The organism is Pseudomonas sp. 1152_12, assembly GCF_052850675.1.
In genome coordinates this window covers 230,686-288,356 of sequence record NZ_VXCW01000001.1, presented here as the reverse complement: position 1 = coordinate 288,356, position 57,671 = coordinate 230,686, and the positions used below count along the sequence as shown (strand labels likewise).

45 protein-coding genes and 2 pseudogenes (1 of these 47 running past the window's edge) are annotated in these 57,671 nt (G+C 59.8%); 26 read left to right on the top strand and 21 right to left on the bottom strand.

Translation table 11 applies throughout. The features are described from left to right. Positions 1 to 1,111, top strand: partial view of an autotransporter outer membrane beta-barrel domain-containing protein gene (locus FW764_RS01205; protein WP_446432366.1) — the 3' portion only. Its footprint begins 2,000 nt before the window's first position; 1,111 of the gene's 3,111 nt are visible here — the last part of the coding sequence; the start codon falls outside the window, past its left edge; it ends in the stop codon at positions 1,109 to 1,111. A 74-nt stretch (positions 1,112 to 1,185) separates the two neighbouring features. Then, entirely contained in the window at positions 1,186 to 2,616 is a 1,431-nt protein-coding gene (locus FW764_RS01200; RefSeq protein WP_446432365.1) for a polyurethane esterase, read from the top strand. A gap of 89 nt (positions 2,617 to 2,705) precedes the next feature. On the opposite strand, the gene FW764_RS01195 is transcribed toward FW764_RS01200, so the two are convergent. After that, a complete protein-coding gene (locus FW764_RS01195) occupies positions 2,706 to 2,930 on the bottom strand; it encodes a YgdI/YgdR family lipoprotein (RefSeq protein WP_446432364.1) in 225 nt (74 codons plus the stop codon). A 187-nt stretch (positions 2,931 to 3,117) separates the two neighbouring features. Between FW764_RS01195 and FW764_RS01190 the strand changes: the two genes are divergently transcribed. The 3 genes from FW764_RS01190 (at position 3,118) to FW764_RS01180 (ending at position 7,400) form a co-directional block, all read left to right on the top strand. Continuing rightward, positions 3,118 to 4,764 (top strand): VRR-NUC domain-containing protein, encoded by a 1,647-nt coding sequence (locus FW764_RS01190; RefSeq protein WP_446432363.1) that lies wholly within the window; start codon positions 3,118 to 3,120, stop codon positions 4,762 to 4,764. Continuing rightward, positions 4,761 to 7,019, top strand: a complete 2,259-nt coding sequence (locus FW764_RS01185) for a helicase C-terminal domain-containing protein (protein WP_446432362.1) — start codon at positions 4,761 to 4,763, stop codon at positions 7,017 to 7,019. The genes FW764_RS01190 and FW764_RS01185 overlap by 4 nt, the downstream gene beginning before the upstream one ends. 132 nt (positions 7,020 to 7,151) lie before the next feature. Continuing rightward, the gene (locus tag FW764_RS01180) at positions 7,152 to 7,400 is read left to right on the top strand and encodes a helix-turn-helix domain-containing protein (protein ID WP_446432361.1); all 249 of its coding nucleotides are present in this window, start codon (positions 7,152 to 7,154) and stop codon (positions 7,398 to 7,400) included. Here the strand turns inward: FW764_RS01180 and FW764_RS01175 are convergent. Further along, entirely contained in the window at positions 7,363 to 8,829 is a 1,467-nt protein-coding gene (locus FW764_RS01175; protein ID WP_446432360.1) for an ATP-binding protein, read from the bottom strand. The genes FW764_RS01180 and FW764_RS01175 overlap by 38 nt on opposite strands. After that, positions 8,826 to 9,536 (bottom strand): response regulator transcription factor, encoded by a 711-nt coding sequence (locus FW764_RS01170; RefSeq protein WP_446432359.1) that lies wholly within the window; start codon positions 9,534 to 9,536, stop codon positions 8,826 to 8,828. Before FW764_RS01170 ends, FW764_RS01175 begins: the two co-directional genes overlap by 4 nt. A 214-nt stretch (positions 9,537 to 9,750) precedes the next feature. Between FW764_RS01170 and msrB the strand changes: the two genes are divergently transcribed. From msrB to msrA, 3 genes are all read left to right on the top strand, one after another. Then, positions 9,751 to 10,251, top strand: a complete 501-nt coding sequence (gene msrB, locus FW764_RS01165; protein WP_446432358.1) for a peptide-methionine (R)-S-oxide reductase MsrB — start codon at positions 9,751 to 9,753, stop codon at positions 10,249 to 10,251. Between the two features lie 35 nt (positions 10,252 to 10,286). Continuing rightward, positions 10,287 to 12,047, top strand: coding sequence for a cytochrome c biogenesis protein DipZ (locus FW764_RS01160; protein ID WP_446432357.1), 1,761 nt, complete (start codon positions 10,287 to 10,289; stop codon positions 12,045 to 12,047). Positions 12,048 to 12,222: 175 nt separating this feature from the next. After that, positions 12,223 to 12,918: a peptide-methionine (S)-S-oxide reductase MsrA gene (gene msrA, locus FW764_RS01155; RefSeq protein WP_446432356.1), complete on the top strand. Its 696-nt coding sequence runs from the start codon at positions 12,223 to 12,225 to the stop codon at positions 12,916 to 12,918. A gap of 56 nt (positions 12,919 to 12,974) precedes the next feature. On the opposite strand, the gene FW764_RS01150 is transcribed toward msrA, so the two are convergent. The 4 genes from FW764_RS01150 to FW764_RS01135 form a co-directional block, all read right to left on the bottom strand. Further along, a complete protein-coding gene (locus FW764_RS01150; protein WP_446432355.1) occupies positions 12,975 to 13,403 on the bottom strand; it encodes a nuclear transport factor 2 family protein in 429 nt (142 codons plus the stop codon). 108 nt (positions 13,404 to 13,511) lie between these two features. Beyond that, positions 13,512 to 14,462, bottom strand: coding sequence for an alpha-E domain-containing protein (locus tag FW764_RS01145; protein WP_446432354.1), 951 nt, complete (start codon positions 14,460 to 14,462; stop codon positions 13,512 to 13,514). A 2-nt stretch (positions 14,463 to 14,464) separates the two neighbouring features. Then, on the bottom strand, positions 14,465 to 15,874 hold the full coding sequence (locus tag FW764_RS01140; RefSeq protein WP_446432353.1) for a circularly permuted type 2 ATP-grasp protein: 1,410 nt from the start codon (positions 15,872 to 15,874) through the stop codon (positions 14,465 to 14,467). 467 nt (positions 15,875 to 16,341) lie between these two features. Next, on the bottom strand, positions 16,342 to 20,802 hold the full coding sequence (locus FW764_RS01135; RefSeq protein ID WP_446432352.1) for a hypothetical protein: 4,461 nt from the start codon (positions 20,800 to 20,802) through the stop codon (positions 16,342 to 16,344). 222 nt (positions 20,803 to 21,024) lie between these two features. Here FW764_RS01135 and FW764_RS01130 point away from each other — a divergent pair, with 222 nt between their 5' ends. From FW764_RS01130 to FW764_RS01120, 3 genes are all read left to right on the top strand, one after another. After that, on the top strand, positions 21,025 to 21,570 hold the full coding sequence (locus tag FW764_RS01130) for a hypothetical protein (protein ID WP_446432351.1): 546 nt from the start codon (positions 21,025 to 21,027) through the stop codon (positions 21,568 to 21,570). A gap of 79 nt (positions 21,571 to 21,649) precedes the next feature. After that, the gene (locus tag FW764_RS01125) at positions 21,650 to 21,862 is read left to right on the top strand and encodes a hypothetical protein (protein ID WP_446432350.1); all 213 of its coding nucleotides are present in this window, start codon (positions 21,650 to 21,652) and stop codon (positions 21,860 to 21,862) included. A gap of 11 nt (positions 21,863 to 21,873) precedes the next feature. After that, positions 21,874 to 22,008: a hypothetical protein gene (locus FW764_RS01120; protein ID WP_446432349.1), complete on the top strand. Its 135-nt coding sequence runs from the start codon at positions 21,874 to 21,876 to the stop codon at positions 22,006 to 22,008. Between the two features lie 6 nt (positions 22,009 to 22,014). Here the strand turns inward: FW764_RS01120 and FW764_RS01115 are convergent. Then, positions 22,015 to 22,098: pseudogene (locus FW764_RS01115) on the bottom strand (cation:proton antiporter); the annotation flags it as partial. 24 nt (positions 22,099 to 22,122) lie between these two features. Continuing rightward, positions 22,123 to 27,111: a glycosyltransferase family 32 protein gene (locus FW764_RS01110; protein WP_446432348.1), complete on the bottom strand. Its 4,989-nt coding sequence runs from the start codon at positions 27,109 to 27,111 to the stop codon at positions 22,123 to 22,125. 429 nt (positions 27,112 to 27,540) lie between these two features. Between FW764_RS01110 and FW764_RS01105 the strand changes: the two genes are divergently transcribed. The 5 genes from FW764_RS01105 to FW764_RS01085 all read left to right on the top strand — a co-directional run bounded on the left by FW764_RS01105 (position 27,541) and on the right by FW764_RS01085 (position 36,056). Next, a complete protein-coding gene (locus FW764_RS01105; protein ID WP_446432347.1) occupies positions 27,541 to 31,509 on the top strand; it encodes a hypothetical protein in 3,969 nt (1,322 codons plus the stop codon). 263 nt (positions 31,510 to 31,772) lie between these two features. After that, positions 31,773 to 33,767: an aminotransferase class I/II-fold pyridoxal phosphate-dependent enzyme gene (locus FW764_RS01100; RefSeq protein ID WP_446432346.1), complete on the top strand. Its 1,995-nt coding sequence runs from the start codon at positions 31,773 to 31,775 to the stop codon at positions 33,765 to 33,767. Positions 33,768 to 33,791: 24 nt separating this feature from the next. After that, entirely contained in the window at positions 33,792 to 34,646 is an 855-nt protein-coding gene (locus FW764_RS01095; protein ID WP_446432345.1) for a transporter substrate-binding domain-containing protein, read from the top strand. Beyond that, positions 34,646 to 35,350 carry an ABC transporter permease gene (locus tag FW764_RS01090; protein WP_446432344.1) on the top strand — a complete coding sequence of 235 codons (705 nt, stop codon included), beginning with the start codon at positions 34,646 to 34,648 and terminating at the stop codon, positions 35,348 to 35,350. The genes FW764_RS01095 and FW764_RS01090 overlap by 1 nt, the downstream gene beginning before the upstream one ends. A 7-nt stretch (positions 35,351 to 35,357) precedes the next feature. After that, on the top strand, positions 35,358 to 36,056 hold the full coding sequence (locus FW764_RS01085) for an ABC transporter permease (protein ID WP_446432343.1): 699 nt from the start codon (positions 35,358 to 35,360) through the stop codon (positions 36,054 to 36,056). Positions 36,057 to 36,212: 156 nt separating this feature from the next. Here the strand turns inward: FW764_RS01085 and FW764_RS01080 are convergent, their stop codons facing one another. After that, positions 36,213 to 36,848: a TetR/AcrR family transcriptional regulator gene (locus FW764_RS01080; RefSeq protein ID WP_446432342.1), complete on the bottom strand. Its 636-nt coding sequence runs from the start codon at positions 36,846 to 36,848 to the stop codon at positions 36,213 to 36,215. A gap of 90 nt (positions 36,849 to 36,938) precedes the next feature. Here FW764_RS01080 and FW764_RS01075 point away from each other — a divergent pair, with 90 nt between their 5' ends. After that, positions 36,939 to 37,937 carry a succinylglutamate desuccinylase gene (locus tag FW764_RS01075; protein ID WP_446432341.1) on the top strand — a complete coding sequence of 333 codons (999 nt, stop codon included), beginning with the start codon at positions 36,939 to 36,941 and terminating at the stop codon, positions 37,935 to 37,937. An 87-nt stretch (positions 37,938 to 38,024) separates the two neighbouring features. Here FW764_RS01075 and FW764_RS01070 read toward each other — a convergent pair whose 3' ends face one another. Further along, positions 38,025 to 38,588 (bottom strand): N-acetyltransferase family protein, encoded by a 564-nt coding sequence (locus FW764_RS01070; RefSeq protein ID WP_446432340.1) that lies wholly within the window; start codon positions 38,586 to 38,588, stop codon positions 38,025 to 38,027. Between the two features lie 321 nt (positions 38,589 to 38,909). Between FW764_RS01070 and FW764_RS01065 the strand changes: the two are divergent. Together FW764_RS01065 and FW764_RS01060 are read left to right on the top strand one after the other, a co-directional pair. Then, a pseudogene (locus FW764_RS01065) lies at positions 38,910 to 39,137 on the top strand (alcohol dehydrogenase catalytic domain-containing protein); the annotation flags it as partial. Between the two features lie 47 nt (positions 39,138 to 39,184). Beyond that, complete coding sequence (locus tag FW764_RS01060) at positions 39,185 to 40,423, top strand: MgtC/SapB family protein (protein WP_446432339.1); 1,239 nt, start codon at positions 39,185 to 39,187, stop codon at positions 40,421 to 40,423. Here FW764_RS01060 and FW764_RS01055 read toward each other — a convergent pair. Genes FW764_RS01055 through FW764_RS01025 form a run of 7 tightly spaced genes read right to left on the bottom strand, consistent with a single transcriptional unit; the run spans position 40,412 to position 46,709 of the window. Then, complete coding sequence (locus FW764_RS01055; RefSeq protein ID WP_446432338.1) at positions 40,412 to 41,785, bottom strand: ATP-binding protein; 1,374 nt, start codon at positions 41,783 to 41,785, stop codon at positions 40,412 to 40,414. The two genes, FW764_RS01060 and FW764_RS01055, sit on opposite strands and share 12 nt — an antisense overlap. Beyond that, entirely contained in the window at positions 41,785 to 42,444 is a 660-nt protein-coding gene (locus FW764_RS01050; RefSeq protein ID WP_446432337.1) for a response regulator, read from the bottom strand. The genes FW764_RS01055 and FW764_RS01050 overlap by 1 nt, the downstream gene beginning before the upstream one ends. 11 nt (positions 42,445 to 42,455) lie before the next feature. Then, positions 42,456 to 43,100: a tetratricopeptide repeat protein gene (locus FW764_RS01045; protein WP_446432336.1), complete on the bottom strand. Its 645-nt coding sequence runs from the start codon at positions 43,098 to 43,100 to the stop codon at positions 42,456 to 42,458. Beyond that, positions 43,097 to 43,906 carry an SDR family oxidoreductase gene (locus FW764_RS01040; protein ID WP_446432335.1) on the bottom strand — a complete coding sequence of 270 codons (810 nt, stop codon included), beginning with the start codon at positions 43,904 to 43,906 and terminating at the stop codon, positions 43,097 to 43,099. Before FW764_RS01040 ends, FW764_RS01045 begins: the two co-directional genes overlap by 4 nt. Beyond that, on the bottom strand, positions 43,893 to 44,567 hold the full coding sequence (locus tag FW764_RS01035; protein WP_446432334.1) for a TenA family transcriptional regulator: 675 nt from the start codon (positions 44,565 to 44,567) through the stop codon (positions 43,893 to 43,895). The genes FW764_RS01040 and FW764_RS01035 overlap by 14 nt, the downstream gene beginning before the upstream one ends. Next, on the bottom strand, positions 44,564 to 46,042 hold the full coding sequence (locus tag FW764_RS01030; protein ID WP_446432333.1) for an AMP-binding protein: 1,479 nt from the start codon (positions 46,040 to 46,042) through the stop codon (positions 44,564 to 44,566). Before FW764_RS01030 ends, FW764_RS01035 begins: the two co-directional genes overlap by 4 nt. Next, positions 46,032 to 46,709 carry a thermostable hemolysin gene (locus tag FW764_RS01025; RefSeq protein ID WP_446432332.1) on the bottom strand — a complete coding sequence of 226 codons (678 nt, stop codon included), beginning with the start codon at positions 46,707 to 46,709 and terminating at the stop codon, positions 46,032 to 46,034. Before FW764_RS01025 ends, FW764_RS01030 begins: the two co-directional genes overlap by 11 nt. 156 nt (positions 46,710 to 46,865) lie before the next feature. Here FW764_RS01025 and FW764_RS01020 point away from each other — a divergent pair, with 156 nt between their 5' ends. The 6 genes from FW764_RS01020 (at position 46,866) to xylB (ending at position 53,579) form a co-directional block, all read left to right on the top strand. Further along, on the top strand, positions 46,866 to 47,417 hold the full coding sequence (locus FW764_RS01020) for a cytochrome b (RefSeq protein ID WP_446432331.1): 552 nt from the start codon (positions 46,866 to 46,868) through the stop codon (positions 47,415 to 47,417). 182 nt (positions 47,418 to 47,599) lie between these two features. Continuing rightward, positions 47,600 to 49,132: a sugar ABC transporter ATP-binding protein gene (locus FW764_RS01015; RefSeq protein WP_446432330.1), complete on the top strand. Its 1,533-nt coding sequence runs from the start codon at positions 47,600 to 47,602 to the stop codon at positions 49,130 to 49,132. Next, positions 49,125 to 50,117 (top strand): ABC transporter permease subunit, encoded by a 993-nt coding sequence (locus FW764_RS01010; protein ID WP_094950535.1) that lies wholly within the window; start codon positions 49,125 to 49,127, stop codon positions 50,115 to 50,117. The genes FW764_RS01015 and FW764_RS01010 overlap by 8 nt, the downstream gene beginning before the upstream one ends. A gap of 34 nt (positions 50,118 to 50,151) precedes the next feature. After that, a complete protein-coding gene (locus tag FW764_RS01005) occupies positions 50,152 to 51,084 on the top strand; it encodes an ABC transporter substrate-binding protein (RefSeq protein WP_446432329.1) in 933 nt (310 codons plus the stop codon). A 25-nt stretch (positions 51,085 to 51,109) separates the two neighbouring features. Beyond that, the gene (locus FW764_RS01000) at positions 51,110 to 52,102 is read left to right on the top strand and encodes a LacI family DNA-binding transcriptional regulator (protein WP_446432328.1); all 993 of its coding nucleotides are present in this window, start codon (positions 51,110 to 51,112) and stop codon (positions 52,100 to 52,102) included. Between the two features lie 16 nt (positions 52,103 to 52,118). Next, positions 52,119 to 53,579, top strand: a complete 1,461-nt coding sequence (gene xylB, locus FW764_RS00995) for a xylulokinase (protein ID WP_446432327.1) — start codon at positions 52,119 to 52,121, stop codon at positions 53,577 to 53,579. Positions 53,580 to 53,607: 28 nt separating this feature from the next. Here the strand turns inward: xylB and FW764_RS00990 are convergent, their stop codons facing one another. Then, entirely contained in the window at positions 53,608 to 54,051 is a 444-nt protein-coding gene (locus FW764_RS00990) for an Lrp/AsnC family transcriptional regulator (RefSeq protein WP_446432326.1), read from the bottom strand. Positions 54,052 to 54,160: 109 nt separating this feature from the next. On the opposite strand from FW764_RS00990, the gene FW764_RS00985 reads away from it, so the two are divergent. Next, positions 54,161 to 55,066, top strand: coding sequence for a DMT family transporter (locus FW764_RS00985; RefSeq protein ID WP_446432325.1), 906 nt, complete (start codon positions 54,161 to 54,163; stop codon positions 55,064 to 55,066). On the opposite strand, the gene FW764_RS00980 is transcribed toward FW764_RS00985, so the two are convergent. Beyond that, positions 55,044 to 57,023: a peptidase U32 family protein gene (locus FW764_RS00980; RefSeq protein WP_446432324.1), complete on the bottom strand. Its 1,980-nt coding sequence runs from the start codon at positions 57,021 to 57,023 to the stop codon at positions 55,044 to 55,046. The two genes, FW764_RS00985 and FW764_RS00980, sit on opposite strands and share 23 nt — an antisense overlap. Positions 57,024 to 57,250: 227 nt before the next feature. Next, on the bottom strand, positions 57,251 to 57,631 hold the full coding sequence (locus tag FW764_RS00975; RefSeq protein ID WP_446432323.1) for a RidA family protein: 381 nt from the start codon (positions 57,629 to 57,631) through the stop codon (positions 57,251 to 57,253). Positions 57,632 to 57,671 lie beyond the last annotated feature (40 nt).

The window sequence follows — 57,671 nt, the reverse complement described above, 5'->3', positions numbered from 1 at the left end:
CGCGCGCACGGCCAACAGTTTCGCCAGTGCAGCGGCCACACCAAACCAGCGCGCCGTGGCCACTGCAGCCGAGCAATTGGGCGCGGGCAATGCCGTGTATGAAAGTGTGCTGTTGGCGCCGAACGCGGGCTCGGCACAAGGTGCGTTTCAGCAACTGAGCGGCGAAATCTACCCGGCGTTGGAGACCGCGCTGGTCAATGACAGCCGCTACGTGCGAGAAGCCGTGGGTGAACGCCTGCGCAATGGCCAGATGGGCGCGACCAGTCAGACCGTCGACAGCCATGGCAACGTGTGGGTCAAGGCGCTGGGCGCGTGGGGCAAGACCGACAGCCGCAGCGACACGGCGGGCTACACCACGTCTATTGGCGGCATGCTCGCCGGGGTCGATGGTGCGCTGGACGAAGCGACCCGCATCGGTGTGGTCGCCGGCTACAGCGACACCTCATTGAACATGGGCGAGGGCACCCATAGCCGTGCTGCGGTGGACAGTTACCACTTCGGCGCTTACGCCGGGCGTGAGATCGGCGCCTGGCGCTTGAGTGGCGGCGCGACCTATAGCTGGCACCGCGCGGATGTGAAGCGCGACCTGCAATACGGCGATGTTTCCGGGAAGCAGAAGGTCAAAGTCGATGCGAACAGCACCCAGGTGTTCGGTGAGGCGGCGTACCGCGTCAACCTGCAACCGCTGGCTCTGGAGCCGTTTGCCAATTTGGCGTACGTACATCTGAGTACCGATGGTTTTACCGAGAAGGGCGATGCTGCAGCGTTGAAAGGTCAGGACGATACGCGCAATGTGGTGTTGAGCACCTTGGGTGTGCGTGCGTTGAAGACCTTTAATGTGAATGATCACCAGCAACTGGACGTATCTGGCACCTTGGGCTGGCAGCACAATTTGAGCAGCACTGATTCGCAGCAACACCTGGCGTTTGCCTCGGGCGGGCCTTCGTTTGCGGTGGAAAGTGCACCGATGGTACGCGATGCGGCGTTGGTCGGGGCGCGGGTAAGCCTGGCGTTGAGCAAGGCGGCACGGGTGAATTTTGACTACAACGGTTTGCTGGCGAGCAAGGACAAAGTGCACGGAGTGGGGTTGAGCCTGGACTGGGCGTTCTAAACAAGCCCACACACAATTAGCGGCTAACGGTGTTTTCGCTTTCTCTACAAATCCAACAACAGAGAGGCAGTACCATGGGTATCTTTGATTATAAAAACCTCGGCTCCGAGGGCTCCAAAGCGTTGTTCGCTGATGCCATGGCGATCACGTTGTATTCCTATCACAACCTGGATAACGGCTTTGCCGTGGGTTATCAGCACAACGGATTGGGCTTTGGCCTGCCCGCCACGCTGGTCGGTGCGCTGCTCGGCAGCACCGACTCGCAGGGTGTGATCCCGGGTATTGCGTGGAACCCTGACTCAGAAAAAGCCGCCCTTGAAGCCGTGCAGAAAGCCGGTTGGACACCGATCAGCGCCAATGCCCTGGGCTACGGCGGCAAGGTCGATGCGCGGGGCACGTTTTTTGGCGAAAAAGCCGGCTATACCAGCGCGCAGGTCGAGGTGCTCGGCAAGTACGATGACGCCGGCAAATTGCTGGAAATCGGCATCGGTTTTCGCGGCACCTCGGGGCCACGAGAAACCTTAATCAGCGACTCCATCGGCGACCTGATCAGCGATTTGCTTGCCGCCTTTGGGCCTAAGGATTACGCAAAAAATTACGCTGGCGAAGCCTTTGGTGGCTTGCTCAAGAGTATCGCCGACTATGCGGGTGCCCACGGCCTGACCGGTAAGGACGTGGTGGTCAGCGGCCACAGCCTGGGCGGTCTGGCGGTCAACAGCATGGCGGATTTGAGCACCAACAAATGGTCGGGGTTCTACAAGGACGCCAACTACGTCGCCTATGCCTCGCCTACCCAAAGTGCCGGCGACAAGGTGCTCAATATCGGTTATGAAAACGACCCGGTGTTCCGCGCCCTGGACGGCTCGTCGTTCAATCTGTCGTCCCTGGGCGTGCACGACAAACCCCACGACTCGACCACCGACAATATTGTCAGTTTCAACGACCACTACGCCTCGACGCTGTGGAATGTGCTGCCGTTTTCCATCGTCAACCTGTCGACCTGGGTCTCGCACTTGCCGACGGCGTATGGCGACGGCATGACGCGTATCCTCGAGTCTGGCTTTTACGACCAGATGACTCGTGATTCCACGGTGATCGTCGCCAACCTGTCCGACCCGGCGCGAGCCAACACTTGGGTGCAGGACCTCAACCGCAATGCCGAGCCGCACAAGGGCAACACGTTCATCATTGGCAGTAACGGCAATGACCTGATTCAGGGCGGCAAGGGCGCGGATTTCATCGAAGGTGGCAAAGGCAATGACACGATCCGTGACAACAGCGGGCATAACACCTTTCTGTTCAGCGGCCATTTTGGCAATGATCGGGTGATTGGCTATCAGCCGACCGACACGTTGGTGTTCAAGGACGTGGAGGGGAGTACCGACCTGCGCGACCACGCCAAGGTGGTCGGCGCCGATACAGTGCTCACCTTTGGTGCGGACTCGGTGACACTCGTCGGCGTCGGGCACGGCGGCCTATGGGCGGATGGCGTCAGCATCGGCTGAGTAATAGGGGCGTGGGCCGTAACCCAATGCCCGTACTACCGGTATTGAAGCTGCAACAAAAAGCCCCGTAGATCCGGGGCTTTTTGTTATTACTTCTCTTTGCGTACCGTCGCGACATCGGCGGCTTTCACGCGTACGTGCTTGCCGGCGATGTCCGTGAACTCATAGAAGCCGTCGGCTGTTTTGGTGTTTGGGTTGTCCTTGGTCAAGTATTGCGTGCCATTTTGCAACGTCACCACGGTTTGCGTTGAGCAACCGGTCAATAGCAGAAAAGTGAGTGCAACCAGTGGAAGACCCAAATTCTTCATGTTCATAACCCTTACTTTTAACCCTGGAAAGTCCCGCGCCAGGCGCTGCGGGCCACAAATGTTACGCGATCAACTGAACTATCTGATCACTTTTATAAGAAAAGTTGCGTGTGCCATTTATCTATTACCGATTGCATCAACATGTTTACGACGTCACTCTGTATGCATAACCAGTACTTGATCAGCGTGCAACATGCCCAATCCTCTCGACGATCCCTTGTATTACCTGCATAACTTCCGCCAAGTGCTGCACTGGCTGGGGCAACGCTATGCCGATCTACTCGACGCGGACGAACGGCATTTCATTCAGCAATTTGACAGGTTGCCGCAAGCGTCGCAGGCGTTATTGGTGCGCATGGTCATGCGAAAGGGCGTGCACTTTCGTGCAAGCAAACTTAATTATCTCGAGATCGGCTGTACCCGCACGGCCGCGTTGGCACTGGTGCAGCAGGGTTGGGTTGATGACCAGGGCCTGCTGTGCTTTGAAGCGCTGTTTGCGCTGCTGCAAAAAGGCGAAGTCCTTGAGGCGTTCAAACCTTGGATTGACCAGCCAAAAGGCAAGAAGGCCGACTGGCTTGAGTCATTGGCGCAGCAGTTCACGCAACCGCGCAGCTTTGCCCAGTGGTGCCCGGACCTGAGCGATGCGCTCTACAGCCTCAACGTGATGGACGTGTGTGATCGCCTGCGGCTGATGTTCTTCGGCAATCTGCACCAGGATTGGTCGGAGTTCGTGCTGGCTGACCTGGGCATCTATACCTACGAAAAGGTCGAATTCGGCGCGCAGTCCCGAGGCCTGTGCACGCGCGAGGATGTGCACGGGTTCCTGTTCCTGCACCAGTGCCAGCAGACCTTCGAAGCGGGGCAAGCGCTGAGCGACGTACTGGCGCAAATCGCTACGCTTTCAACCGACAACCCCTGGCTGGAAAAGCGCCGCGCCAAGTTGTTGTTTCAGATCGGCCAGTATTGCGAGCGCAGCGCCGAACTGGACTTGGCACAGCAGATCTACCGCAATTGCGCTTATCCCGGCGCGCGTTCGCGCCTGATTCGCGTGCTGGAGCGCCAAGAGCATTACGCGCAAGCCATGGCTTTGGCGTGCGCCGCGCAACAGGCCCCGCAAAGCGACGCCGAGCAGCAGCATGTGCTACGAGTGCTGCCACGCCTGCGCCGTAAGCTGGGGGAACCGGCGCTGCCCAAGGTTAAGCCGCGGCCTGTTACGCGGCTGGACCTGGCGCTGGCCATCCCTGAGCCGCTGATGTCGGTGGAATATTGCGTGCAAGCGCATCTCAGCGCGCCCGATGCGCCGGTGCATTACGTTGAGAACGGGCTGATCAATTCGTTGTTCGGGCTGCTGTGCTGGGAAGCGATTTTCGCGCCGTTGCCCGGCGCGTTTTTCCACCCGTTCCAGCGCGGTCCGGCGGACCTGCACAGCGAGGATTTTCATCAGCGCCGCGCGCCGTTGTTTGCCGCCTGCTTCGAGCAGCTCGGGGATGAGCGCTACAAGGCGACCATCCGTCAGCGTTACGTGAGCAAATGGGGTATACAGTCGCCCTTCGTATTTTGGAACCTGCTCAGTGAAGCGCTATTAGAGCAAGCGTTGGACTGTCTACCCGCCGAACACCTGCGCTACTGGTTCGAGCGGCTGTTGCTGGACATCCGCGCCAACCGCACGGGCATGCCTGACCTGATCCAGTTCTGGCCCGCGCAAAAGACCTACCGCATGATCGAGGTCAAAGGGCCCGGTGATCGCTTGCAAGACAACCAGCTACGCTGGCTGGAGTTTTGTGGCGAGTACCAGATGCCGGTCACCGTCTGTTATGTGCGCTGGGCAGAGCCCGCTTGACTTATAGCGTCGCAGTGCGGGCGCTGTGTGAGTTCACGGCGAAGGTCGGCGACCTCGACCTGCGTTTTACGCCGTCGCCCAGCGCCCAGGAAGGCATTGTCGGCCACCGCACCGTGGCTTCGCGGCGTAACGCGCACTACCAGAGCGAAGTGGCGCTGGACGGTGAATACCAACAGCTTAAGGTACGGGGCCGGGCAGACGGCTACGACCCGGACAGCAATCGCCTGGAAGAGGTGAAAACCTATCGCGGCGACCTCGACGCCCAGCCCGCCAACCACCGCCAACTGCATTGGGCCCAGGTCAAGGTCTACGGCTGGTTAATGTGCCAGAAGCTCGGTCTGCCTGAAATCGACTTGGCGCTGGTGTACTTCGACATCGTTGGTGAGGGTGAAACCCTGCTCAACCAGCGCTTTCAAGCGGCCGACCTCGAGCGGTTCTTCAACCAGCAATGCGCGCTGTTCCTGGGCTGGGCGCGCCAGGAAATGCAGCACCGCGACGCGCGTAACAGTGCCGCACAAACCCTGGCGTTTCCCCACGCCGAGTTTCGCCCCGGCCAGCGCTCGCTGGCCGAATCGGTCTACAAGGCCGTCAGCACCGGCCGTTGCCTGATGGCCCAGGCGCCCACTGGCATCGGCAAGACCGTCGGCACGATCTTCCCGCTGCTCAAGGCGCTGGCACCGCAGCAACTGGACAAAGTGTTCTTCCTCACCGCCAAGACCCCGGGGCGCAAGTTGGCCCTCGATGCCGCCCAAGTGCTCTACGACAGCAGCCCCGATTTACCGCTGCGCGTGCTTGAGCTGGTGGCGCGGGACAAGGCCTGCGAGCACTTGGACAAAGCCTGCCACGGTGATGCCTGCCCATTGGCCAAGGGCTTTTACGATCGCCTGCCGGCTGCGCGCACGGCCGCTTCCAAGGTGCGCCTGCTCGACCAGCGCCACCTGCGCGACGTGGCCCTGGCCCATGACGTTTGCCCGTATTACCTGAGCCAGGAAATGGTGCGCTGGACCGACCTGGTGGTCGCTGACTACAACTACTATTTCGACTTCGGCGCCATGCTGTTCGGCCTGGCCCAGTTGAACCAATGGCGTGCCGCCGTGCTGGTGGACGAAGCCCACAACCTGGTGGAGCGTGCGCGTTCGATGTACAGCGCCAGCCTCGACCAATACCGCCTCAAGACCCTGCGTGACATCGCACCCGAGCCACTGAAAAAACCCTTGCAACGCCTGAACCGCGAATGGAACGCCCTGCACAAGGACCAGCTCGCGCCGTACCAGGCGTACGTCGACAAGCCCGACAAGTTGCTCCAGGCCCTGAGCCTGTGCGCCAGCGCCATGGGCGACTACTTCAACGACCACCCCGACGCCCTCAGCGGCGACCTGCAGGCGTTTTATTTTGAAGCGCTGCAATTTGCCAAGGTCGCCGAGTTGTTCAACGAACACTTCATCTTTGATATCAGCAAGCGCCAGTTTAGTGGCAAACGCAGTGCTTCGACCCTGTGCCTGCGCAACGTAGTGCCCGCCGAATTTATCCGCCCCAGGCTGACCGCCGCGCGCACCAGCGTGCTGTTCTCCGCGACCTTGAGCCCCCGGCACTATTACGCCGACTTGCTCGGCCTGCCGGCGGACACCGCGTGGGTCGATGTGGAATCGCCGTTCAAGGCCGAGCAGTTGCAGGTGCGGATCATCGATGCGATCTCGACGCGGTTTGTGCATCGCCAAGCCTCGCTGGCGCCGATCGTCGAACTGATCGCCGCGCAATTCGCGCAACGGCCCGGCAATTACCTGGCGTTTTTTTCAAGCTTTGATTACCTGCAACAGGTGGCGCAGTTGATGGCCGAGCGGCACCCGCAGGTGGCGCTGTGGTTGCAGTCACGCGGGATGGCTGAATTCGAACGGCAAGCGTTTCTGGATCAGTTCACCCAGCACAGCCAGGGCATCGGTTTTGCCGTGCTGGGTGGCGCGTTCGGCGAAGGCATTGATTTGCCCGGAACGCGCCTGATCGGGGCGTTCATTGCAACCCTTGGGCTGCCGCAACTGAACCCGATCAACGAACAGATGAAAGCGCGCATGGCCTCGATCTTCGGCTCCGGTTACGACTACACCTACCTGTACCCCGGTATTCAGAAAGTGGTACAGGCAGCGGGTAGGGTGATCCGTAGCCAGCAGGACGAGGGTGTGGTGATGTTGATTGATGACCGTTTTGGCGAGTCGCGGGTGCGCCAGTTGTTGCCGCGTTGGTGGGCGCCCGTTAGTTAAGTGTGATGCACAGAGGGTGGGACTGCTGCGCAGTCCAACGCGAGCAAGCTCGCTCGCCACAGGGTATGTGTTGTTTCTTTGAGTGTTGGCAGGTCATAGCGCTTCTCCGTTGGGGGTAGGCCTAGAGTCGGGATGTCCCCTCAGGAGTACCTGAGCCACTGGCGCATGCACTTGGCGATAAAGGCCTTGAACACCTTGAGCAGCAGTGTGCCCAGTATCGGCCAGGCGTTGGGTTATCAGTCGGACAGCGCCTTCAGCAGCGCATGCAAGCGTCAGATGACTTGCTCGCCACGTGAATACCGTGAGCGCTCCTTACATAACACCCAAACACCAACCCTGCGGGTTAACGCGCGGATCGCCGCGTTTCTAGAGAGAACCTGAAGGTCGCGCCATGTCCGGGGCGGTCCACCAGTTCGATGCTGCGCCCGTGCAATTGCAGGATTCGGTGCACGATGCGCAGGCCCAGGCCACCATCGCGACGGGCGCCGCCGATGGTGAAGGCACGCAGGAACAAGCCTTCACGCAGTTCTACATCAATGCCTAGGCCACTGTCGCTGACGCTGACCGCCACACTGTTGGTCTCGGGTGACAGGATCACTTCCACGTCACCGTTGACCGGTGTGTGACGCAAGGCGTTATCAAGCAGGTTGGTCAGCACGCGTTCAATCAAGCCCAGGTCGGCCATGACGGTCGGCACCTGGGGCGGCAGGGTGGCGATGAGGGTAATGGACCGCGCCTCAGCGGTGAGTTCGAACTTCTGAAAGATGTCTTGCACCAGGTCCGGCAGTGAAAAGCCTTCGATCACCGGTTGTACGAAACCATGTTCCAGGCGCACCAACTCCAGCAGCGACTGGGCCAGGCCGCCGACCTTGCGGCTCTGGTCCAGGGCGATGCCGAGGTAGCGGCGGCGTTCCTCTGGGCTGAGGCTGGCGTCCTTCAGCGACAGCGTTTCCAGGTAGCCATGCAGCGACGCCAGCGGCGTGCGCAGGTCATGGGAAATGTTCGCGACCATTTCCCGGCGTTCCTGGTCCTGATGGGTGATGGCGCGCCATTGCTCGCCCAGGCGGTTTTGCATGTGCACAAAGGCGTGGTCGAGCACGGCGATTTCATCGCCGCTGTCGAGTTCGGTGGCGTTGATGTGCGCAGGTTTTGGCGCGCCGTTGATATCGAATTGGCCGACTTTTTCGGTCAATTGGCGCAGTGGTCGGGTGATCCAGGCGAACGCGATCAGGCCCGCCAACAGGCAGAGCAGGGCAACCAGGCCGATGGACCACAAGGCGATCTTCAGCGCCATCCCCGTCGCGTCTTTGGCGTCGTAGACGTCGTGGGCTTCGCCGAGCAGCACTACATACAGGAAGCCGGTTTGCTGGCCGTTGGCTTTGAGCGGCGCCGCGCTGAATACCTTGCGCCCATCGACGCTGCGCGGATCATCGCCGAGGATCGGCAGCATCGCGCCACTCAAGAAGCGCCGAACCGGCGCCAGATCGACTTTGTCGCGCAACAAATGCCCGGCGGGTGCGGCGTTCCCGACCACGCGTCCGTCGATATCGAGCAGGTACACTTCGACGCTCGGGTTAACCAGCATCAGTTGGCCAAACAGGTTGCGCACCGCATCGGGCTTGAGGCCGTCGGCGTCCATCAGTTGGGTGTCGCGGGCGATGTGCGCCGCCAGGTCGCGGGACAGGCCTTGCACCACTTCCAGTTCATGCATGCGGTTGGAGCGCACCTGCAGCCAGGCCGAGGTGCCGCTGCAGATCACCAGCAATACGGCGAACACCACCGACAGGCGCTGGGTCAGGGTCAGTTTCATGGCGAACTCTCGGCAAATTTGTAGCCCCGGCCCCACACCGTGAGGATCAGTACCGGATTGGCCGGGTCGGCCTCGACCTTGGCGCGCAGGCGATTGATATGGGTGTTTACCGTGTGTTCATAACCTTCATGGCTGTAGCCCCACACGGCGTTGAGCAGGTCCATGCGTGAGAAGACTTTGCCTGGCTGGCGAGCGAAGAAATACAACAGGTCGAATTCGCGCGGCGTAAGGTCCAGGCGCTGGCCTTGCAGGGTGACGTCGCGGGTCAGCGGGTTAATGAACAGCTGACCAAGGTCGAGGCTGCCCGCGTCCATCTTCAGGTTGCGCGCCATGGCGTCGACTCGGCGCAGCAGCGCCTTGACCCGCGCCACCAGCTCCGGCATCGAAAACGGTTTGGCCAGGTAGTCATCGGCGCCCAGTTCCAGGCCGAGGATGCGGTGTAATTCGCTGGAACGCGCGCTGGTGATGATAATCGGTGTGTAGCGCGTCATGGCGCGGGCGCGGCGGCAGATTTCCAAGCCGTCGACGCCGGGCAGCATCAGGTCGAGGATCAACGCATCCCAGCCGCCTTGTTCAAGCAGACGCAGGCCTTCGTCGCCATCGGCGCTGTGCACCACCTCGAACTGCTCATCGCGCAGGTGCAGGCAGATCAAGTCGGCAATATGCGCATCGTCCTCGACCACGAGGACACGTTTGGGCTGATCCATGCTGAAAACCTTTAGAAACCTTCGCTTGTAGTCCGCGCATTGTGCGGGTTTTGCAACCCTGTAGTTATCACGAATTGTTTAACTCTGCGTGAGGATTTCGCGACCGTCCAGGGCCCAGGATTACCTCATTGCAGCGACGAGCGAGTCTCATGTGGCGAGCCCGCTCGCCACAGCGCGATCGATAGTCTTCAGGGTTAGGGTTGAGGAGAAACATATGTACTCACGTCGACAAATACTACTCGCCACTGGCGGCCTGGGCGTCGCCGTCCTGGCTGGCGGCCTGATCAAACAGCTCAGCCTGGTCACCGCAGCCGAAGCTGCCGAAACCTTCGAGGTCACCCACACCGAGGCCCAATGGCGCAGCCTGCTCAGCGCCGAGCAATTTGCCGTGCTGCGCGAGGAGGGCACCGAACGCCCTTACACCAGCCCACTCAACGATGAGCATCGCACCGGCACCTTTGCCTGCGCCGGTTGCGCGTTGCCGCTGTTCTCCTCGACCACCAAATTCGACAGCCACACCGGCTGGCCAAGTTTCTGGCAGCCGCTGGACAACGCCGTCGCCAGCCATGTCGACACTTCCTACGGCGTGGTGCGCAAGGAAATTCACTGCCGTCGTTGTGGCGGTCACCAAGGGCATGTGTTCGACGACGGCCCGGCACCTACAGGGTTGCGTTATTGCATGAATGGCGCGGCCATGACCTTTACGGCGGCTTAAGCCGATGTTTATCAATACTTATAAGGGACGATCCCATGTGGCTTCTGGTTCTCGCGTATATGGGCGGCGTGCTGACAATTGTCAGCCCGTGCATCCTGCCCGTTCTGCCTTTTGTCTTCGCTCGCACCGGGCAGCCGTTTATGCGCAGTGGCTTGCCGCTGTTAGCGGGGATGGCGGTGACGTTCGCCCTGGTGGCCTCACTGGCGGCAGTGGGCGGCGGTTGGGTGGTGCAAGTCAATCAATACGGGCGTTGGCTCGCGTTGCTGTGCGTTGCCCTGTTCGGATTGACGCTGCTGCTGCCGCAGTTGTCGGAACGCTTGACGCGGCCGCTGGTAGCCGCCGGCAGTCGCTTGTCGGAAGCGGCGGGCGCCGAGGCCAAACCGCGTCCGGGTGCTTCCTTCCTGATCGGCGTGGCCACCGGATTGCTGTGGGCGCCATGCGCCGGGCCGATCCTCGGGCTGGTACTCACGGGCGCCGCGCTGCAGGGCGCCAGCATCGGTACTACCTTGCTCTTGCTGGCCTACGCCGCCGGTGCTGCTACGTCCCTGGCCTTGGCCTTGCTGGTCGGCGGTAAAGTCTTTGGTTTGATGAAAAAATCCCTTGGCGCCGGTGAATGGCTGCGCCGTGGCCTCGGTGCGCTGATGCTGGTGGGTGTGGCTGCCATCGCATTGGGCCTGGACACCGGCGTGCTGTCGCGTCTGTCTACGGCTTCCACCGGTGGACTGGAGCAAAGCCTGGTGGATAAGCTCAGTGCCAAGCCAGAACAGAAGCGCGGGGCGATGACGGCCGGTGGCGCGATGATGGCCGTTGCCAGCCACAGCGACGCCTTGCCAATCGAAGGTACGCTGCCGCCGCTGGACGGCGCCGTACAGTGGCTCAACAGCGCGCCACTCACGGCCCAGGCGCTGAAAGGCAAAGTGGTCCTGGTGGATTTCTGGACCTACTCCTGCATCAACTGCTTGCGCACCCTGCCGTATGTCAAAGCCTGGGCCGAGAAATACAAAGACCAAGGGTTGGTGGTGATCGGCGTACACGCCCCGGAATTCGCCTTTGAGCGCGACGTGGGCAACGTCGCTAAGGCGATGAAAGACCTTGGCATTACTTACCCGGTAGCTATCGACAACAACTACAAGATCTGGCGCGCTTTCAACAATCAATACTGGCCGGCGCATTATTTTGCCGATGCCAAGGGCCAGATCCGCTATCACCACTTTGGCGAAGGCGATTACGCCGAGTCGGAGCGGGTGATCCAGCAGCTGTTGCGTGAGGCCGGCGCGAAAAACGTTGCCGGTGGGTTGATCGAGGCCGACGCCAAGGGCGTGCAGCAAGCACCGGACATGACCGACGTGCAATCGCCGGAAACCTACCTGGGCTTCCAGCGTGCAGAGAACTTCGTCACCACCGCCACCCTGGGCACTGACAAAGTGGTGAATTACCCGGCCGCCGGCCACTTGGCCCTGAACAATTGGACCCTGGAAGGCCAATGGACGGTCGGCGCCCAGCAAGCGACCCTCGACCACGCGGGTGGGCGCATCGTCTACCGCTTCCACGCCCGTGATCTGCACCTGGTGCTGGGTCCGGGTGCCGATGGCAAGCCGGTGCGTTTCAAGGTAACGATTGACGGCCAGGCCCCCGGTGATGCCCGCGGCACTGACGTGGCGTCGGACGGCAGCGGCACAGTCACCGAGCAGCGCTTGTACCAGTTGGTGCGCCAACCCAGCGACGTGAGGGACCGCACCTTTAGCATCGAATTCCTCGACCCGCACGTGTCGGCGTACGCCTTCACCTTCGGCTAACCGATGCATGAACTGAGCACTCAACACTCTGAGTGGCTCACCCAATCCATGTGGGAGGGGGCTTGTTCCCGAATGCGGTGTGTCAGTCGGCACACCTGTTTCTGACGCTGCGTATTCGCGAGCAAGCCCACACACCTTTCCACCCCGTCTATTCAGTGGCACTGGAGTGACCGTGATGAACCTGCTCAAACTTTTACCCGCATTGGCCTTCGCCGCATTTGTCGGCCAAAGCTCAGCCTTTTCCTTCAGCACCTCCGACGACGCAGTAATGATCGCGCCACCGGCCCTCGATCTGCCCGCCGAGCCCGGCAACCTGCAAACTGCGGTGTTCGCCGGTGGTTGTTTCTGGGGCGTCCAAGGCGTGTTTCAGCATGTACAAGGCGTGAAAAACGCCGTGTCTGGCTATGACGGCGGTGCAGCCAGCACAGCTCAGTATGAGTCGGTCAGCGGCGGCGATACCGGCCACGCCGAAGCGGTGTCGGTGACGTACGACCCGAGCAAAGTCAGCTATGGCAAGTTGCTGCAAATTTACTTCTCAGTGGCCCACAACCCCACTGAGCTCAACCGCCAGGGCCCCGACAGCGGCACCCAATACCGTTCGGAAATTTTTGCACAGAATGCCGAGCAGCAAAAAGTCGCCCAGGCCTACATCGCGCAGTTGGACGCCGCCAAAGCCTTCGATAAACCCATCGTGACCAAAGTGGAGATGGGCAAGGCGTTTTACCCGGCCGAGTCCTATCACCAGGACTTCCTCACCGAGAACCCGTCGTACCCCTACATCGTGATCAATGACCTGCCCAAAGTGGCGCAGCTGAAAAAGCTGTTCCCGGACCAATATCGTGCAGAGCCCGTCCTGGTAAAAAACCAATAAACACTCCGAAGCGAATGTGGGAGGGGGCTTGCTCCCACATTGGCCCCGTCTAGGGCTCAGGATTTGGCTTTTGCCAGATAAGGCGCCAACCGCCGCCCCATTTCTTCACCCAACGCCTGCAAGCCGCTCAACGGCCGTACCATCACTTCAAATTCGACGATCTGCCCCCGTTCATTAAAACGAATCAGATCAATCCCCTTAAGTTGCTTGTCACCCACCCGCGCACTGAACTCCAGCACCACGCTGAGCCCATCGCCAGTGGCCAGTTCGCGATGGTATTGGAAGTCTTCAAACACCTTGATCACCGTGTTGAGAATCATCGACACCACTGGCGCGCCAGGGTAGGGCGTGTGTGCCATGGGCGAGCGGAACACTGCATCAGGCGCCAGCAGTTCAGGCAGGGAAGTGAGGTCGCGCGTCGCCAACAGGGTGTGCCAGCGTTGCAGGGTCTGAGCGGCGGCGGGGGTTAGGGTCAGTTCGGACATGCTCGGTACCTGTTCTTATGATGGGAAGGCATTTCACCTGCCCAACATAAGAGCGGTAACAAAGCAGGGTCAATCACCCGAATTGACAGTTAAGTGACCGCAATGCACTCACACCACTTCAAGGTATGAACTGTGAATCGCCCGGGCCAGTTCGCGCACGGTGTCAATAAAGGCCGTGAGCCGGCTGTGCAAGCCGTCTTCCAGGATTTCGTCGATGCCTGTATAACGCAGGCGCGCCTCGAATTCCGCCGCCAGGCGCTGCGCCGTTCGGCCATAGCTGCCGGGCAGGTCCGCCAGGATATGGCTCAATTCCTCGATACAGGCGTGCAACGAACGTGGCACATCACTGCGCAACAGCAGCAACTCTGACACCGAGCGTGCATTCAAGGCGTTCGGGTACAGCTCGGTGTACGCCTCGAACGACGACAACGCGCGGAGCAGGGCGCTCCACTGGTAGTAACCGCGTGCCGACAAGTCGCTGACCTCTTCAGACTCTTCACCAAACATCTCATAGCGCGCATCCAGCAAGCGCAAGGTGTTGTCCGCGCGCTCGACAAAGGTGCCCAGGCGAATAAAACGATACGCATCGTTGCGCATGATGGTGCCGGAAGTCGCGCCCCGGAACAGGTGCGAGCGCTGCTTGACCCAGTCGCAGAAGTGGCTGATGCCGTGGCGCGCCAGGCCGCCGGCGGCGATGCTGCGCATTTCCAGCCAGGTGGCGTTGAGGTTTTCCCACATGTCGGCGGTAATGCGCCCGCGTACCGCGTGGGCGTTGCCTCGGGCGGCGCGTAGGCAATTGTAGATGCTGGCGGGGTTTTCTTCGTCGAGGGCGAAGAAGTGCAGCATGCGCATCGCGTCCAGTTGTTTGTGACGCTCCAGGTAACTTTCCAAGGTGCCACTGCTGAGCAACGACATCGCCAGTTCATCCAGCCCATCGCTGCGCCCGGCCTGGGGCATCAACGACAGCGAATAGCTGACTTCGAGCATGCGCGCCAGGTTCTCGGCACGCTCCAGGTAACGCGACATCCAGTACAGATCTGCGGCGGTTCTACTCAACATACTCAGCCCTCCACCACCCAGGTGTCCTTGGTTCCGCCGCCTTGCGACGAGTTGACGATCAACGAGCCCTCCTTCAATGCCACGCGGGTCAGGCCACCGGGCACCAGGCGGGTTTCCTTGCCCGAGAGCACGAACGGGCGCAGGTCGATGTGCCGTGGTGCGATACCGTTTTCGACAAAGGTGGGGCAGGTGGACAGGCTAAGGGTTGGTTGGGCGATGTAGGCGTGGGGGCGCGCCTTGATGCGTTGGCGGAAGTCCTCGATTTCAGCGGCGGTGGAGGCGGGGCCGACGAGCATGCCGTAGCCGCCTGAGCCCTGGGTTTCCTTGACCACCAGCTCCGGCAGATGCGCCAGCACGTGGGACAGCTCATCCGGCTTACGGCACTGGAAGGTCGGCACGTTTTGCAGGATCGGTTCTTCATCCAGGTAGAAGCGGATCATCTGCGGCACGTACGGGTAGATCGACTTGTCATCCGCCACGCCGGTGCCGATGGCATTGGCCAGCACCACGTTGCCAGCGCAGTAGGCGGCCACCAGGCCTGGTACACCGAGCATCGAGTCGGGGTTAAAGGCTTTGGGGTCGAGGAAGGCGTCGTCGATGCGCCGATAAATCACGTCCACCGGTTTGGGGCCGTCGGTGGTACGCATGAACACCTTGAGGTCGTGCACAAACAGGTCGGCGCCCTCCACCAATTCCACGCCCATTTCCCGGGCGAGGAACGCGTGTTCGAAAAAGGCGCTGTTGAAGCGGCCGGGGGTCAGTACCACCACGTTCGGGGTGTCCAGGCGGCTGGCGCTTTTCAGGGTTTTGAGCAGCAGGTTGGGGTAGTGGTCCACCGGCGCGATGCGCTGCTTGGCGAACACTTCAGGGAACAGGCGCATCATCATTTTGCGGTCTTCAAGCATGTAGCTCACGCCGCTAGGGGTACGCAGGTTGTCTTCGAGCACGTAGTAGGTGCCGTTGCTGTCGCGCACCAGGTCGACACCGGAGATGTGCGAATAGATGCCGCGGTGCAGGTCCAGGCCGACCATCGCCTTCTGATAACCCTCGTTGCCCAGCACTTGGTCCGCCGGAATAATCCCGGCCTTGATGATGCGCTGGTCATGGTAGATGTCGGCGAGGAACAGGTTCAGCGCATTGACCCGCTGGATACAGCCGCGCTCGATGACGCTCCATTCACTGGCGGGGATGCTGCGGGGGATGATGTCGAAGGGGATCAGGCGCTCGGTGTCCTGCTCGTCGCCGTAGAGGGTGAAGGTGATCCCGGCGCGGTGGAACAGCAAATCAGCTTCGCGGCGCCGTTGGGCCAGCAGTTCCGGCGGCGTATTGGCCAGCCAGCGGGAGAAATCCTGATAATGCGCACGGCACGCGCCGTCTGCGTCATTCATTTCATCAAAGAAAGATCGAGCCATTCCAGTACCTTGTCAGTGCCTAGGGACGCTTGGGTGGCACTGCCGCTTAAAAAAACGCATTTTTTTATGAACCCGTGGCGCAGAGTGCCAACAGGCTTGGTCCTTACTTTCTTATGGGGTTGGCTCTGGGTCGGGGGGTAACGAATGCTCCTGTATCCGGGCAGATGAATGGATAAAGCAATGCCTGTGCCGGAACTGCATTAACGCTGGCGAATACCTTGGGGCAAACAGGGGGGCTGTAATAAATAGGCGGTTGTGGGGAGCAGGCTTGGCGTGGTAAGCCCGCTCCCCACAACCGCGGGCTCACTACAAGGGTGCGCGGGGTGTTCCAGAATGGTGCGTCAGCAGACGCGGGCTACCGTAATCATCTACCGCCATGGCACGGGAGCGAACGTGAGGCCGGGTCAGACAGCCGGTCGTCAACCACCTCGATCGTCTTGCTGCGACCTTTGGGCGTGCCGACAGGCTTACAACAGCGTTCTGAACAAGGCGTGCATATCTATGTTCAACGGCTTGATCGTGGCGTTTAGATTGCTTTCGTCAAAGACAGAAATTTTATACTCAGGCGCCCCGGGAGGGGTGCCGACATAGTGCGGCATCAGACGCTGGGTACGGCCGCTGTTCAATGTGCTGTCCAGCGCGGCGCTCATCGCGCTAGCCGTCGTAAAGGTCGCTTTACCGAAGTTAGGGTCGAAATAAAACCACACCTTGGTCCTGGCATCATAGCCGGCGGTAACGCCATGCCCAGGGCCATTGATCAAGAGTGTTTTTGAACGATTGGCTTTGCCCGCTTGGGCCAGCTCCGAAATGATGGCGATATGAGAAACTTGTCTTTCCTGCATACCATGGTGGAATGCCGTGCCCAACACATTTTGGAGTGTGTTCAGCTGTTCGCGGACCGTGGTTATTTTGGTTGCCTTGGTCTGTTCAAGGGTGGCTTTGGCCGGGTTGGTTTTACGCAATTCGGCGATCTCTTGAGGGCTAAGAATGTCCGTCATCGCGATATGCAGGTTTGTAATAAGCGTGTCTTCCTTGCCATATTTGGCGGCGAGCGCGTAGGCATTGGATAATGCCGCGCACTCACCGTCCGACAGCAGGGAAACTTGACTGAGGTAAAAACCTTGCGGAAGTGACTGAACCTTGCCACCCGCAGCCGTCATGTCGGCGCTGAACACCGCGTAGTTCTGTCGACTGATTTCAATTCTTCGCTTTTCTATATAACCGATCAAATGACCCGTTTCTTCAGGGGTGCGCCCGCGCGCGATAACAAGCTCTGCAATCTGATTGTTGGTTAAGTTATACGAGAACCCACTGATATGCTCTGGCTTCCCTGACTTATACCCGTACTTGTACTCGTCAGCCTTAACGATTTGCGCCGTTTGCCGCGCCGTCGCGAGTCGTTCGGGGAGAACGTCGAGTTCTTCTATTCGTTTTACTAAGCTTCCGAGTTGTTTCGGTGTACGAAGCTCAGCGACTGCAAGACGCTTTATGTCGTCGATGGTCAGCGCTGTAGAGTAGCCATAGATGGCTTCGGGCTTTCCGGTGTTCAGACCCGCTATATAGGCAGCATTGTCCTCGGCTTTGGCGCGGGTTATCGCCTTCAGATAGTCACTGCGAAAGTGCGGGTTGTCTGCCGCAGGCGCGACTACGGAGCCTATCACCCTCCCAAGCCAACTATCAGTAAGCCCTTTGATTTCTCCCCCGTGAGGCGCTGAAGCCTGTACGGCGACAAATGCATCCAGTGGCTTGCCATACGCCTGCTGTGTGTGTGGGTCATAGTCGTACCACTGACGGGTGGGCGGATCGAATTGAGCCAAGGTGGTGGTCTGAGAGGCACCGTTAGCTGTCTTATAGGTGCCTTCGGCGATGTTCGGTTTTTTTGCCAGTTCAAGCAGATTCACGCTGCGGTGAGAGCCGCGCAGGTACTTGACGCCCCGGTAGGTCGCACCGATCCCTATGCGGCCGAGTTTCAGAACACCACGTCCCAGATCATCAATACCGTCCAACGGGTTAAGCGCGCCCACCGCCGCACGCCCGATAATTGTGCCCGTCTTGGCAATTTTTGAGAGTACCGACGGCGTCGACGCAATGGCTTTGGCACCTTTGGTCACTGCCGAGCCGATGCCGACGGCGAAACCGAAAATATCGAAGGCCAGGTCGACAACGCCGTCGCCAATATTGCCGGCTTTGAGGTTCTGGATGGCGGACCAGAACGGGATCAGCCCCAGCGCAACGTCCTGAACAATTTTGTACGTTGGTACTTCGGTTTCAAAGGTCGTTGCCCCCTTGGCATGTGTTCGCACCGCAGGCAGATCCATATCCTCGATCAACGCATCAACGATATATTGGGTTCTGGCACTGCCGAAGCTATAAGGTGTACCTTGCGCGCCTTTACGTTCATCCTCGACGTCAGGTGCATGCTGACCTGTGGGTTTTATTACGTCGTATTTTTTCCCGCGGGTAGAATAAACATTGCTGTCTGTTGGCGAGTATTCCTTATAAGTCTTGTCTGGCCGTCGGGTGACGGTGCCGGTGAGTCGATTGATTTCATAGGTCATGACATTGCCGTTGCGTTCGGTCTCCAACAGCAGTGCGCCTTGCGTAACCCGTAGGGGAAGGTCGGGCCTGTCATAATCGATCTCCCTGCGAATGGTTATTTTACCGAACTCCAGATTCTGCCGATCTTCCAATGGTTGTTTGGAAATAAGGTGTTTGAGTTGCGCAGACGTGGTTTTTGTGACGGCAGTGGCGTAGTTCGAAAACACCTTATTAAAGGAGTCTTCCGGCGGCAGTAACTTTTTAAGTTTTGGCAGGACAAGGTTGATGTCGATCGCCTCCGATGAGGAGATCCAGCGGGCGGGCTTTCCATCCTGTGCAATCTTAACGTGGCCTAAAGTAAACACGTTCAAAAACGACCGGCCTGCGTCTCCCCAGTTATCAGCCGAGTCTGGCACCCCTAACAGCGCTCTCCCATCGATGTACAGATCCCGTATCGAGTAAGGCCCTGGGAAGTGTCTGTTTGAAGGCTGCAAAGTAATACACTTTTTATCGAACGCTGCCGGGTCCATGTCTGGGAGGGCTGTTTTCAAAGGATCCTGCGTTACGCTCTGCATTGTCGGCATCTCGCCGATTTGCGTTTCAGCCGCCGCTCGAAGTTCGCTGAGCTGTGCATCGAACGCCTTACGGACGTCGTTCATCTCAGCATCGGTAGACGTGTGCATGCCATTGGCAACGGCCCAATCTTTGATTGCCTCGTGCTGGGCCGCGTATTCAACTTCACGCTCCTCAGCGGTGATAGGGGCAATGCTGGCGTGGAGCATGACTTGGGTATAGCTCATCGTCGCCGTTGCTCCGGGCGCTTTCGCTTCGATACGGGCCACTGCTGTCGCAAAGCTGACCCAGCTGTGAGTGCCCACGACCACCTGATCCGGGATGTCCTTGACCAAGAACGCCGGGGCCCGACTGGCGAGCATGAGGTGGGCGTGTACCGCCGCCACTTCCGGGGACGAGAAGTTGCCGTTAGACACCCGATTATCGGTCAGCTCCTTGACCACCGCTGAAGCTGTTTTGCCTGTGTTTGCAGCTGAGACCAACCGATAGCCTTCAACCGTTCCGTCCGCGGAGTGTGCGTTGCTGCCTACACTCAAGGCCGCCAGCAGCCAGTCGGAGGCAGTGCCTTTAACCAAACGCGCCGCGAATGCAGTCTGAATCGCCCGTGCGAGCGCCTTGCCCTTGGGCGAATTGATCACCTTGTCGATCAAGCGACGTGGATTACGCTGCTCCTCAGCAGAGAGTGGCCGGTTGTCCAGCAGATAATCCAGGACATTAGTAAAGGGGTGCAGCGAGATATCGCCGAGCTTCCCTGTTTGTATATCCGCCCTCAGTTGCTCTTGGCTGCCCTGGTCAAGCGGCGTCGGCCAGTCCAGTGCGCCACCGAGGTTGCCATTGACGGCAGCCTTGGGTGTCGGGGTGGAGAGGGCGTTTGCCAGGTTCACCAGTTGTTCGTGACGGGTGGGGATATCCCAGCCATGATCCTGCAGGTATTGCAGAAGGCTGACCTTATTCGACTTGCCGGCATTCGATGGCTGGTAGGTGCTGTCGGGAGAAAGTTGGATTTTATTCTTAAGTTTGTTCTGGATCTGATCGTAATACGTGAAGCCATTCGTTACGTCGCTGACCAGGTTTTTCAGTTCGTAAGCGGCTGTCTCCCGGTTGTTGATATCGCCCATAAACGCTTTCTGATTCATCAGTGCGTCTTCGCTACGTGATGCAATCAAACTTGAATCGGTCGTCGGATCAAGTGCTGCAAAACCCTGGTGGGCGGCAATTTCTTTCACGCGCTTGCGCATGGCGGGCTCGGTAAGGTCCAGCCGTTCTTTATAAAAAAGCCCGACTATTTCATACGGAACCGGCTCTTCGATAATGCTTGTCGGCGGTGCAAAGACAGTGTTGGCGTTGCCCGCAGCGATGACCCGCCCGGCCTCCAGAATAGGTCCGCTGACCGCCGCCCAGCGGCTGTCATCAAGCCCGACGGTATGGATGATCTGCTTAGGGTCCAGGTGGCGTTTGAGGGTATAGGATAGTTGGCCTGACTGTGCATTGAGCCTGATTGACTGAGCGTTGATACCTGTGTCTTCAATCCATTGGCGGACTTCGGCTAGCTGGAACGCGTTACGCAACTGTGTCCACCACTGGCCGAATGTGGAATGGGACGGAACAGGGTAGACCTTGACGTTTGTTTGCTGGTCGGCAACGCCGAGCAGCGCAGAGCTATAGTTGATTGCTATCTCGCGATCACCTTCGATGCGCGAGACTGCGGTTGATTCTGAGGCATCGCGTTTTTGCCTTGTGGGCGGATACGTGGAGGAAGCGGGCTGTGGGAGTAAGAGACGAGGTTGTGTGGGGGTATGGCTGGAAATGTTGCTCATAAGGGAATATCACCTGAGGAGTTTGGGTTACGTATCAGCCTCCGTGCACATAACCCTATGTCGTGATACCCGTTGAATTAGCTCCCTCCCTTGTAGGAATAACGTTTTACTTCGTATTTCAACCAGAAACTCTACAGGGACCATTTATGGCGGGTGAACAAACTTGAACTTCACCCGCGACCGATTCTTCTAATAAGACTCGAAACCGTATGGAGCACCGCCGTGCCCAGAATCATCTCACTCGACACCCCCGAAGCGGTCTTGACCGATCACAGTGAACACAACGCCAAGATTTTTGGCTCACCCAAAGACCGCCTTGACTTTTATCGCCGCGAAATCCAGTACGAGACCACCATCCTCGCCAACCGCACCGACGCCTATCTCACCGCGCAGTCATTCCTGGTGATCGCCTTCGTTTCCGGCATGGGCAACCTGAACCCGGAATGGGGTAAGTTATTCACTTTGGTCGTGCCGATATTCCTGGTCTCCCTCGGCGTGCTCAGCTCCCTCAACGCTTGGCCCGGTATCCGTGCCGCCTACGAAATCATCGACCATTGGCATTACAAGCAAAGCGAACTGCTGCGCAGCGAGCCGGTCATGGGCCTGGCCTATGACGAGTCGCCGCTGTTCTGTGAGACCGAGTCTTCCCACAAGGGCTATCGCAAGTCGCTGCTATTTTCCATGCGTGCGCCGTGGTTGTTCATGGTGTTTTGGGTATTGCTGGGGGCTTATGCGTTTTATATTCAAGTCGATAACCCGATCTCTTAAACAGTTGGAACTTCGCAGCCCGGCACGGGACCTTATCTTTACGCAGCCGGTGTTTTCCAAAGCTGCGAAGAGGTGACCCATGAACACACGCAATGATCCCCAAGTCAGCAACCGTAATGACCCGGCCATCGATGGCGGCGCACCGCCGCCCGGCACCGCCGCTGATGCGCCGAAAGACCCAACGCCTGCCAGCGACCCAAAAGCCAAGGAAAACGACTACAGCCCTGACTTCAAGCCTGAGCCTGAGGCCAAGCCTGAAACCGATGCTGATATCGACACCCAGGGCGGCTAGAGGAGACGGTTATGTCAGAAGAAGACGAGGAAGAACTCAATGACCCAGGTAACGAAGACCCGGGCTCATTGATGGATGATGCAGAAGTGCCGCTCAACGATCCGGATGACGCGGCAGACGTTGGCAACGCCGACAATCAAGACTGAGTTTACTTGGGCACGTCGTTGATGGCAGGTCAGCATCGGCTGGATGCTCAGGCCATGAACGACGATGCTCAAGGCGATCACCGAGACGGTGGGCGCAGGTTCAATCCACTTCGATCAGGTATTGATCCAGGAGTGCTCGGAGCCCGCCTGGACGTTAAACCGATGGCGAAGTGGGAAGTAATGCTCCTTCATCTTCCTTATCTGGTTATCCAGAAGGTCGGGGGCAGCAATGCCATTTCTTGCGTAGGCCTCAAGTACGTCCTTTTTAATGTCCACCGCCGGGCCATGCGCTACGCGCGCTCCGTCGACAACCTTGGCTTGCTTGGAGAATCCATCGATACCCAAGTCGTACATGTCGGGTCTTTTTAACTTGAGCGTGTCGTTAAACAGATTAGGCCCCACGGTATCGAATATTTTCTTCTCATACGCGTTGAATTCATCAGTAAAGTTAACGTGGCCATCGTCGCCTCTGGTGACTTTCGGTCGTTTGGCCGGGAAGTGGATTTTGTTCGCGGTGAACCGCTTGTTCATCTCCGTGATCAGGCTTTCAAGCACTGGATTGCCCGGACGTGTTGCAAAATGACTGGTGTTATAGAAAGTCTTGTTATCAGTGAGTGAATGCACACTCGGCATACCGAGCAGCACATCATTCACGCCGGCCATCAGCGGCTCGGAACTGATATTGGCGTGAATGACATCATCGGTATCGAGGTACACGCCGCCATGTTTATTCATGATCGGATAGCGTGCCACATCGGAAGCAGCGGCCAGGTTTTGCCCTTCGCCTTGCCGGAAGTATTGGTACAGCTCGCTGTCCTTCACCCGTTTGAAGGCCTCATCCTCATGCAGGTTCACGACGGTCACACCGGGCACCTTACTTTCCATGTGGGTCTTTATCCGTTGAAAAATAGCCGGGTTGTCGGCATCCACATGAAGAATCGATGTGTACCCCGATGCTCGGGTGGCGTTCCGGGTGATGTTGTCGATCAAGTGCGCAGGGATCTCCTTGCCGGCCCAAAAATAATGGAGTTGCTTGGGCAGTGGCTTTAAGCCCTTGGGAATGTTTATCAGCACGGGTGTGGAAATATCAGCCAGCTTGTAAGTTTTCGAATCCAGTTTCCGGGCGTTTGAAAACTCATCAAACGTTCCGCCTTGCCATTTACCGTTGCCACTTCTCCAATAATAGGTATGGCGTATCTCGTGGGTGCCTTCGACGCGGCGAGTTTCTGTCCATGCGCCGGCTCTACTGTTGAACGTTACGTGACGGTCCATGCCCTGATAGTTGAGTGAGAAGGGCGTGGCTGAATGTCTGGTGATTTTAATATCATCCATCGGCACCGCAAACATACCGTTGCCAAAACTCCACTGCACCGGGCCGCTGCTCGCGCCACCCAGCAGTCGCTCGGACCTTGCGGCGGGCTCCCACCCGGAAGTGCCCAGATCTCTGAGCGGTATATCGGGACCCGCGCCTTTGGGGTGGCGGATGACGCGCTGGCCGTCCTTCAACCGGGACTCATACAGCAGCCCATCGACTTTCACGTATTCTTTTTTGCTGCGGCCTATAAATACATTGCCTTGTAAGCCCTTGATCGATAACTCGCCCGACGCGACGTATTTGGATTCATAACCCAGGAGGTCGGCGTCCAGTGACCTGACCTCGCCGTTGGCCGCTACCCGGCTAGGGGTGAAATGTGTCACCGGGGGCAAAATAGGTTGTTTCTTCAAGGCGTCGTATCGATGCCAGCTGCCCTGAGACATGACGACAGTGCCCTCGACAGCCTCGTGCCCAACCTTGAACGTACCGGTTGCCGCCAGACCGTACTGCTGGCTGGCGGCTTGTACCGGGTCATGGCTGCCGATGGCTTGCAAACTATTTATGTCTCTTGGGGTGTACCGGTCGGGGATAAAGTTCGGCAGCGGCTCGAGATACATTTCTTTTGTGCGTGGATGAATGCGAAACCACTGCTGGCTTTCCTCATCGAACTTGGCCAGGGCTTTACGGGTGTGTGTGCTATTGGCCGCTCTGAATGTGCCTTCAACGATATTAGGGTTTTTTGCCAACTCAAGCAGATTGACACCCGAGTAGGCCGCGCGCAGTTGTTTGACACCCTTATGGGCTTTACTGACAACAAAGCGCCCGGCCTTGAACGCCCCCCGCGCCAGGTCATCAACACCGCCCAGCGGGTTGAGTGCGCCAACCGCCGCCCGGCCGGCAATCTGGAATACCTTACCGACCTTTGAAAGCGCCGAGGCGCTGGCCAGGGCGCCTTTTGCGCCTTTGGCGGCAGCTCCCAGGCCAACGGCGAAACCAAAGATATCGAAGGCCAGATCAACAGCGCCGTCAAAAACCTTGCCCTCTTTAAAATTATTGATGGCTGACCTGAGCGGGATCAGGGCGAGCGCAATCTCTTGAACAATCTTGTAAGTCGGCACTTCAGTTTCAAACGTCGTTGCGCCTTTGGCGCGCCTCTGCACCGCAGGCAGATCCATATCCTCGATCACCGCATCCACGATGTATTGGGTTCTTGCACTGCCGAAGCTATCAGGCGCACCTTGCGCACCTTTGTTTTCATCCGCAATCCCAGGTGCGTACTTACCCGAGGGTTTTATCACGTCGTATCTTTTACCTTTCGAAGGGTAATAACCGTCGGTTGGCGCATATTCCCTGTAAGCCTTGTTCGGGAGTGGGGTTAGAGTGCCCTTCAACCGGTCATATTCATACGTGAGGGTTTTACTGTTGCGCTCGGTCTCGATCAACAAAACACCGTCTGCCACGCGCAGGGGATGATCGGCCCTGTGGTAGTCGATTTCCCTGCGGACCGTTATTTTGCCGTACTCCAAATTCTCTCTGTGTTGCTGCGGCTGTTTGGAAATCAGGTAGTTGAGTTGTGCCGAGGCGGTCTTTTTGACGGCGTCGGCGTATGTCAGATAGTCCTCTTTAAATTGCTGCAGCGGCCTCGCAAGCGCTTTGAGCTTTGGCAACACCTCGTTGATCTTGACCCCACTCGACGACGAGACCCATACCGCAGGTGTCCCGTCTGGTGGAGTACTGAGCCCGCCAGCCGTGAGGAAATTCAACACACTACGAGCTGGGCCCCAGTCACTGTTTGAGTCGGGTGGCGCGCCCACCAGCGCCCTGCCATCGATGTACAGATCCAAGAGTGAATAGGGGCCGGGAAGGTGCCGGTTGGAGGGCTTGGAGGTGATGCATTTTTTCTCGAACAGTGTTGGGTCCATGCTCGGAAACGCTGTTTTCAAGTGTTCGAGCGCGATGGCATTGGTCGTCGGCATCGCGAGGTCGGGCGTTGCAGCGACCTCGCTCAGCAAACGGACCTGCGTATCGAATGACTTGCGCACAGCGGATAGCGCCGCATCGGTCGACGGGTAGTTTTTACCGTTGGCGACCGCCCATTCTTTGATTGCTTGGTTCTGAGCGGCATATTCAACTAGGCGTTCTTCATCCGTGATCGGTGCGATGCTGGCTGCGAGAATGACTTGCGCATAGGTCATTGTCGCCGTCGCCCCGGGTGCCTTGGCTTCGATGCGAGCGACCGCCGTGGCAAAGGTGACCCAGCTGTGGGTGCCTACAACCACCTGATCCGGGATGTCCTTGACGTGAAACTCCGGGGCTGTGCTGCTGACCTTGGAGTAGGCCAGTACAGATGCCGTCTCCAAGGACGAGGCTATGCCTTCAGAGTGCAGGTATTCAGCCAGCGCCTTGATGACCGCAGCCGCCGTTTTACCTATGTTTTCAGCTGAGACCAATTGATAGCCTTCAATCGTCCTCCCTTCGCAGGATGGCGTGTTGCTCTGCATGTTAAAGGCCGCCAGCAACCAGTCAGTGGCGTTGCCTTTAACCGAACGCGCCTCAAAGGTGGCCTGAATGGCCTTGCCCAACGCTTGCCCCCTGGGCGAGTTGACCAACGCGTCGATCAATAGTCGCGGATTACGCTGCTCCCGCTCAGAGATCGGCCTGCCGTTGAGCAGGTAATCCAGCACGGTTTTAAAGGGGCTTAATGCGATATCGCCGAGCTTGCCCGTGCGTATGTCCGCCCTCAGTTGCTCCTGGTTTTCCTGATCAAGCGGTATAGGCCAGCTCAGCGCGCCACCCAGGTCGCCATGAGCGGCCGCCTTGGGGGGCGCGGTGGTCAGGGCATTGGCCAGGTTCAGCAACTGTTCGGAGGTGGTGGGGATGTCCCAGCCGTGATCCTCCAACAATTGCTGCAGGCTGACGGCGTTGGCGTTGCCGGCATCCGTTGGCCAATAGGTGCCGTCGGCGGATAGTTGGACGGTTTTCTGCAGTTCGGTTCGAATCTCGCCCACCTGTTTGCCGCCATTCTCTATGGCTGTCGCCAGGCGCCGCAGTGTTTCGCCAACCCTATGCCGGTTGCGAATGTCGCCCAGAAGCGCTTTCTGATCTTGAAGTGCGTCCTCACCGCGCGACGTGATCAAGCTCGCAAAGCGGGTTGGGTCGAGGGTTTTAAAGCGCTGACCCTGATCGATTTGGTCCGCGCGCCTGAGCATGCCGGACAGCGTCAGTCCCTGGGGTTCTTGATAAAAATCTCCGACGATCTGCCACGGAACCGGCTCGCTCGGGCTAAGGACTGGCGGTGCAAACGGGAACCGTACGCCCATGACGCGTGCAGCCTGGCGGATAGGCTCACCGATTGCAGCCCAATGGGGGTCGTCTTCAGCGACCGTGTGCAACGTTTGCGATGGATCGAGATAGCGTTCGAGCATGAAGGAGACTTGACCTGATTTCGGGTCGAGCTGTATCGACGTAGCATCAATCCCCCTAGTGCGAATCCACTGCTGAACATCAGGTGATTGGAAAGCGTCATGCAAATGCCCCCACCACTGGCCGAATGTGGAATGAGCAGGGATGTGCCCAATCTCGATAGAGGGTTGACGCTTGGCGGCCAGGTGCAAGGCAATCTGGTATTGCGTTGCCAACTCAGCATCCCCTCCGGCCCGTGTGGTGGCCTCCGGTTGCGGCGCAGAGGGGCTATCACGCCTTTGCCGCGACAGCGGCGGCGAGAGGGGAAACGTCGGAACAAGTAAGGGTTGAGACGGTGCGATAACGTGCTTGAGTACACTGTTCATAGGGTCTGTCGCTTGGCGTTGGGGAACTCTGCCTCGATCGGGATGGACAGCGAGGCTTTTACTCTATTTAGCGCTCACGCCAGGCTGGTTCCTTCAAACCGCTGCAGCCGTCATTACCCTATGTTGCGGCCCTGCCATTACAGCCCTCGGGCCTCGCGTCAATGTGTTAACTGCGAGCCGATGGTTTTCAGGCGGATCGCCGCGGTGACTTGCATCTCGCGCAGCGAGGAGCGGGCGGGTGAGTGTGAGCAACACCGCGCCCAGTAAGACTATCCCTGTAATAAAAGTCATCGAGTAGGGTAGGGAGGAATATCCTGCAAACGATTAGCGGCCAGTGCCGGGAGTGATATGTGGGGTTTCAGGCACACTGATGGATATTGATAAAAAACAACTCGATGCCCGTCTAATTTTCCCTTGTTGAGATCGTGAATGATGACAGCCTTCTCTAGTATTCCTGCATTGCAAAACGAACCCTGCCAATCGCTCAATGCACTGGCTTGCTCTAATGAGCCGCTAGAACCCAAACGCCAGAGTGACAGGCCTTCTTCTACGGAGGTACTTGGCGAGGATCACACCGAGGGCGATAACGAACTGGCTCCGATCTACCGCGCGGCGCTGCTTGAGATCAAGGGCGAGGCAACTCATGACGCCGGGATCCACGTTCATCCAATCCCCTCAGCTTCAACGTTTGGCCAGTGGTGGTCGCAGATGGGCCGCGCGATGCAATCGCGTGAAATGCAGCAATGGTTGACTGACGTTGGCGTGGACCCCACGACAGTCGTCCTCAAGCCCGGCTTGGGTGAGATCTCATTCAGACTCAAGCGTGAACGTGATCCGCAGCGGGTTTTGCACACATTGAACCAAGGCAATGCACGGTGGGCAGCGATAAGCGGGCCTGTCCTGGAGGCCGCGAAGATTATCGCGGCGGGCGATCACGCGGCTGTTGTAAAACCGCCCCTGGATGTGCACAGCGAGCGCGCTCCGCTCGAAACGATCAGGCATTTTTATAAAGAGCCCGCGACACCCACGCACGCTGCTGCCCAAGCGCGCGCTGTAGAGCTTTTGCGGGATAAGTCATTGGTTCAATTGCCCCCGGAGCAAGATCGGGTATTGAGTGAGAGTCGCAGTCAAACCGTGCTTGAGCGGCATAGGGCCACTTTGGGCGATATCGATATCCGCTACCAGGCCGGCTACAACTTGCAGTATCTGTCCCAGCGTATTGAAAAAGGTGATGAAGACGAGGTCGCGATTGTCGATGAACTGATCAAGCTGAAGGTCTATGTGCCCCTCGACAGCAGTTACAAGCCAGCCAAGGCGGACACATCCAACGGCATTAGCCTGAGGCAGTATCTCGATGACCACGGGTTGAACATCCCCGGCAACCGCGAGCAATTGGACAACCTCGCTAAAGCGCTGATGACGCCCGAACCTCACGCACCTGTGCACGGCGATTATTCGGGAGCGCTTGGGTGGGCGGAACCTGTCGACCCCGTGATTTTCCAGGACTTGAAGGCCTTGATCACTCAAGGCAAGCCGGGGGGGATTGATTTGGGGGCCTTCAAGAGCGTGCTGGAATATCTGTTGGATAAATGGCTACCTTCCACGTCTGAGGCACGCAACCCGCGGCTGTTGATCGACAACCTGCTGAGTTCACCCAAGGGCAAGGCGCTGGGTGCTGCCATTCAAGCCGAGTTCGAAGTGAAGTCAATCAAAGGTAGCGCAGATGACTGGTTGCTGGCCGCTTTATGCTTGGACGCAGGCACTGCGAAGGCGGTCGAAAATGCCGATTCACGCCTGAATATCGAAGGGTATCGGTTGATGGCCGCCGGTAACACAGGCAAGACCGCCGCAGCGGTCTTGAAGGAATTGCACATGTCACTGGTGTCGTGTGGCAATGCGACCAGCCTTCTAGCCGCCTCTGCTTACACGACCTTGCGGCTCTCCTTTCAAGCGCCTGAGTTTCTCGTCAAAGAGATACCGGACGCGATCGTCCTGGGCTCGCATGCCTGGGTCAGCTTTGTGACTGCTGTGGGCCGTATTGAAGCGAAATCTCCTGGCGCGACAGCGGCGATGACGTATTGGGAGGTCATGGACTACGCCAGCACCGCCCCCGTCACAGATGAAGAGCAGCGTGATGAATACCTCGCCCAAAGCCATTCGCTCAAGGACTGGGCAGTGGCCAATGGGATGGGATTTCCCCAGCCCAATGAAGCGATGAAAGCGGTGCGCACGGCGTTCAATGCTCAGCTTGACGAGCTTAAGGCCGCCGCACTGACCTCTATTGACACGGTCCCCACGATGAGTGAAATGGTGCACGCTCTGCTGAAAAAGGCACTTACAGGGATGAGCCGCGAGCAGCTTGAGAAAAAGTGCATCACCCTGCAGCCCTCCAACAGGCATTTTCCTGGTCCTTACTCAGTGCTGGACCTGTGCATGGATGGACGGCCATTTGCCTCTAAGCCCCCAGGCCCGAACGATGACGTGGGAACGTTCGGCCAGGCAGTCTTGGAAATGACACTATTGAGCAATCTTGGCGCTATTCATACAACAGTAGAGCCGCCGCCAACAAGCCAATGGGTTTCGTCATCGCCCGACGTTGATATCCGTAAGGCCCTCACTGCGATCGAATCGCTTGGCAACCTGTCCACACTATTCAATACGGCATTTTCGAGCTTTGCTGCTGACCTGGAAAAAACCACAAAGGCGCAGCTCAAGTACCTGATTTCAACACTGCCGCTGGAGGACCGTCAGAATCTGCAATACGGGAAAGTGACCGTCGTCAAACAAATGAACCTTGCCAGGAACAATAGCGGGCAGCCCAGACGCTCGCGGGCCAAGGAAGGGCGCGTGTTGGTCAAGACTGAGCGCAACGGTAAATTCTGCACTTACGAAATCAATCGGTTGACCAACAAGATTATCCCGCGCCGTGACCTTGGAGACTTCCAGACGGGAGACCGTACAGATGTGGGTAGTCGCCCTTACACATTGTTCGAAGTTATCACGCCTGCGGGTGAGTACCCGCTGGGGTTCACCGATGAGCATAAAGGCATCCCGGGTGTTCCTCGCAGTTTCAGCAGTGACCGGACCGCCTATATAGTCGACGCCGTGATCAAGGACATCGACCTGCCTGCTGCCAGGCAAGCAGCCAAGGGCATGACCACCTTCGATACTGAAGTACCCTCACATAAAGTCGTTGGCGAGTTTGCGCTTAACCTGATCCCGCTGCGTTCGGCGATCGTCAACTTTAAAAAGGGCAATTTGAGTGACGCGGCCAACGACCTGATACTGGACATCTTTGGTTTCGTGATGGGCGTTGGGGTTGCGGCCAAAGGCGCTAAAGCCCTGGCCACCGGTGCTTCGGCGTTGGGCAAGGCCGCTCACGTCATGAAGATTGTCGGGCGGGCGGCTGTGGGCAGCCTCAACCCTTTGAGCGGTATTGATGATCTGGCTCGTAGCGCCTGGGCCGGTGCGCGCAGGACGGTCGCGGCAACGCAGAAAGGCATCAATTATCTACGTGGGGCTACGCGCAACGTGGACCTGCTGGATGTGATCAAACACCCAGACATCGCCCAGGGCACCTACAAGTCGGCGCTGGGTATCAATCCGCGCAAGGGCTTGGCCAAGTTAGATAAGGCAAGCAACACGTGGCACTTCTATGATCCACGAAAAAAGCAAATGTATGGAGGGCCACGCAAAAATTTTACCCCCGAAAGTTCCAGGCGCGTCGACGGTAGCGGCGTAGGCACATTCGATGACAGCCTGATCAACCAGGGCCTGAGCAGTGACAATGTTGTGCGCATGGGGGGGCCTATGCAGAATCTGAAATTTATCGGCAGTCAGATGCACACCTTTGAGGACACCTATAAAGGGACTACACGCCTGAACATTTCCGCCCACGGCGTCGCTCCAAGCGCTGGCGATCCACTTCTATTCAATGGCACCAAAGTTGTGGTTGACGGTGTCGCGTATGACGCGCAAGGCCTGCTGGAGTTACTGAAGAGTAAAACCGTGAATCCGGTGCATTACGACACGGTCCGCCTGCTGGTATGCCACGGCGCAGATGGCATCAGCACATCCTTCGCGCATGAGTTTCAAAAGCTTGTCGAGCGTCCCGTCAAAGCCTTTGAAGGGCCAGTGACCATGAATTATGGGGCCACCGGTGTGACCAATGACCTCAATCAGCTTACAGTGAAACTCAACCGACGATATCCGGGGCTTACCCCCCATAAGGCCAAGGCGATGGCCAGCATTCTACTTCGCGATGAAGCCGCCAAAAGTACGGCGCATCAAGTCTTTAAACAGCACGGGAAAAAGATCATCATCGACACCACGTCCTTGAACGGCGTGGCCTGGAGTCAAGAAACCCTGATTAATTACCGCCCCCGTCATTTCCCTTGAACACAGGTTCACGCGTGCACGTTGAGCTTCTGGTGCGCGCGGTTGGGCCGGCAGTAAGCAAGCCCCACACCTTGCAAAGCAACGTTGACGCGGCCGCGCTCCCACAGCCTCAAAAGCCACCACAACGACCTATTTGGACGATAAACGACACACACCCAAATCTATCCATTGAACGACTGTTCAGTTTGAACTATGTTGACCGCATCCACCCCTTTGCACGCAAACGGGTTCGCGCTTTTTCTTCTTGAGTGAGAGGCTCTGGCATGCGGTTTTCCCCTTTCGTCGAACGAATTGCAGGGCAGGGCGTCGCCGCCTGGGACATCCACCACGCCGCGTTCCAGGCCGCGAGCCAGGGGGAAGACATCATCATCCTGAGCGTTGGTGACCCTGATTTCGCCACCCCGACCTTTATCACCGAGGCCGCCGTCAGCGCGTTGCGCGCCGGCGACACGCATTACACCGAGATCGCTGGCCGCGCCGCCCTGCGCGATGCTATCGCGGCGCGCTACAGCAAGACCTTGGGCCGAGCGCTCAGCGCCGAAAACGTGATCATCGTGCCCGGTGCGCAGAATGCGTTGTTCATCAGCTCTATGTGCCTGCTGCAAGCCGGTGATGAAGTACTGGTGCTCGACCCGATGTACGTCACCTACGAAGCCACGCTCAAGGCCAGCGGCGCGACGCTTACCCGTGTGCCGTGTTCGCCGGAGTCGGGGTTTCGCCTGGATGCACAACGGCTCGCCGCCGCGATCACCCCGCGCACCCGGGCGATCTTTTTCTCCAACCCCAACAACCCCACCGGCGTGGTCCTCCATCCGCAAGAGCTGCAAGCTATCGCCGACCTGGCCATTGCCCACGACTTGTGGGTGGTGGTGGATGAAGTCTACGAAAGCCTGGTGTTCGACGGCCACTACCATAGCCTTGCGGCACTACCCGGCATGGCTGAGCGTTGCATCGTGATCGGCAGTCTGTCCAAGTCCCATGCCATGACCGGTTGGCGTATCGGCTGGATCATTGCCGCGCCGCCAATGGTCGTTCACGCCGAAACACTGGTGCTGAGCATGCTCTATGGTTTGCCCGGCTTCGTGATGGAGGCCGCCACGGCGGCAGTGCTGGCCCATGATGAGGTGACGGTGGGCATGCGCGAAATCTATCGCCGCCGTCGTGACCTGGTGGTGGCCGGCCTCAGTGCATGCCCGGGGATCAAGGTGCAGGCGCCGCAAGCGGGCATGTTTGTTTTGGTGGATGTGCGCGGCACCGGCCTGGGCTCATTGGATTTCGCCTGGCGGTTGTTTCGCGAGGCGGGCGTGTCGGTGCTTGACGCTGCCGCTTTTGGTGAGCCGGCGCAAGGTTTCGTACGCTTGTCGTTCACCCTTGGCGAAGAGCGCCTGGCCGAGGCCTGCCAGCGCATTACCGGGTTTGTCGCCAAACTCGCCGGTGAGCCGCCTATCGCGGCGGCGCCAAAGGTCGAGGTGCTGCCGCCGCTCGAAGCCAGGAAGATGATCGAGGTGATCGACCTGCATAAGCGTTTCGGCAATATCGAGGTACTCAAGGGCATCTCGCTCACGGCTCACGAAGGTGAGGTCATCTCGCTGATCGGTGCCAGCGGCTCGGGCAAAAGCACCTTGCTGCGCTGCATCAACATGCTCGAAGTGCCCGACCAGGGCAGCATTCATGTCGACGGTGAACGCATCAAGTTGAATCATGGTCTCCCCGGCGCGCCGCTGGTGGCCGACGCCAAGCAACTGGTGCGCATCCGCTCGACCCTGGGCATGGTGTTCCAGAATTTCAACTTGTGGCCGCACCGCACGGTCCTTGAAAACCTCATCGAAGCGCCCACCCAGGTGCTACGCGAAAGCCGTGCCGAGGCCATTGAACGTGCCGAAGCCTTGCTCGACCGCGTGGGCCTGGCCGCCAAGCGCGACGAATACCCGGCGTTCCTGTCCGGCGGCCAGCAACAACGGGTGGCGATTGCCCGTGCGTTGGCCATGCGCCCCAAAGTCATGCTGTTCGACGAGCCCACTTCGGCTCTCGACCCGGAACTGGTCGGCGAAGTGCTGCGCGTTATCCGCTCCCTGGCCGAAGAAGGCCGCACCATGATCCTGGTCACCCATGAAATGGCCTTCGCCCGGGATGTGTCTTCCAAAGTGGCTTTTCTGCACCAAGGCATAATCGAGGAAACCGGCACGCCGGACTCGGTGTTTATCGACCCACGCAGTGAGCGTTGCCGACAGTTCGTCAACGCGCATCAAACTCGCTAATACCAAAAAAAGACGGGGCAAATCATGAAATCCAGACGCATGGCAACGTGGTTGAGCAGTGCAGTGTTGATGGTGGCAGCAGGCTTTACCCAGGCCGCAGAGAAACCCATCGTGTTTGCGGTGGCGGCGGAACCCTATCCACCGTTTACCGTGAAAGGCGGTAACGGCCAGTGGTCCGGCTTTGAAGTGGACCTGATCCACAAGCTGTGTGAAGGCATGAAAGCCGAGTGCCAGATCAAGGAAGTGGCGTGGGACGGCATCATCCCGTCGCTGCTGGCGAAGAAGATCGACGTGATTTTCTCCTCGATGTCGGTCACCGACACGCGTGAAAAACAGATCGCTTTCAGCCGCGCCTATTACGATTCGCTGTTGGGCGTTGCAGGGCCCAAAGGCAGTGAAGTACAGATATCCCCGGCGGGCCTCAAGGGCAAGTTGATCGGCGTGCAGATCTCCACCGTCAGCGCCAACTACCTGAAAAAGTACTACGAGAACATCGCCGACCTTAAGTACTACGACACCCAGGAATCGGCGAATGCCGACCTGATTGCCGGGCGTATCGACTACATGATGGCTGACGACACCGCCATCGCAATGATGGTCAAGACTCCGGAAGCCAGTGCACTCGCGCACATCGCCAGCGTGCCGTATGACCCGATTATCGGGCGTGGCGTCGGCGCCGGTTTGCGCAAGGAAGATACCGCGCTCAAGGCCCGTCTCGACAAGGCCATCGGCGAGCTGCTGGTGAGCAAGGTCTATGATGATTTGTCCCAGCATTATTTCGGCCTGTCGGTCAGCCCGTGCAAACGCGGTGACACCCCCGCGTTTGTCAGCAAGACCTGTGACAGCCCGTACCCGCAAATCGCCCAGAAGACCGAATAATGCTGGATCTCGTCAGCTTTGGTGACCAGGGATGGGGCAACGCGTTGTTGAAAGGGTTATGGATGACCCTGCAAATCTCGGCAGGCTCCTTTGTCGTAGGGTTGCTGATTGGCCTGGTGGTGGCCTGCGCCAAACTCAGCGCACCGCGCCCGATTGCATTGTTAATGCGCGGCTACACCACGGTGTTTCGCGCGGTGCCGGAACTGCTGCTGATCCTGCTGTTGTACTACGCAGGCTCCATGGGCCTTAACGCGCTGATGCTGTGGCTGGGATTCGAACAGGTAAATATCAGCGGCTCGTGGGTGGCGATCCTGGTGTTGGGGCTAGTGCAGGGGGCCTACGCGTCGGAGATTTTCCGTGCGGCGATCCTGGCGATTCCCCACGGCCAAATCGAAGCCGCGCGGGCGTTTGGCCTCAGCGGCTTTGGCCTGTTTCGCCGGGTGACCTTGCCAATCATGGCGCCATACGCCTTGGCCGGTATGTCCAACCTGTGGATCAACCTGATCAAGGACAGCGCCCTGATCAGCCTGGTCGGCACCAACGAGCTGCTGTATACCGCCAAGCAAGCGGCGGGTTCTACACGCCACTACTTGCTGTTCTACCTCACGGCCGCCGCCCTGTATTACCTGGTGACGCTGGCTTCCAACTACCTGTCCGGGCGCCTGGAGCGACGTATTCGTCGCTGGATGCCGGTTGTCGAGTGAGCGGCCCATGCCAGAGTGGATAAGTTATTACGCGGGGCTGATTGCCCAGGGCTTGCAGACCACCTTGTCGCTACTGGCGATCTCGGCAGTGCTGGGGTTTGCCCTGGCGGTGCTGGTGGCGTTGGCGCGCTTGTCGCGACGCAAGTGGCTGGCGCGGGGTGCCCTGGCCTACACCAGCGTGTTGCGCGGCACACCGCTGCTGATCCAGATCTACATTTTCTACTATGGGTTGGGCAGTTTGTTTGCGCAGTTTCCTATGCTACGCGGCAGCGTCCTCTGGCCGTTTTTGCGCGACGGTTACTGGTACATCGTGTTCGCCCTGGTGCTGTCGGTGGGCGCCTATGTGGGTGAAGTGATTCGCGGCGGCCTGCTGGCGGTGCCCAAGGGCGAGATAGAGGCGGCGTCTGCGTTTGGCATGACGGCACGCCAGGCGTTGCTGCGGGTGCGTTTACCACGGGCAATGCGGTTGCTGTTGCCGACCCTGGCCGGGGAGACGGTGATGTTGCTCAAATCCACGGCACTGGCGTCGACGATTGCGGTTGTCGACCTGTTGGGTGCGGCTAACGTGGTACGCGCACAGACCTTGCAGATCTATCAACCGTTGCTACTGGTCGCGGGTGTCTACCTGTGCCTGACCTTCCTCATCGAAGGCGTTTACGCCATCGCCGAACGTCGCGGCACGCCGTTGCGCAGGTCGGTGGGATGAGCCAGAACCGCGCCTTGCAAGGGATTGCCCAGTACTCACTGGCCTACGCGTTCCTGGGGGCAGGGCGCGGTGAGCACGTCGCGGGTGGCCGATTACTCGGTGTTCAGCTTTGTGTTCTGGCGCAGCCTGGCCATGCTCAGCGTGCGCCACCCCGAATCACAAGACGCGGTCGGCGCCGAATGCGCCATGACGCAACCCCTGTACCCAGCAGCGGCAGATGTGCAGGCCGTTGGCGGGGCTGAAGGTGCGGGGGTTGAGGCACCCCTCGAGCCAGAGCCCGTCAAGCATCGCGGATAAGCCGATGGCCGCCATGCGGCTGTCGTGGATCACTAGGTTTTCGCTGCGGGCGAGGTCGTCGAGCAGTTGCTGGATCAGCGCCAGGTAGGCGCGGTAACTGTTTTCGTGGGACTGGTTTACGTGGGGCGAGTGGCGGATCAGGCTCCAGAACACCACCCACACGCCGAGCAGGTCGGGGTCCATGATGCGGGGCGAAAAGGATGCACTGAGAAACGCCTCCAGGCGCGCGGCGGCGCCTTCAGCCAACTCGACTTGCGCCCATAACGCGCTGGTCAATTCATTGGCGAGCTTGTGGTAGGTCTCGGCGATCAGCGCATCGATGCTGCCGAAATGATGATTGAGCAAGCCCACTGACACACCTGCTTGCGCTGCAATCTTGCGCACGGAAATGCCAGCGTGCCCATCGCGGGACAGGCTGGTGAGGGTGGCAGCAATCAGCAAGTCCCGGCGTTCATCGGGGTCGGCGCGGCGCAGTTTGGGAGGGGCGATGGTCATGGGAATGCCTTTGATCAAAGACCAGAACGCACAGGTTAGTTGAACACGTGTTCAATCTCTAGCGATTAAATGATCAGAGGAAGGCAAGGCATGGCAAAAGACCTTTCATGGCAGGTAGCAGGCGACGCCGGTAACACGCTGCGCATTGGTGCCTGGCGCTTTGACGGTGATGGCAGTGGGCCTGCTGTGCACCTGCAAGCGGGCGTGCACGCCGATGAAATCGCCGGGATGCTGGTGCTGCACCACCTGTTGCCGCGTTTGCAGGCGTGCCAGGATCAGGGGCGGCTGCGTGGCACCGTTACTGTCGTGCCCCAGGCAAATCCCTTTGGCATAGGCCAATTTCGTCAGGGCCGGTTGCTGGGTCGCTTCCACGAAGCGACCGGGCAGAATTTTAACCGCGCGTTCGATCATTCCCTGGCCATGCAATACCCGGCGAGCAACCTGGGGCAATGGCAAAAAAGCCTGGTGCAATTAGCCGCCGACGCGGACCTGGTCCTCGACCTGCACACAGACGATGAGGCACTGCCGTACCTCTACATCCATCGCCGTTTCTGGCCTGAGCAAGGCATGGCGTTGGCGGCGGCGTTGCAGGTGGACGTGGTGATCGTCTGGGATGACGGCGGCGACGGCTCCTTTGAGGAAACCATCATCAACCACGGCTCGCCACGGTTGGCGGCGACTATCGAGTTGCGTGGGCAAGCGGATGTCAGTGATGTGCTGGCGCACCAGGATGCTGATGGGTTATGGGCCTGGCTGTGCATCAATGGCGTGATTGATGAGGTGGCGGCGATCCGCGAATGGCAAGGCGAAGTGGTGGAGATGGGCTGCATGGAAACCATCCTTGCGCCGTGTGCCGGTGTGCTGGTGTTTGAAAAAGGCCTGGGCGATCAGGTCGAGCAAGGCCAACGTTTCGCCCGAATCATCGGTCGGCCTGGTGAGCCCGCCTCAGAGCTGATTTTGTATGCCGCGCAAACCGGTCGCATGGTCACCGGCCACCGCGAACGCCTGGTGGCCCAGGGCGCGGTAGTGGCCAAGTTCACTGGCACACGCCTCTCTGACAGCTACAGCGGCGGGGTGCTGGACCCGTAGGGCAGTGCAGGAGCTTACCCACTCAGAGATTCAAACGTTAACGCTTTGGCAGTGCCAATCACCACGCCGTTGACCGTGACAGGATGCTCAGAGCGCCACGCTGCTGATGATTTGAGTACTGTCATCGGGGTCTGTGACGCTGTGAAAGCCCAGGGCATGCGTCAGTTGACGCAGTGGTAGATTGGTCGCCGCATCAATCGTATACATTCGTTTGAAGCCATTGGCTCGCGCCGCCGTCATCAGGTGCTGCATCAAAATGCGCCCCAGCCCCAGGCGTTGCCATGTGTCGGCCACCGTGATCGCACATTCGCATTCATGTGCCGTGGCCGCGGCGTAACGAGCAACGCCGATTTCGATCAGGCTGCCGTTGTCGTGCGTCAGAGCAATAAACGCCATGCGTTGCTGATGGTCGACACTCATCAATTGATCAAGCAGGGCTTTACCGGGTTCGTTGATTTCGCCAAGGAAACGCGCATGCCGCGACTCGCGGGACAGGCCCTTGATGAAATTGTATTCGCGCTCCCTGTCCTCGGCTGTCAGTGGACGCACCAGCACATGTCGGCCATCGTCGAGGTGCTCAATCCAGTGTTCGTGCGGGACAGTCGCATAGAGGGCGTCGGCTTGGCTGTTGTGTTCTGTGAGGGTGGGCATGGCGTGCTCTCGAAAGGGGCGGGCATAAAACATCGCCCTGTTGATTCGGTTGTACGCCTTTGACGCCAGGCAAAACTGATGTGGATCAGATCCAGCGCCATTACCCGCGCCGGTTTACTCAGGATCATACGGCGCCGCGTCGGCGGAATAATGTAGCCGGCGGCCATCGACGCGAAGCAATCGGCCCCGCGGCCAAATAAGTCGCCTTGATACAGCGCCTGGCCAGTGATGCGCGCTCAGTTGCGCGATTATTGATCATAGTCAACGTGCAAGCCGCCCTCACGGCGCAGTCTGATTTTCCTCGGCACAGGAAATTACCCCATGGGAACCATGAACACCGCTGTTTTTGTTTTGAGAAACCGCATCGTCCTGGAAGACAAACCGATCCCTGACGTCGGCCCGCTGGGCGCCTTGGTACGCATCACCACCACGATCTGCGGTATCGACGCCCATATTCTGCGTGGCCAGCACCCCGTGGCCAAAGGGCTGACCGTGGGCCATGAGCCGGTCGCCGTGATCGAACGCCTGGGCTCTCAGGCACGTGGTTTTAGCGCGGCGTCATGAAAGTCGCGATTACCCCCTGAAGGCACCGGCATATGACGCTAACGCTAGGGTTCGCCGGCGCCGCTGCGGCGCTAGGCATCGGCATGCTGGTGGGGCTGGAGCGTGAGCGGCATAAAGGCCAGGGCGAGCGCCGCGCGTTCGCTGGTTTGCGCACTTACGCCATTACCGCGCTGTTGGGCTATGTCACGCAGCAGGTCGGCGGCGAGCTCTTGCTGGGGCTGATAGCGCTGTGCTTGGCCGCACTGGTGAGCACTGCTTACTGGAAGGCCCAGGACAAGGACCCGGGGATCACCACTGAAGTGGCGTTGTTCACCGTATTGGTGTTGGGGGCGTTGTGCGCTGTCGCCCCAGAATTGGCCGCGGCCATTGGTGTGATCACAGCAGGCTTGTTGACCTACCGCGAGAGGCTGCACGCGTTTGCCCGCAGTCAACTGACCGATGGGGAAATGCGCGACGGTCTGTTGCTGTTGATTGTTGCGCTGGTGGTGCTGCCGTTGACGCCGGACCGCTTTATCGGGCCTTATGGCGCGGTGAACCCGCGCACCATCTGCACCTTGACGGTGCTGTTGATGGTCATCGGTGCGGTAGGGCATGTGGCGGTGCGCGCCCTGGGAGCCCGCTATGGGTATGCCATCGGGGCTATTGCTTCGGGGTTTGCGTCCAGTACCGTGACCATTGCCACCCTGGGCCCAATTGCTGCCAAGGAGCCTGCCCAGGTGCGCACCTTCGCGGCGGCGGCGATTTTTTCCAACCTGGCCACGGTGACTCAGGTGGGACTGATCTTGGGCACCGTCGCGCCGGCGCTGTTGGCGCAGATGGCCTGGCCACTGCTGGCCGGGTTTATTACCACCGCCGTGTATGGGGCGTGCTTGATGCTGCGCATGCCGACGACGCCTGCCGGCCAAACCATGCAGGTGGGCGGCGCGTTCGACCTGAAGTTGGCCCTGATGATGGTCTTGACCCTCACCGGCATTACCGTTGTGTCCTCCGTGATGCTGTACCACTTCGGTCAGGCGGGCGTGATGGTGACCGCCACCCTGAGTGGGTTTGCCGATGCTCACGCGGCTACGGCATCGATCGCCGCGCTGGCCGCAAGCGGCCAGCTCGCCTTGCAGGCGGCATCTATCCCGGTGCTGCTCGCGGTCAGTTGCAACTCGCTGAGCAAGTGCGTGGTGGCCTGGGTCAGCGGCGGCCGTCGATTTGCCGCGTATGTGATCGCCGGGCAGTCGCTGCTTACCGCCGCGATGTGGTTGGACCTGTTAGTCAGGTGAGCGCGGGACTTGCAAGGACGCCCTTAGCCCGCCGGTTGCGAGGTTTTCCAGATGTACCTGGCCACCCAGGCGCTGAGCGATGGTCTGTACGATGGTCAGGCCCAAACCCGCCCCCTCGGCATTGCCGCGGCTATAAAACAGCTCAAACAGTCGGTCGCGTTCGTTCTCGTCAATGCCCGGGCCTTGGTCATCCACGTTCAGTTCAAAACCACGGGTGTTGTGACGCAGGCCCACAGTGATCACCCCGTGTTGCGGTGAGAAGTTTGCCGCGTTGGTCACCAGATTAGTCAGGGCGATATTAATGGCCGACGCCTCAGACTTCACGCTGTAGTCCGCATCATCGACGTCGAACACCAATTCCAGGCCCTTGCTCAACAGCCAGGGTGTCAACTGAATCAGTGTTTCGCGCACCGTTTTCTCCAGGTCGATGGCCTGCGCCTGGGGTTTGCCGGCGCTCGGCTCCAGGCGGGCCATGGTCAGCAATTGGTTGACCAGGCGGCTGGTGCGGTCGACGCCCGTGATCAGAAATGCGAGGGACTCGCGCCGTTCGGTTTCAGTGCCGGCTTCCAACAGGTTTTGGGCGTGCACGCGCAATACCGCCAGCGGGGTGCGCATTTCGTGGGCGGCGTCGGCGATAAAGCGGCGCTCGCGGCCGAGCATTTCCTGGATCTGTGCCAGCATGCGGTTCAGCGCGGCCTGCATCGGTTCCAGCTCCATGGGCAAGGGGGTCAACTGCATCGGTTCCAGGGAGCCGGAATGCCGCGCGCGTAGGGTCGCCGCCATATTAGCCAGCGGTTTGAGCCCCCAGCCGATGGCCAGCCAGACCATGGCAGCCAGAATCAGGCTACCCAGCACATTGGGCCACAAGGTGTGGCGCACGATGCGTTGCACCAAGTCAGAACGCACATCGTCGCGTTCGCCCACCCAGATCTGCAGCCCATTGTCTTTGTCCTTGAGCACAAACCCACGCCATTGACGGCCATTGAGGTCGTCGACATTGCTGTACCCCGGTTGGGCGGGCGGTGTGGCAAAAGACGGAGCGCTGGTGGTGAACACCAACAGCTCACCGTTGGGGTTCCATACCTGAAAAGCGATTTTGCTTTCGTAAGGGTGTCCGTCCACTTTGGGCATGGCTTCGCCCAAGGCTTTGTTGAATGCCCGATACAGGTCAGCCTGATCTTTACTGGCCAGTGGCATGCTCATGACGCCCTGCAGCAGGCGCGCGTTCTGCGCCAGTTGCGCGTCATAGACTTCAGCGATTTCGTGGTTGCTGTCATGCAGGTTGAGCAAGCTGATCACCAGTAATCCGGTGAGCAGCAGGCCGATGATCAACGTCAGGGTCCGGCGTCGAATCGACGTCATCAACGCTCCTCCACCAGGTAGCCGACGCCGCGAACAGTGCGGATCAAGTCACTGGAGAACTTTTTGCGCAGGTGATGGATATGCACTTCCAAGGTGTTGCTTTCAGCTTCTTCGTTCCAGCCGTAGAGCAACTGCATCAACTGGTCGCGGGTCATGACGCGCCCCGGCGGCGAGAGCAGTTCGTGCAGCAGTTGATATTCTTTGGGCGTCAGCAGCACGGTTTCGCCGTGGTAGCTCACCTGTTGCGTGCTGGGGTTCAGGCAAATGCCCGCATGTTCGATCAGTACCTGCGCGCGCCCGGCGCTACGGCGCAGCAGCGCACGCAGGCGCGCCTTGAGTTCAGCCAGGTCGAAGGGTTTGATCAGGTAGTCATCGGCACCGGCGTCGAGCCCGGCGATACGGTCTTCGGTGGCATCCCGAGCGGTGAGGATCAGCACCGGTACACTGGCCCCGCTGTCACGCAGGCGGCGCAGTACTTCCAGCCCATCCATGCGCGGCAGGCCCAGATCAAGCACGACCACATCAAAGGTTTCGCTGAGCAGCGCATGCAAGGCACTGCTGCCATCTTGCAGCCAGTCAACGGTGTAGCCCTCACGCACCAGCGCTTGGTGAATGCCTTCGCCCAGCGCTATATCATCCTCGATCAGTAATAGCCGCACATGGACTCCTGTCAGTTGAGTTTTTTGTCGACGTCGACCAGCAAGCCTTCGATCTCTTTGCGACGTCCGGCATCGGCGGTTTGCCGACCAGGCCGTGGCGCGGCCAGCAGGGCTTTGCGCAGCACATCTCGGGCTTCGCCGTAGCGTTTTTGCCGGTACAGGTGGTCGCCCCAGAAATACAGACTATCAATGCCCGCCGGGTTCAGTTGCAAGGCCTGTTTGAGTAACTGCTGCGCCTTGTCGGCATCGCCAAAGCCGATCGGCCAGCCGGGTACGCGATCGTACAGCGCCGCCAGGCTGGTATAGGCTGAGCCCTGCAGGGCTGCTGGGTCCAGAGCGAGCGCTTGTTCAAGGTCGGCCTTGGCCGCCTTGACCTTGCTCAATGCGCCGAGCCCGCCTTGGGCGCCGGCCCAACTGCTGGTGACAATCCCAGACCAGATCCATGCTTCGGCAACCTGAGGGCGCGCCTGGGTGAACGCCGTCGCCTGTGTTGCGAGCTGTGCAAAGGCCTGGGTACGCTGCTCTTCAGGCAGGTTGTATTGGATATGGGCCCAACGTGTCTGGATGTCAGCCAGGCGTTGCTGATCGCCCGCATCCAGAGCCCAGGTGAATGGACTCATGGCGGTCAGCAGCAACGCAATGCAAAGACGTTTCATGGATTCAGGTCCTTATTCACGGGTTTGTCGCTCAAGCGACGTACCAACGGCAATTGTTTGCGCAAGCCACGGTCGACCAGGTTCGGCAACAGGCTGTTGAGGCGCACAAAGAAGCGCTCAGGCCAGCCCATGTACAGATCGCGACGATCCTTGGCGATTGCCTGGATCACGGCCGATGCCACGACGCGCGGGTCGTCGACGTTGGACTTAAGGGCATTGTTCAAGGCCTGCGCCGCCGGGCTGTTCATGCGTGTATGGGTGGCGCGCGGCGCCACGTACAACACACCCACCCGCGTATCGGCCAACTCGCGGCGTAACGCTTCGCAAAACCCGCGCAAGGCAAATTTAGTGGCGCAGTAAGTGGCATAGCCAGGGTAGCCGATGGAACCATAGGTGGAGCCGACGTTCACCACCATGGCGCTTTCGGCCTGTTTGAGCAGGGGCAACAGCAGCTTGGTCAGGCAGATCGGCGCGGTGATGTTCAACGCCAGCATGGCGTTGATTTCGTTGTCGTCCAACTGTTCAAGCATGGCGAAGTGATTGATGCCGGCGGCGTTAATCAGCAGGTTGACACCGCCGATGGCCTCGGCGGCGGCCAGCACTTTGCGGCGGTCGGCAAGGAAGGTCAGGTCGGCACTCACCCAACAAAGGTGCTGCGGGTATCTGTCGAGCAAGGGCTCCAGTGGTGCTCGATGCCGTGCCACGGCCAGCACCCGCGCCCCGCTGGCACACAGGGCTTCGGCAACTGCCAGGCCGATACCGCCACTGGCGCCGGTCAGCACCACACGGGCATCAGACAGGCGCATGGGCAGCCTCCCCGATACGCGGCAGGTTGCGGAACATGTCGGTATAAAGGGCGTACACCACTTTTGACGCATGGATCACGGCAGCCTGGTCGTCCGGGTCTTGCAGGCTGTTCATCAAGCGGCGATAGGTTTCCATATGGCCGATGTCCAGGGAACCGTGGGAGCTGAGGTAACTGAACGCCGTGGCGGGCAGTTGCAGGCGTTCGCGAATGCTGTCGGCGGCGTGAGTGGCCAGCGCGATGCTGGTGCCTTCCAGCACATTGACCATGCCGAACAGGCCGACCGGGTTGCCTCGCGCGATCAGGTCATACAGGTAGCTGACCATCAGTTCAATCGGCAACCCCGGCCGCCCGTCACGTACGGCTTCCTGGTCACCGCCACAGGCGTGGATGTCATTGAGCACCCATTGCTCATGGCCGTATTCATCCTCGATGTACTCGCAGACGGCCTTGCGCAGCCATTCCAACTGCGAAGGCAGGCGCGCGCCGCAGGCCATCATCAACGGCACCGTATGACGGACGTGGTAATAGGCCTGGGCCAGGAACGCACGATAGCTCTCCAGGCTGACCTTGCCTTCCAGCGCATCCCGAATGATCGGCAGGCTGAACAGTGCCTGGCGCTCCTGTTGGGTGGCCTCTTGCAGCGTGTCGAAAAAATTCACGATGGGGTTTCCTCTTTGTGTGCGGCAGACAGTTGGGTTTGATAACGCGCGACGATGGCGTCGCGCCGTGGCCGGCCGTTGGCAGTGAGCAAGCCGTTGGCGGCGCTGAAGGGTTCATCCAGGCGCGTCCATTGATGCACTTGGGCGTAGTCGGGCAAGGTGCTATTGACTGCGGCCACGGTGGCGGCCAGTTGGGCGTCGGTGCAGGCGTTGCTATGGGGCCAGAGCAACGCGTGATTCTCGGGCAGGGCTTCGCCATAGACGAACGCCTGGGCGATGACGCCGCCTTGGGTCAATTCGGCCTCGACCCAGTCTGGGTTGACGTTGCGGCCGTAACTGGTGACGAACTGATGTTTCTTGCGGCCCTTGAGGTAGAGAAAGCCGTCTTCATCGAAGGCGCCCAGATCGCCGCTGGGCCACCATTGCTCGGGTTGTTCGCTGTGACCCAGGTAGCCGAGCAAGGTCGAGCCTTTGATCAGCACTTCATCGTCTTCGGCCAAGCGGATTTCCACGTGGGGCAGGGGCCGGCCGACGCTGCCCGGGCGCTGCGCATCGGGGCGATTGAGGCATACCACCGAGGCACATTCGGACAGCCCGTAACCTTCAAACACCGGCAGGCCTAACTGTTGTGCCCGCTGCAGCAAGGCTTTGGAAACGCGCGCCCCCCCCACCGCAGCAAAGCGCAGCCCTCGCGGGCTGAACGCCTTCTGTTCGGCGGCGATGACTAACATCAGCAGTAATTGCGGGACCAGAATCAGGCTGTGGGGCTGACGCTCTGCCAGGCAACCGAGCAATTGCGCGGCGTCCACCGCACTGGCGCCCTGGATACCCAGGCTTCTCTGGCTGGGCACACTCAAGGTGGCGCCGGCATACAGCGCGGCGTAGCAACCGAGGTTTTCGAGCAAAATCGCGATGGGCAGCAGCGCCAAGTGGTGACGTGGGTCGGTGGCGTGGCTGGCCTGATGCAACTCGCGAGCAACCCGCAGCACGCTATCGGCACTCAGGCATACGCCCTTGGGCGCCCCGGTGGTGCCGGAGGTGAATGTCACCTTGGCGGTGCCCGACGGCATCGAAGGGCGGCCTGCAAAGGTTTTGCACCAGAAGTCGCCGCCTTGGTGGTAACCGGCGGCCAACAGCTCAGCGTCCAGATACGGCTCGGCGATCACCCGTTCGGCATGGCTTTGTTCAAGGCAGTGGGCACGCTGAGCAGGGCTGAAAAACGGCGGCAGAGTCAGGCAGGTCAAGCCCTCAAACAGTATTGCCAAGTCCCACAGCATGGCATCGACGCCGTTGTCCAAGGCCAAGGCGACCACGTTCACGCCTTCATCACGCAGGCGTTGCTGGCGATAGGCAACCTCGGCAAACAGTGAGGTGTAATCCATTTTCAACGTATCGCCCCACAGGGCGATGGCGCCGTCGTTACGTTCGGCATAGCCGCGCAGCACAGCGTGGAAGCGGCGGGTTTCAGGCGACATGGCTGGTGTCCTCAAGCGTGATCGGCAACCCTAGGCGCTGGAACATGCCCATGTTGCGCAAATGGATGAACCCGGCGCGGATATTGCCGACATGCACCCAGGGTTGGCTTTCGTAGTAACTGCCCCAGTGCTGGCGGTCATCGCCCAGGCGCTGCGGGTCAGCCGCGCACAGGGTGATCGGCTTCAACCCCAGGCGGTGGAAGCTATTGACCAGGCCGATATTGCCGGTGAACGCCACCCACTCCAGGCCGCCCATGGCCAGCAACCAGGTAATCGCGATGATGCTCAGGCGCGCACTGCCGGTGTCGCTGGCGGCCAGGTTGCCGACTTCAGCGATGGCGTGGCGCTCTACGGTTTGCCCCGCGGCAGCGCTGATCAGTGGATCGATCGGATGGTCCAGGTATCGCTCCAGAAACAGCGGCTCGGCACCTGCCAACCTTACCCCGGCGACCGCACACAGCACGCCGTCAGCCTGGCTGACAGCAAACAGCCGGGGCATGAAGTGCCGGATATCAGCGCCGTGGGCGATGCGAAAACGTTGTTGGATAAACGCCTCGAAGGCGTCGCGCTGAGGGTCGTTGGGCAGGGCAACGGCGAGGCGCATTTGTGCACTGTTGACCAGGCCGAACTGCAGCGGCAAAGAAATTTTCCAATCGATATCAGGCATTGGCGGTACGCCTCCCACGTGATGTTGGGAGGAGTATCAAAGGCATTTCTTAACGAAGTCTGAAGGGCCCTAAAATGATCGGTTTGCCGATCTTCAGACTGCCTTAAGACTGGGTTGGCAGGGTAGGGCCACCACTTATGCATAAGGCTCTATTCCATGACTCAAAATCCGCTGACGCAGCGCTACGCGAGACTCTCGATGACCCTGCACTGGCTCATGCTGGCGATGTTTGTCGGCGTGTATGCCTGCATCGAAATCAAAGGCCTGCTACCGCGAGGCAACGCGCTCAAGGGCGTATTTCTGGGGGCTCACTCGCTGTTCGGAATGGCGATTTTCGTGCTGGTGTGGCTGCGCTTGCTGGGGCGTCTGGCGCCCCGCCCGGCGATCCTGCCCCCCCCGCCCATGTGGCAGACGGCCGCGTCGTACCTGATGCACGGTGCGCTGTACGGCTTGATGATTGTGACACCGTTGTTGGCCTGGCTGATGCTCAACGCTGCCGGCAAGCCGGTGCCGTATTTCGGGTTCTCATTACCGACACTGGTGGCGCCGGACCCGGACCTGGCCAGGCAGTTCAAACACTGGCATGAGTGGCTGGGCAGCACCGGGTATTGGTTGATCGGCCTGCATGCGGCGGCTGGGTTGTTCCACCATTACTGGGTGCGTGACAACACCCTGGTACGCATGCTGCCCGAGCGTTACGGGCGCTGAAAACGTTGTTGGCTAAGCGCTTGCCTGCAAGCTCTCAGCCAACAGACATTTATCGCTTTTGCGCGTGATGAAACGTTTAATCAAGCGATAAACGGCACACGCAAGCGCTTGCGTAAGCAAATGTATCTGGCATAGAGTCGGCGGCGATCGCCTACAAAAATAATAATGCCAGGAGCTCATCCATGAGCCTTGAACCCTTGCTTGAGATGCAGGGCATCAGCAAAACCTTCAACGGTTTGCGCGTGCTCAAGAATGTCGGCCTGAAGGTCTACCCCGGTGAAATACACGCCCTGATGGGGGAGAACGGCGCCGGCAAATCGACATTAATGAAAATCCTCTCCGGCGCTTACCAAGCCGACCCCGGCGCAGAAATCCGCATCGACGGCCAGCCCGTCGCCACTTTTAACCCAGCCACCGCCAAGACCCTCGGCATCGCCGTGATCTACCAGGAACTGAGCCTGTGCCCGAACCTCAGCGTGGCCGAGAACATCTACCTGGGCCGCGAACTGCGGCGCGGCTGGACCATCGACCGCCAGGGCATGCAAGCCGGCTGCGTCGAGGTGCTGCAACGCCTGGGCGCCGAGTTCAAACCCACCACGCCGGTGAGCAGCCTGTCGATTGCCGAGCGCCAACTGGTCGAAATCGCCCGCGCGCTGCATGCCCACGCCAGGATCCTGGTAATGGACGAGCCGACCACGCCACTGTCATCGCGTGAGACCGACCGCCTGTTTGCGTTGATCAAGCACCTGCGCAGCCAGGGCCTGGCGATTATCTACATCAGCCACCGCATGGCTGAGATCTATGAGTTGTCGGACCGGGTCTCGGTGCTGCGCGACGGCCAGTACATCGGCGAGCTGACCCGCGAGGCGTTGTCGGCCGAAGTGCTGGTGAAAATGATGGTTGGCCGCGATCTCTCCGGTTTCTACAAGAAGGAACACGCCGCCTATAACCCCGGCTACGTGGTGATGCGCGTGCGTGACATGGCCGATGGCAAGCGCGTGCGCAACTGCAGCTTCGACCTGCACGCCGGTGAAGTGTTAGGCATTGCCGGGTTGGTCGGGGCAGGGCGCACGGAGCTGGCGCGGCTGATCTTCGCCGCCGACCCGCGCACCTGCGGCACCCTTGAAGTGGTCGGCAAGGCCGTCACCCCGTTGCGTAACCCGGCGGATGCGATTCGTGCGGGTGTGGTCTACCTCACCGAAGACCGCAAGGCCCAGGGCCTGTTCCTGGACATGAGCGTGGCCGACAACATCAACGTGTGTGCCTGTGTGCCGGACGCGCATGCCGGTGGCGTGCTGGATCGCGGCCATGCCGCGCAGCGTTCAAATGACGCGATCAAGTCGCTGTCGATTCGGGTCGCATCGGGCAAGGTCAATGTCGGCGCCTTGAGCGGCGGCAACCAGCAGAAAGTGCTGTTAGCACGGCTGCTGGAGGTCAAGCCGCATGTGCTGATCCTCGACGAACCGACGCGGGGCGTGGACATCGGCTCCAAGTCCGAGATCTACCGCATCATCAACCAACTGGCGCTGGCGGGCGTTGGCATTGTGGTGATCTCCAGCGAGCTGCCAGAAATCATCGGCACGTGCGACCGTGTGCTGATCATGCGCGAAGGCCAGTTGGTGGCCGAAGTCGGCGGGGCTTCGGGCCACGCCATCTCCCAAGAACGCATTATTGACCTCGCCACCGGTGGCGATCAGGTGGCTGCCCATGGCTGACTCAAACAACAACACACTGACCCTCGCGCCCGTCGGCAAAGCGGAGCGCGTCCGTGAGCTGATGCGCACCGTTGGCATGTTGCCGGTGCTGGTGTTGCTGCTGGTGGGGTTTGCCCTGGCCAGTGAGAACTTTCTCACCGTGCAGAACCTGTCGATCATCACCCAGCAAGCCTCGGTGAATGTGGTGCTGGCGGCGGGCATGACCTTTGTGATTCTGACGGCGGGCATTGACCTGTCCGTCGGCGCGATTCTCGCGGCGTCCGCTGTGGTCGCGTTGCAGGCCTCGATGTCGCCACAGTTCGGCATGTTCGGGATTGCTGCCGGCATCGGTTTCGGCCTGTTGCTGGGCCTGGTCAATGGCGGGTTGATCGCCTTCATGCGCTTGCCACCGTTTATCGTCACCCTCGGTGCGCTGACCGCCATGCGTGGCCTGGCGCGCTTGTTGGCGGATGATAAGACCGTGTTCAACCCCGACCTGCCGTTTGCGTTTATCGGCAATGACTCGGTGCTCGGTGTGCCGTGGCTGGTGATCATCGCGGTGGCGGTGGTGGTGCTGTCGTGGTTCATCCTGCGCCGTACCGTCATGGGCGTGCAGATCTACTCAGTGGGCGGCAACCCCGAGGCGGCGCGGCTGTCGGGGATCAAGGTGTGGAAAGTCTTGCTGTTCGTCTACGCCATGTCCGGTGCATTGGCCGGGCTTGGCGCGGTGATGAGCGCTTCGCGCCTGTTCGCGGCCAACGGCCTGCAACTGGGGCAATCCTATGAGCTGGATGCGATTGCCGCGGTGATCCTGGGCGGCACCAGTTTTACCGGCGGTGTCGGCACCATCGGCGGTACGCTGATCGGCGCGCTGATTATCGCGGTACTCACCAACGGCCTGGTGCTGCTGGGCGTGTCGGACATCTGGCAGTACATCATCAAGGGCATCGTGATCATCGGCGCGGTGGCGCTGGATCGCTATCGCCAGTCCGGTGCGCGCACCTGAGTTCACTCCTACAACAATCACAAGAGAGACCCGCATGAACCTTAAACGCCTGTTTCCCGTTATTGCCTTGGCTGCCTTGATGTCAAACGCCGTGCAAGCCCGTGAACTCAAAGCCCTGGGCATTAGCATGGGCTCGCTCGGCAACCCGTATTTCGTGACCCTGGCCGACGGCGCCACTGCACGAGCCAAAGAGCTGAACCCCAACGTCAAGGTGACCTCGGTGTCGGCCGACTATGACTTGAGCAAGCAATTTTCGCAGATCGACAATTTCATTTCGTCCAAGGTTGACCTGATCCTGCTCAACGCCGTCGACCCATCGGCCATGGCCTCGGCGATCAAGAAAGCCCGCAATGCCGGCATCGTCGTGGTGGCCGTGGATGTGGACGCCAAAGGCGTGAATGCCACGGTGCAAACCGACAACGTTGAAGCCGGCAAGCTGGCCTGCCAGTTCCTGGTCGACAAGCTGGTGGGCAAGGGCAATGTGATCATTCAGAATGGCCCGCAAGTCACCGCCGTGACGGACCGCGTCAAAGGTTGCAAGGCTGCATTGGCTTCGGCGCCAGACATCAAGGTGCTGTCCGATGACCAGGACGGCAAAGGCTCGCGCGAAGGCGGCCTGAACGTGATGCAGGGCTACCTCACGCGCTTCCCGAAAATCGACGGCTTGTTCGCGATCAACGATCCGCAAGCCATCGGCAGCGACCTCGCGGCCAAGCAGCTCAAACGCAGCGGCATCATCATTACCTCGGTGGATGGAGCGCCGGATATCGAAAACGCACTGAAGACCGACACGCAAATCCAGGCCTCGGCCAGCCAGGACCCATGGGCTATGGCGCAGACCGCCGTGAACGTGGGCAACGACATTCTTAATGACAAGGCCCCAGCCGAAGCGGTTACCCTGCTCACGCCAAAACTGATCACCCGTGACAACGTGGCGACGTACAGCGGTTGGTCGAGTAAACATTGAGTCATTGAAGAAAGGGGAAGGCGTCGTGGTCACCATGGATGACGTGGCAAGCAGGGCCGGGGTATCGACGTCGACCGTGTCCCACGTGTTGAACGGCACCCGCAAGGTCAGCGAGGTCACGGTGCGAGCGGTGCAGCGTGCGATTCAGGACTTGGGCTACATCCCCAATACACTGGCGCGCTCACTGGCCCGCTCCAGCACCAACACGATTGGCGTGGCGATCTCGGCGCTGTCCAACCATTACTTCAGTGAAACTGTGCACGCGATTGAAACCGAGTGCGCCAAGCACGGCTACATGATGCTGTTTGTCGACCCCCACGACGACCCGGAGCAGGAGCTGCGGGTGGTCACGGCGCTGCATCACCGGCGGGTTGATGGGGTTTTGCTGGCACCGTCCCCTGGGTCAAAAGCCCTCGAGTATCTGCAGGCCAGTGAAGTGCCGACGGTGCTGGTGGACCGCATGATGAGTGAGCAGTTTGACCAGATCGGAGTGGAAAATACCCAGTCCACCCAGGCGTTGGTCACCCACCTGATTGAACACGGGCACCGTCGCATCGGCTTTATTGCCGGGCGGGCGGGGCTTGGTACGACCGATGAACGTGTGGCGGGTTATCGCGCAGCTTTACAGGCGCAAGACGTGGCGTTCGACCCGCAGTTGCTGGTCAGCGGCGGGTCCAACAGTGAGCCCGCGCGCGTCGCGACCGCGCAGTTATTAGCCTTGGCAACGCCTCCGACTGCGATCATGGCAGGCAATAACCTGATGACATTGGGCGCCATGCACGCCCTGCGTGATGCGCACATTGATGTGCCGGGGCAAGTGGCCTTGGTGGGCTTTGATGATTTTGACTGGGCGGATTTTTTTGTGCCGCGCCTCACCTTGATCGCCCAACCGGTCAAGGCGCTGGGCGCGCGTGCGGTGCAAATGCTCCTGCAACGCATGGCAACGCCTGGCGCGCCGGTTCAAAGCGTGCGCCTGGCGCCGAGCCTGCAATACCGTAATTCATGTGGCTGTATTTGATCGGAATGAACCACGTATGAGCAGTCCTGTTTCCCTCGGTATTGATCTGGGCACGTCGGAACTCAAGGCGATTCTGATGGACGCCAACGGCGCCGTGCTGGCCCACGCGGGTGTGCGCTTGGGTGTCTCGCGCCGCCACCTCGGCTGGTCCGAGCAGGCCCCGGAAGATTGGTGGCAGGCCTGTGTGCAGGCGCTCGCCCAGCTGCGCGAGCATGAGGCATTCAATCGTGTGGCGTGCATCGGCCTGTCAGGGCAGATGCACGGCGCGGTGCTGCTCGGTGACGATGACCGCGTGTTGTACCCCGCGATCCTGTGGGACGACTCGCGCGCTGTCGCCGAAGCTGAACAGCTTGGGCCCGGTTTCGCCGAGGTCACCGGCAGCTTGCCGATGGCTGGGCTGACCGCGCCGAAACTGCTCTGGCTGCAAAGGCATGAACCCTTGGTGTTCAAGGCGATTGACTGCGTGCTCTCGCCCAAGGATTACCTGCGTCTGCGCCTGACTGGTGAGCGCATCAGCGAGATGTCCGATGCCGCCGGCACGCTGTGGTTGGACGTGGCACAGCGCCAATGGTTTACGCCGATGGTGCGTGCCACAGGGCTTGCCCCCGCACAGATGCCGACGCTAGTAGAAGGCGGAGCCGCTGCGGGTCACGTGACGGCAAGCGGGCTGGGCTTGTCGCCCGGGGTAGTGATTGCCGGTGGCGGCGGCGATAACCCGGTGGCGGCCGTGGGTATCGGCGCAATCAATGCCGGTGACGGTTTCATCACCTTGGGTACCAGCGCGGCGATTGTCGCGATCACCGACCACGCCGCCGGCAACCCGGCCAGTGCGGTGCACAGTTTCTGTCACGCATTACCCAACCGCTGGTACACCATGGGCGCCATGCTCGCCGGTGCCAGCTGTTTGCGTTGGGTGACCCGGCTGACCGGCATGCCGGATGAGCAAACGTTACTGGAGCAGGTCCAAGCGCAATTGCCCATCGAACAGACCGTGCCGCTGCAGACGCCGCTGTTCCTACCGTACCTGGCCGGCGAACGCACACCCCACAACGATCCTTTGCTGCGCGGCGGGTTCATGAACCTGGGGCACGACTGCACACCGGCGATGCTCGGTTACGCAGTGATGGAAGGGGTAGGTTTTGGCTTGCTCGATGCATTGCACGCGGTGCAATCGACCGGCGTCGACGTGGGAGCCTGCGCCCTGGTGGGCGGTGGTGCGCGCAGTGAGTATTGGGCGCAGTTGCTGGCGAATATCCTGCAGCGGGAAATCTTCACTTTGCACGGCAGTGAATTGAGCGCGTGTATTGGCGCGGCGAAGTTGGGGTTTGTAGCGATGGGGCAGGGTGCTGATTTGCTGGCGGCGGGGATGCCGGTCAAGGCCCGGTATAAGCCTGACCTGATGCAGCAGCCGGTGTTAGAGGCGCGTTATCGCACGTTTCAGGGTTTGCTGCCCGCCGCTAAAGCCCTTCACGACTAGCTGGCCACAGGAATTAGTTTGTTAGGCTTCAGTCGTTGGTCAGCGGCGGCAAACGTCGCTTCACCGGGGTTTTCTTGACGATAGCGGTGTTGGTTTCGGCAAACGCGTTGATCCGGTCGAGCAGGGTGTCGAGGTGATCCATGGTGCGCACGTGCAGACGCGCGATAAAGCAGTCCTCACCGGTAACCTTGTCGCACTCGGTGAACTCGGGGATCGCCTGGATCTGGCGCTCCACTTCCTGCAACTTGCCCGGCAACGGGCGGATGCGCACGATGGCTTGCAGCAGGTAGCCGAAGTGCTTGGGGTCGATGTCGACGGTGTAGTGAGTCAGCACGCCGCGCTCTTCCAGGCGGCGCAGGCGTTCGCCGACGCTGGGCGAAGACAGCCCGGTAATACCCGCCAGCGCCTTGAGCGACAGGCGTGAGTCATCCATCAATGCCGCGATCAGTTGCTGGTCGATAGTGTCAATCATGCTGTGTGCCTAATAAGAAAAGGTGATTTCGGGGTTTTGCCTTTTTTAGTCGCTGGAGCCGCTGACCAACAGATTGCCATAATTGAGCCTCACTTGAGGAGCTTGCATCGTGGACACATCTATTCGTCGCGGTTCGTGGGAAATGGTCGCCGCCATGCTGATCTCGGGCACCATTGGCTGGTGTGTGCTGGTGTCTGGCGTGTCGGTGATCGAAGTGGTGTTCTGGCGCTGCGTGATCGGCGCGCTGACGCTGTTGCTGGTGTGCGCGTTATTAGGTTACTTGCGGCTGGAGCTGCTCAGTTGGGCCACGTTTGGGGGAGCGATGCTCAGTGGCGTGGCCATTGTCGGCAACTGGCTGCTGCTGTTCGAATCCTATTCCCGCGCTTCCATCGCGATCAGTACGGCGGTGTACAACGTGCAGCCGTTCATGTTGGTGGTGCTGGCGGCGGTGTTTCTCGGGGAAAAGATCACGCTGCAAAAACTGGCGTGGTTGAGCGTGGCGTTCCTGGGCATGTTGGCGATTGTCACCGCCCATGGCGAGCAGCAGAGCGGTGGCGGGGATTATCTGGCGGGTATCGCTCTGGCGCTGGGCGCGGCGTTTTTGTATGCGATTGCGGCGCTGATCATCAAACGCCTGAAGAAGGTGCCGCCGCACTTGATGGCGTTGATTCAGGTGATCACCGGCGCATTGTTGCTGGCGCCGTTAGTGCCTTGGAACAGCTTGCCTGCGGCGCCCAATGCCTGGGCTGCACTGGTCACGTTGGGCGTGGTGCACACAGGCTTGATGTATGTGTTGCTGTACGGGGCGATTCAGAAACTGCCGACCGCCATTACCGGCGCGCTGTCGTTTATCTACCCGATTGCGGCGATTTTTGTCGACTGGATTGCATTTGGGCATCGCCTGGGTTGGCTGCAATGGCTGGGGGTTGCTGCAATTCTGCTGGCGGCAGCGGGGTTGCAGCGGGGCTGGTGGTGGCCCCGCTCCCCGAGGGCTAGTGCGTGCCCTGAAAGATGATATTTTCCGGGTCAAAATGGCCCACACCGCTGCCCGGCTGTGGCAAGCCCAGGATATGCCCCTTGATCTTGCCCACCACGTGCATTTCGCACGGCTTGCAGTCGAACTTCAGGGTCAGCACTTCATCACCGTGGATCAACTGCATAGGCGCCACCCTGGTTTTCACACCGGTGACACCCTTGGCCTGTTTAGGGCACAGGTTGAACGAGAACCGCAGGCAATGCTTGGTGATCATCACCGGCACTTCGCCGGTTTCTTCGTGGGCTTCGAAGGCCGCGTCGATCAGCTTTACGCCGTGACGGTAGTAGAAGTCACGGGCTTTCTGGTTGTAGACGTTGGCGAGGAACGACAAGTGCGCTTCCGGGTAAACCGGTGGCGGCGACGTCTCGGCTTTGCGCCCACCACGCGGGTGAGCGGCAACGCGAGCGGCGGTCAACGTTTCGATCACCTCACGGCGCAATGCCTTGAGCTGCGAATTGGGGATGAAGAACGCTTGCGGCGCGTCCAGCTCGATGTTTGTGGCGTGGTACTCGGTGGTGCCGAGCTGGCAGAGCAGGTCGCGCAAGGTGTCCAGCGCTTGTTCCGGTTTGTTGGCCACGCCGAACGGACCGGGCAGGGTGACGCTGGCGCTGATGCCTTCTTCGCTGGTCGCGGTCACGACCAACTGGTCTTCACGCAGGCGTGCAACCCATGCCAAGCCAATACGGCGCTCCGCCGAGGTCTTGAGCAGCGCCTGTTGCCAGTTATGGTCCAGGTTGCGGTTCAGCGGATGGTTCGGGCGCAGCTGGTGCAGGCCAGCAGGCATTTCATTCGGCTCGACGCGGTAGCGGTAGCGTTTCTTGCCGTCTTCTTCGAACTCGCCTTTGGGTTCTGCGATGTTGGCGCGGAAACCCACCACCTCGCGCTTGACCAGCACGTTGAGGCCGTCGCCGTTGGACAGCGGCTCATGGGTGACCACCTGCAAATCACGCTTGCCGGCTTTTTCCACCACACCGACCGGCAGGCCGGTGAAGGTTGGTGTGTCGAAGGCGCCGATGTCGATCTTGCGGTCGGTGACGAAGTAGTCAGTGCTGCCACGGTGGAAGGTTTTTTCCGGGTCGGGCAAGAAGAAATGCGCGGTACGGCCGCTGGAAGCGCGGGCCAGGTCCGGGCGGTCTTCAAGAACGTCGTCGAGGCGCTGGCGATAGTAGGCGGTGATGTTCTTCACATAGCCCATGTCTTTGTAGCGGCCTTCGATCTTGAACGAGCGCACACCGGCTTCGACCAGCGCGCGGATGTTGGCGCTCTGGTTGTTGTCTTTCATCGACAGCAGGTGTTTTTCAAAGGCCACGACGCGGCCCTGGTCATCTTTCAAGGTGTACGGCAGGCGGCAGGCCTGGGAGCAGTCGCCACGGTTGGCGCTACGGCCATTCTGCGCGTGGGAGATATTGCACTGTCCGGAGAACGCCACGCACAGGGCGCCGTGGATAAAGAACTCGATAGCGGCATCGGTTTCGTCGGCGATGGCGCGGATTTCCTGCAGGTTCAGCTCACGGGCCAACACCAACTGCGAGAAACCGGCCTGGTCGAGAAACTTGGCACGGCCCAGAGTGCGGATGTCGGTCTGGGTGCTGGCGTGCAGCTCAATCGGCGGGATATCCAGCTCCATCACGCCCAGGTCTTGCACGATCAACGCATCAACACCGGCGTCGTACAGCTGATGGATCAGCTTGCGCGCGGGTTCCAGCTCGTTGTCATGCAAGATGGTGTTGAGGGTGGTGAACACACGGGCGTGGTAACGGCGGGCGAATTCGACCAGTTGAGCGATATCGCTCACCTCGTTACACGCATTGTGGCGCGCGCCGAAGCTCGGGCCGCCGATGTAGATGGCGTCGGCGCCATGCAAGATAGCCTCGCGGGCGATGGCGACATCGCGGGCAGGGCTGAGCAATTCCAGGTGGTGCTTGGGCAAGGACATAGTTTTTTTAGTCAGGCTTGTCACGGTCGAGGCGCGCATTGTAGCTGTGAAATGCCAGGTGGGCACCTACCGCAGGGCTGCCTGGCCGAGGTAGCAGGGGGTTAACTGGATCAAATATGGGCGCTGGCTTGCCTGCGATGCCGACACCTCGGGCCATCAGGCACACCGAGTGGATGCCATCGCGGGCAAGCCAGCTTCCACATCTGATCGGTGTGGCTAGTGAAAACTCAAGCCTTGGCCGCCATCGCGGTGACTTCCACGCGCATACCGTCCACGGCCAACGCAGCTACACCTACGGCGGCACGAACCGGCCACGGTTTGGCGAAAAAGCGTTTGTAGACCTCGTTGAACGCGGCGCGGTCAGCCATGTCGGTGAGGTAGATGGTCAGGTGCATCACCCGATCCATGGAGCTGCCGGCTTTCTCCAGCGCGACTTTCAGCGCTTGCAGCGTGCATTCGATTTGCACGGTGATGTCGCCCAGTTCCAGGCTGCCGTCGGCACGGGTCGGGATCTGGGTAGAGACCAGCATGCCGTTGAAGCCGACAACGTCGGAAGAAATCGAGTCGGCATCTGGGTCAGGGGTGTAGGACAGGTCGTGGTTGGACATGGGCGTCTCTGAAATAAGCTGGGAAGAAGGGTGGCGCACA

What these genes read in the sequence shown, in the direction of transcription:
- FW764_RS01200 (WP_446432365.1), top strand. Translation starts at nt 1,186, where the DNA reads ATGGGTATCTTTGATTATAAAAACCTCGGCTCCGAGGGCTCCAAAGCG.
- FW764_RS01195 (WP_446432364.1), bottom strand. Translation starts at nt 2,930, where the DNA reads ATGAACATGAAGAATTTGGGTCTTCCACTGGTTGCACTCACTTTTCTG.
- FW764_RS01190 (WP_446432363.1), top strand. Translation starts at nt 3,118, where the DNA reads ATGCCCAATCCTCTCGACGATCCCTTGTATTACCTGCATAACTTCCGC.
- FW764_RS01180 (WP_446432361.1), top strand. Translation starts at nt 7,152, where the DNA reads ATGTCCCCTCAGGAGTACCTGAGCCACTGGCGCATGCACTTGGCGATA.
- FW764_RS01175 (WP_446432360.1), bottom strand. Translation starts at nt 8,829, where the DNA reads ATGAAACTGACCCTGACCCAGCGCCTGTCGGTGGTGTTCGCCGTATTG.
- FW764_RS01170 (WP_446432359.1), bottom strand. Translation starts at nt 9,536, where the DNA reads ATGGATCAGCCCAAACGTGTCCTCGTGGTCGAGGACGATGCGCATATT.
- msrB (WP_446432358.1), top strand. Translation starts at nt 9,751, where the DNA reads ATGTACTCACGTCGACAAATACTACTCGCCACTGGCGGCCTGGGCGTC.
- FW764_RS01160 (WP_446432357.1), top strand. Translation starts at nt 10,287, where the DNA reads ATGTGGCTTCTGGTTCTCGCGTATATGGGCGGCGTGCTGACAATTGTC.
- msrA (WP_446432356.1), top strand. Translation starts at nt 12,223, where the DNA reads ATGAACCTGCTCAAACTTTTACCCGCATTGGCCTTCGCCGCATTTGTC.
- FW764_RS01150 (WP_446432355.1), bottom strand. Translation starts at nt 13,403, where the DNA reads ATGTCCGAACTGACCCTAACCCCCGCCGCCGCTCAGACCCTGCAACGC.
- FW764_RS01145 (WP_446432354.1), bottom strand. Translation starts at nt 14,462, where the DNA reads ATGTTGAGTAGAACCGCCGCAGATCTGTACTGGATGTCGCGTTACCTG.
- FW764_RS01140 (WP_446432353.1), bottom strand. Translation starts at nt 15,874, where the DNA reads ATGGCTCGATCTTTCTTTGATGAAATGAATGACGCAGACGGCGCGTGC.
- FW764_RS01135 (WP_446432352.1), bottom strand. Translation starts at nt 20,802, where the DNA reads ATGAGCAACATTTCCAGCCATACCCCCACACAACCTCGTCTCTTACTC.
- FW764_RS01125 (WP_446432350.1), top strand. Translation starts at nt 21,650, where the DNA reads ATGAACACACGCAATGATCCCCAAGTCAGCAACCGTAATGACCCGGCC.
- FW764_RS01120 (WP_446432349.1), top strand. Translation starts at nt 21,874, where the DNA reads ATGTCAGAAGAAGACGAGGAAGAACTCAATGACCCAGGTAACGAAGAC.
- FW764_RS01110 (WP_446432348.1), bottom strand. Translation starts at nt 27,111, where the DNA reads ATGAACAGTGTACTCAAGCACGTTATCGCACCGTCTCAACCCTTACTT.
- FW764_RS01105 (WP_446432347.1), top strand. Translation starts at nt 27,541, where the DNA reads ATGATGACAGCCTTCTCTAGTATTCCTGCATTGCAAAACGAACCCTGC.
- FW764_RS01100 (WP_446432346.1), top strand. Translation starts at nt 31,773, where the DNA reads ATGCGGTTTTCCCCTTTCGTCGAACGAATTGCAGGGCAGGGCGTCGCC.
- FW764_RS01095 (WP_446432345.1), top strand. Translation starts at nt 33,792, where the DNA reads ATGAAATCCAGACGCATGGCAACGTGGTTGAGCAGTGCAGTGTTGATG.
- FW764_RS01090 (WP_446432344.1), top strand. Translation starts at nt 34,646, where the DNA reads ATGCTGGATCTCGTCAGCTTTGGTGACCAGGGATGGGGCAACGCGTTG.
- FW764_RS01085 (WP_446432343.1), top strand. Translation starts at nt 35,358, where the DNA reads ATGCCAGAGTGGATAAGTTATTACGCGGGGCTGATTGCCCAGGGCTTG.
- FW764_RS01080 (WP_446432342.1), bottom strand. Translation starts at nt 36,848, where the DNA reads ATGACCATCGCCCCTCCCAAACTGCGCCGCGCCGACCCCGATGAACGC.
- FW764_RS01075 (WP_446432341.1), top strand. Translation starts at nt 36,939, where the DNA reads ATGGCAAAAGACCTTTCATGGCAGGTAGCAGGCGACGCCGGTAACACG.
- FW764_RS01070 (WP_446432340.1), bottom strand. Translation starts at nt 38,588, where the DNA reads ATGCCCACCCTCACAGAACACAACAGCCAAGCCGACGCCCTCTATGCG.
- FW764_RS01060 (WP_446432339.1), top strand. Translation starts at nt 39,185, where the DNA reads ATGACGCTAACGCTAGGGTTCGCCGGCGCCGCTGCGGCGCTAGGCATC.
- FW764_RS01055 (WP_446432338.1), bottom strand. Translation starts at nt 41,785, where the DNA reads ATGACGTCGATTCGACGCCGGACCCTGACGTTGATCATCGGCCTGCTG.
- FW764_RS01045 (WP_446432336.1), bottom strand. Translation starts at nt 43,100, where the DNA reads ATGAAACGTCTTTGCATTGCGTTGCTGCTGACCGCCATGAGTCCATTC.
- FW764_RS01040 (WP_446432335.1), bottom strand. Translation starts at nt 43,906, where the DNA reads ATGCGCCTGTCTGATGCCCGTGTGGTGCTGACCGGCGCCAGTGGCGGT.
- FW764_RS01030 (WP_446432333.1), bottom strand. Translation starts at nt 46,042, where the DNA reads ATGTCGCCTGAAACCCGCCGCTTCCACGCTGTGCTGCGCGGCTATGCC.
- FW764_RS01025 (WP_446432332.1), bottom strand. Translation starts at nt 46,709, where the DNA reads ATGCCTGATATCGATTGGAAAATTTCTTTGCCGCTGCAGTTCGGCCTG.
- FW764_RS01020 (WP_446432331.1), top strand. Translation starts at nt 46,866, where the DNA reads ATGACTCAAAATCCGCTGACGCAGCGCTACGCGAGACTCTCGATGACC.
- FW764_RS01015 (WP_446432330.1), top strand. Translation starts at nt 47,600, where the DNA reads ATGAGCCTTGAACCCTTGCTTGAGATGCAGGGCATCAGCAAAACCTTC.
- FW764_RS01010 (WP_094950535.1), top strand. Translation starts at nt 49,125, where the DNA reads ATGGCTGACTCAAACAACAACACACTGACCCTCGCGCCCGTCGGCAAA.
- FW764_RS01005 (WP_446432329.1), top strand. Translation starts at nt 50,152, where the DNA reads ATGAACCTTAAACGCCTGTTTCCCGTTATTGCCTTGGCTGCCTTGATG.
- xylB (WP_446432327.1), top strand. Translation starts at nt 52,119, where the DNA reads ATGAGCAGTCCTGTTTCCCTCGGTATTGATCTGGGCACGTCGGAACTC.
- FW764_RS00990 (WP_446432326.1), bottom strand. Translation starts at nt 54,051, where the DNA reads ATGATTGACACTATCGACCAGCAACTGATCGCGGCATTGATGGATGAC.
- FW764_RS00980 (WP_446432324.1), bottom strand. Translation starts at nt 57,023, where the DNA reads ATGTCCTTGCCCAAGCACCACCTGGAATTGCTCAGCCCTGCCCGCGAT.
- FW764_RS00975 (WP_446432323.1), bottom strand. Translation starts at nt 57,631, where the DNA reads ATGTCCAACCACGACCTGTCCTACACCCCTGACCCAGATGCCGACTCG.